The organism is Iodobacter arcticus, from assembly GCF_042664895.1.
GTDB lineage: Bacteria > Pseudomonadota > Gammaproteobacteria > Burkholderiales > Chitinibacteraceae > Iodobacter > Iodobacter arcticus.
The window spans coordinates 1-57,671 of sequence record NZ_JBHTBQ010000002.1; the positions used below are offsets into that span (position 1 = coordinate 1).

The 57,671-nt window shown below is 48.3% G+C and carries 49 protein-coding genes and 1 tRNA gene (1 of these 50 running past the window's edge); 22 read left to right on the plus strand and 28 right to left on the minus strand.

Going from position 1 to position 57,671, the window contains the following annotated elements:
- Positions 1–469: 469 nt before the first annotated feature.
- Both ACFQNF_RS00810 and tsgA read left to right on the plus strand, forming a co-directional pair.
- Positions 470–1,300: a purine-nucleoside phosphorylase gene (locus tag ACFQNF_RS00810; RefSeq protein WP_380185395.1), complete on the plus strand. Its 831-nt coding sequence runs from the start codon at positions 470–472 to the stop codon at positions 1,298–1,300.
- 2 nt (positions 1,301–1,302) lie between these two features.
- Positions 1,303–2,499, plus strand: coding sequence for an MFS transporter TsgA (tsgA, locus tag ACFQNF_RS00815; RefSeq protein WP_380185396.1), 1,197 nt, complete (start codon positions 1,303–1,305; stop codon positions 2,497–2,499).
- Between the two features lie 111 nt (positions 2,500–2,610).
- Here tsgA and ACFQNF_RS00820 read toward each other — a convergent pair whose 3' ends face one another.
- The 5 genes from ACFQNF_RS00820 to ACFQNF_RS00840 all read right to left on the minus strand — a co-directional run bounded on the left by ACFQNF_RS00820 (position 2,611) and on the right by ACFQNF_RS00840 (position 8,282).
- Positions 2,611–4,770 carry an EAL domain-containing protein gene (locus ACFQNF_RS00820; RefSeq protein WP_380185397.1) on the minus strand — a complete coding sequence of 720 codons (2,160 nt, stop codon included), beginning with the start codon at positions 4,768–4,770 and terminating at the stop codon, positions 2,611–2,613.
- Between the two features lie 2 nt (positions 4,771–4,772).
- Positions 4,773–5,318 carry a heme NO-binding domain-containing protein gene (locus tag ACFQNF_RS00825; RefSeq protein ID WP_380185398.1) on the minus strand — a complete coding sequence of 182 codons (546 nt, stop codon included), beginning with the start codon at positions 5,316–5,318 and terminating at the stop codon, positions 4,773–4,775.
- Positions 5,319–5,539: 221 nt separating this feature from the next.
- Positions 5,540–6,571: an FUSC family protein gene (locus ACFQNF_RS00830; RefSeq protein ID WP_380185400.1), complete on the minus strand. Its 1,032-nt coding sequence runs from the start codon at positions 6,569–6,571 to the stop codon at positions 5,540–5,542.
- Between the two features lie 82 nt (positions 6,572–6,653).
- Positions 6,654–7,058: a peptide-methionine (R)-S-oxide reductase MsrB gene (msrB, locus tag ACFQNF_RS00835; protein WP_380185402.1), complete on the minus strand. Its 405-nt coding sequence runs from the start codon at positions 7,056–7,058 to the stop codon at positions 6,654–6,656.
- Between the two features lie 411 nt (positions 7,059–7,469).
- Positions 7,470–8,282 carry an alpha/beta hydrolase gene (locus ACFQNF_RS00840; protein WP_380185403.1) on the minus strand — a complete coding sequence of 271 codons (813 nt, stop codon included), beginning with the start codon at positions 8,280–8,282 and terminating at the stop codon, positions 7,470–7,472.
- 63 nt (positions 8,283–8,345) lie between these two features.
- Here ACFQNF_RS00840 and ACFQNF_RS00845 point away from each other — a divergent pair, with 63 nt between their 5' ends.
- The 3 genes from ACFQNF_RS00845 (at position 8,346) to ACFQNF_RS00855 (ending at position 11,152) form a co-directional block, all read left to right on the plus strand.
- Positions 8,346–8,672 carry a hypothetical protein gene (locus ACFQNF_RS00845; RefSeq protein ID WP_380185405.1) on the plus strand — a complete coding sequence of 109 codons (327 nt, stop codon included), beginning with the start codon at positions 8,346–8,348 and terminating at the stop codon, positions 8,670–8,672.
- Positions 8,673–8,810: 138 nt separating this feature from the next.
- Entirely contained in the window at positions 8,811–10,712 is a 1,902-nt protein-coding gene (htpG, locus tag ACFQNF_RS00850; RefSeq protein ID WP_380185407.1) for a molecular chaperone HtpG, read from the plus strand.
- Positions 10,713–11,014: 302 nt separating this feature from the next.
- On the plus strand, positions 11,015–11,152 hold the full coding sequence (locus ACFQNF_RS00855; RefSeq protein WP_380185409.1) for a hypothetical protein: 138 nt from the start codon (positions 11,015–11,017) through the stop codon (positions 11,150–11,152).
- A gap of 144 nt (positions 11,153–11,296) precedes the next feature.
- On the opposite strand, the gene ACFQNF_RS00860 is transcribed toward ACFQNF_RS00855, so the two are convergent.
- The 3 genes from ACFQNF_RS00860 to ACFQNF_RS00870 form a co-directional block, all read right to left on the minus strand.
- On the minus strand, positions 11,297–11,875 hold the full coding sequence (locus tag ACFQNF_RS00860) for a hypothetical protein (RefSeq protein WP_380185410.1): 579 nt from the start codon (positions 11,873–11,875) through the stop codon (positions 11,297–11,299).
- A 91-nt stretch (positions 11,876–11,966) separates the two neighbouring features.
- The gene (gene hisC / locus ACFQNF_RS00865; RefSeq protein WP_380185412.1) at positions 11,967–13,028 is read right to left on the minus strand and encodes a histidinol-phosphate transaminase; all 1,062 of its coding nucleotides are present in this window, start codon (positions 13,026–13,028) and stop codon (positions 11,967–11,969) included.
- A gap of 115 nt (positions 13,029–13,143) precedes the next feature.
- A tRNA-Leu gene (locus ACFQNF_RS00870) sits at positions 13,144–13,228 on the minus strand.
- A gap of 274 nt (positions 13,229–13,502) precedes the next feature.
- Between ACFQNF_RS00870 and ACFQNF_RS00875 the strand changes: the two genes are divergently transcribed.
- Complete coding sequence (locus ACFQNF_RS00875) at positions 13,503–13,997, plus strand: hypothetical protein (RefSeq protein ID WP_380185414.1); 495 nt, start codon at positions 13,503–13,505, stop codon at positions 13,995–13,997.
- A gap of 446 nt (positions 13,998–14,443) precedes the next feature.
- On the opposite strand, the gene ACFQNF_RS00880 is transcribed toward ACFQNF_RS00875, so the two are convergent.
- Positions 14,444–16,444, minus strand: a complete 2,001-nt coding sequence (locus ACFQNF_RS00880; protein ID WP_380185415.1) for an LTA synthase family protein — start codon at positions 16,442–16,444, stop codon at positions 14,444–14,446.
- 413 nt (positions 16,445–16,857) lie between these two features.
- On the opposite strand from ACFQNF_RS00880, the gene ACFQNF_RS00885 reads away from it, so the two are divergent.
- Both ACFQNF_RS00885 and yiaY read left to right on the plus strand, forming a co-directional pair.
- The gene (locus ACFQNF_RS00885; protein WP_380185417.1) at positions 16,858–17,565 is read left to right on the plus strand and encodes a DUF502 domain-containing protein; all 708 of its coding nucleotides are present in this window, start codon (positions 16,858–16,860) and stop codon (positions 17,563–17,565) included.
- A 429-nt stretch (positions 17,566–17,994) separates the two neighbouring features.
- Positions 17,995–19,146: an L-threonine dehydrogenase gene (gene yiaY / locus ACFQNF_RS00890; RefSeq protein WP_380185419.1), complete on the plus strand. Its 1,152-nt coding sequence runs from the start codon at positions 17,995–17,997 to the stop codon at positions 19,144–19,146.
- A 521-nt stretch (positions 19,147–19,667) separates the two neighbouring features.
- On the opposite strand, the gene ACFQNF_RS00895 is transcribed toward yiaY, so the two are convergent.
- The gene (locus ACFQNF_RS00895; protein WP_380185421.1) at positions 19,668–20,072 is read right to left on the minus strand and encodes a hypothetical protein; all 405 of its coding nucleotides are present in this window, start codon (positions 20,070–20,072) and stop codon (positions 19,668–19,670) included.
- Between the two features lie 347 nt (positions 20,073–20,419).
- Between ACFQNF_RS00895 and ACFQNF_RS00900 the strand changes: the two genes are divergently transcribed.
- On the plus strand, positions 20,420–20,680 hold the full coding sequence (locus tag ACFQNF_RS00900) for a hypothetical protein (protein ID WP_380185423.1): 261 nt from the start codon (positions 20,420–20,422) through the stop codon (positions 20,678–20,680).
- A gap of 386 nt (positions 20,681–21,066) precedes the next feature.
- Here the strand turns inward: ACFQNF_RS00900 and ACFQNF_RS00905 are convergent, their stop codons facing one another.
- From ACFQNF_RS00905 to ACFQNF_RS00930, 6 genes are all read right to left on the minus strand, one after another.
- The gene (locus ACFQNF_RS00905) at positions 21,067–21,867 is read right to left on the minus strand and encodes a Crp/Fnr family transcriptional regulator (RefSeq protein WP_380185425.1); all 801 of its coding nucleotides are present in this window, start codon (positions 21,865–21,867) and stop codon (positions 21,067–21,069) included.
- 500 nt (positions 21,868–22,367) lie between these two features.
- Positions 22,368–24,707, minus strand: a complete 2,340-nt coding sequence (locus tag ACFQNF_RS00910) for a catalase (protein ID WP_380185427.1) — start codon at positions 24,705–24,707, stop codon at positions 22,368–22,370.
- Positions 24,708–24,933: 226 nt separating this feature from the next.
- Entirely contained in the window at positions 24,934–25,455 is a 522-nt protein-coding gene (locus ACFQNF_RS00915; protein ID WP_380185429.1) for a hypothetical protein, read from the minus strand.
- A 16-nt stretch (positions 25,456–25,471) separates the two neighbouring features.
- Entirely contained in the window at positions 25,472–25,885 is a 414-nt protein-coding gene (locus tag ACFQNF_RS00920; protein ID WP_380185431.1) for a BON domain-containing protein, read from the minus strand.
- A gap of 157 nt (positions 25,886–26,042) precedes the next feature.
- Positions 26,043–26,423, minus strand: coding sequence for a PRC-barrel domain-containing protein (locus ACFQNF_RS00925; RefSeq protein ID WP_380185433.1), 381 nt, complete (start codon positions 26,421–26,423; stop codon positions 26,043–26,045).
- 75 nt (positions 26,424–26,498) lie between these two features.
- Complete coding sequence (locus tag ACFQNF_RS00930) at positions 26,499–26,687, minus strand: hypothetical protein (protein ID WP_380185434.1); 189 nt, start codon at positions 26,685–26,687, stop codon at positions 26,499–26,501.
- A gap of 504 nt (positions 26,688–27,191) precedes the next feature.
- Between ACFQNF_RS00930 and rlmD the strand changes: the two genes are divergently transcribed.
- The 3 genes from rlmD to ACFQNF_RS00945 all read left to right on the plus strand — a co-directional run bounded on the left by rlmD (position 27,192) and on the right by ACFQNF_RS00945 (position 30,728).
- Complete coding sequence (rlmD, locus tag ACFQNF_RS00935) at positions 27,192–28,496, plus strand: 23S rRNA (uracil(1939)-C(5))-methyltransferase RlmD (protein ID WP_380185436.1); 1,305 nt, start codon at positions 27,192–27,194, stop codon at positions 28,494–28,496.
- Between the two features lie 305 nt (positions 28,497–28,801).
- Positions 28,802–29,368: an ankyrin repeat domain-containing protein gene (locus ACFQNF_RS00940; RefSeq protein WP_380185438.1), complete on the plus strand. Its 567-nt coding sequence runs from the start codon at positions 28,802–28,804 to the stop codon at positions 29,366–29,368.
- Positions 29,369–30,299: 931 nt separating this feature from the next.
- Positions 30,300–30,728 (plus strand): META domain-containing protein, encoded by a 429-nt coding sequence (locus tag ACFQNF_RS00945; RefSeq protein WP_380185439.1) that lies wholly within the window; start codon positions 30,300–30,302, stop codon positions 30,726–30,728.
- Positions 30,729–30,847: 119 nt separating this feature from the next.
- Here the strand turns inward: ACFQNF_RS00945 and bioH are convergent, their stop codons facing one another.
- Both bioH and ACFQNF_RS00955 read right to left on the minus strand, forming a co-directional pair.
- Positions 30,848–31,627, minus strand: a complete 780-nt coding sequence (gene bioH, locus ACFQNF_RS00950) for a pimeloyl-ACP methyl ester esterase BioH (protein ID WP_380185440.1) — start codon at positions 31,625–31,627, stop codon at positions 30,848–30,850.
- A gap of 105 nt (positions 31,628–31,732) precedes the next feature.
- Positions 31,733–32,368 (minus strand): Vat family streptogramin A O-acetyltransferase, encoded by a 636-nt coding sequence (locus ACFQNF_RS00955; RefSeq protein WP_380185442.1) that lies wholly within the window; start codon positions 32,366–32,368, stop codon positions 31,733–31,735.
- Positions 32,369–32,628: 260 nt separating this feature from the next.
- Here ACFQNF_RS00955 and ACFQNF_RS00960 point away from each other — a divergent pair, with 260 nt between their 5' ends.
- The 4 genes from ACFQNF_RS00960 to ACFQNF_RS00975 all read left to right on the plus strand — a co-directional run bounded on the left by ACFQNF_RS00960 (position 32,629) and on the right by ACFQNF_RS00975 (position 38,386).
- On the plus strand, positions 32,629–34,509 hold the full coding sequence (locus tag ACFQNF_RS00960; protein ID WP_380185444.1) for a methyl-accepting chemotaxis protein: 1,881 nt from the start codon (positions 32,629–32,631) through the stop codon (positions 34,507–34,509).
- Positions 34,510–34,928: 419 nt separating this feature from the next.
- Positions 34,929–36,170: a serine/threonine transporter SstT gene (gene sstT, locus ACFQNF_RS00965; protein ID WP_380185446.1), complete on the plus strand. Its 1,242-nt coding sequence runs from the start codon at positions 34,929–34,931 to the stop codon at positions 36,168–36,170.
- A 217-nt stretch (positions 36,171–36,387) separates the two neighbouring features.
- Positions 36,388–37,956, plus strand: coding sequence for an MFS transporter (locus ACFQNF_RS00970; protein WP_380185448.1), 1,569 nt, complete (start codon positions 36,388–36,390; stop codon positions 37,954–37,956).
- Positions 37,943–38,386 (plus strand): MarR family winged helix-turn-helix transcriptional regulator, encoded by a 444-nt coding sequence (locus ACFQNF_RS00975; protein WP_380185450.1) that lies wholly within the window; start codon positions 37,943–37,945, stop codon positions 38,384–38,386. Before ACFQNF_RS00970 ends, ACFQNF_RS00975 begins: the two co-directional genes overlap by 14 nt.
- A 265-nt stretch (positions 38,387–38,651) precedes the next feature.
- On the opposite strand, the gene ACFQNF_RS00980 is transcribed toward ACFQNF_RS00975, so the two are convergent.
- The 4 genes from ACFQNF_RS00980 to ACFQNF_RS00995 all read right to left on the minus strand — a co-directional run bounded on the left by ACFQNF_RS00980 (position 38,652) and on the right by ACFQNF_RS00995 (position 43,658).
- Positions 38,652–39,779, minus strand: a complete 1,128-nt coding sequence (locus ACFQNF_RS00980; RefSeq protein ID WP_380185452.1) for a MalY/PatB family protein — start codon at positions 39,777–39,779, stop codon at positions 38,652–38,654.
- Between the two features lie 101 nt (positions 39,780–39,880).
- Positions 39,881–41,026, minus strand: a complete 1,146-nt coding sequence (locus tag ACFQNF_RS00985) for a trans-sulfuration enzyme family protein (RefSeq protein ID WP_380185453.1) — start codon at positions 41,024–41,026, stop codon at positions 39,881–39,883.
- Between the two features lie 255 nt (positions 41,027–41,281).
- Positions 41,282–42,658, minus strand: a complete 1,377-nt coding sequence (locus ACFQNF_RS00990; RefSeq protein WP_380185455.1) for a pyridoxal-phosphate dependent enzyme — start codon at positions 42,656–42,658, stop codon at positions 41,282–41,284.
- Between the two features lie 10 nt (positions 42,659–42,668).
- The gene (locus ACFQNF_RS00995; protein ID WP_380185456.1) at positions 42,669–43,658 is read right to left on the minus strand and encodes an isopenicillin N synthase family dioxygenase; all 990 of its coding nucleotides are present in this window, start codon (positions 43,656–43,658) and stop codon (positions 42,669–42,671) included.
- A 494-nt stretch (positions 43,659–44,152) separates the two neighbouring features.
- Here ACFQNF_RS00995 and ACFQNF_RS01000 point away from each other — a divergent pair, with 494 nt between their 5' ends.
- The 5 genes from ACFQNF_RS01000 (at position 44,153) to ACFQNF_RS01020 (ending at position 48,050) form a co-directional block, all read left to right on the plus strand.
- Positions 44,153–44,326 (plus strand): hypothetical protein, encoded by a 174-nt coding sequence (locus ACFQNF_RS01000; RefSeq protein ID WP_380185457.1) that lies wholly within the window; start codon positions 44,153–44,155, stop codon positions 44,324–44,326.
- A 378-nt stretch (positions 44,327–44,704) separates the two neighbouring features.
- Positions 44,705–45,481, plus strand: coding sequence for a transporter substrate-binding domain-containing protein (locus ACFQNF_RS01005; RefSeq protein ID WP_380185459.1), 777 nt, complete (start codon positions 44,705–44,707; stop codon positions 45,479–45,481).
- 96 nt (positions 45,482–45,577) lie between these two features.
- Entirely contained in the window at positions 45,578–46,246 is a 669-nt protein-coding gene (locus ACFQNF_RS01010; RefSeq protein WP_380185461.1) for an amino acid ABC transporter permease, read from the plus strand.
- 59 nt (positions 46,247–46,305) lie between these two features.
- A complete protein-coding gene (locus tag ACFQNF_RS01015; protein WP_380185463.1) occupies positions 46,306–47,316 on the plus strand; it encodes a M14 family zinc carboxypeptidase in 1,011 nt (336 codons plus the stop codon).
- Complete coding sequence (locus ACFQNF_RS01020; protein WP_380185464.1) at positions 47,313–48,050, plus strand: alpha/beta fold hydrolase; 738 nt, start codon at positions 47,313–47,315, stop codon at positions 48,048–48,050. The genes ACFQNF_RS01015 and ACFQNF_RS01020 overlap by 4 nt, the downstream gene beginning before the upstream one ends.
- On the opposite strand, the gene ACFQNF_RS01025 is transcribed toward ACFQNF_RS01020, so the two are convergent.
- The 6 genes from ACFQNF_RS01025 to glgB form a co-directional block, all read right to left on the minus strand.
- Complete coding sequence (locus ACFQNF_RS01025) at positions 48,033–48,758, minus strand: 1-acylglycerol-3-phosphate O-acyltransferase (protein ID WP_380185465.1); 726 nt, start codon at positions 48,756–48,758, stop codon at positions 48,033–48,035. The genes ACFQNF_RS01020 and ACFQNF_RS01025 overlap by 18 nt on opposite strands.
- A 300-nt stretch (positions 48,759–49,058) precedes the next feature.
- Positions 49,059–49,721: a YiaD family glycine zipper/OmpA-like lipoprotein gene (locus tag ACFQNF_RS01030; protein ID WP_380185467.1), complete on the minus strand. Its 663-nt coding sequence runs from the start codon at positions 49,719–49,721 to the stop codon at positions 49,059–49,061.
- Between the two features lie 372 nt (positions 49,722–50,093).
- On the minus strand, positions 50,094–51,719 hold the full coding sequence (locus ACFQNF_RS01035; protein ID WP_380185469.1) for an alpha-D-glucose phosphate-specific phosphoglucomutase: 1,626 nt from the start codon (positions 51,717–51,719) through the stop codon (positions 50,094–50,096).
- A gap of 139 nt (positions 51,720–51,858) precedes the next feature.
- The gene (locus ACFQNF_RS01040) at positions 51,859–52,275 is read right to left on the minus strand and encodes a VOC family protein (RefSeq protein WP_380185471.1); all 417 of its coding nucleotides are present in this window, start codon (positions 52,273–52,275) and stop codon (positions 51,859–51,861) included.
- A 5-nt stretch (positions 52,276–52,280) separates the two neighbouring features.
- On the minus strand, positions 52,281–54,308 hold the full coding sequence (gene glgX / locus ACFQNF_RS01045) for a glycogen debranching protein GlgX (protein ID WP_380185472.1): 2,028 nt from the start codon (positions 54,306–54,308) through the stop codon (positions 52,281–52,283).
- Positions 54,309–54,578: 270 nt separating this feature from the next.
- Positions 54,579–56,759 (minus strand): 1,4-alpha-glucan branching protein GlgB, encoded by a 2,181-nt coding sequence (gene glgB / locus ACFQNF_RS01050; RefSeq protein ID WP_380185474.1) that lies wholly within the window; start codon positions 56,757–56,759, stop codon positions 54,579–54,581.
- Positions 56,760–56,924: 165 nt separating this feature from the next.
- On the opposite strand from glgB, the gene cysE reads away from it, so the two are divergent.
- Positions 56,925–57,671 carry the 5' portion of a serine O-acetyltransferase gene (gene cysE, locus ACFQNF_RS01055; RefSeq protein ID WP_380185476.1) on the plus strand. It continues 204 nt past the right edge of the window, so the window shows 747 of its 951 coding nt (coding positions 1–747); it begins with the start codon at positions 56,925–56,927; its stop codon lies beyond the right edge, outside the window.

Here is a 57,671-nt window from a genome sequence, read left to right on the forward strand (position 1 = left end):
ATGGGCATGATCCACCTCCGCAAAATAGAACGTTCGTTCACTTTACGCCGCGCGAATGGCTAAATCAAGGGTTCCTGAGCAAGAGACATAATCAGGTAAAAAATACTGAAGCCATTATTTAAACACCATTGATTAACATCAATAAGCCACAGAAATAAGCCCACATTCGTCGGCAAGTCACAAACACTAATTCACTGTATTTAAAGGATTATTTTTTATTTACCCCATCAATGTAATTACTTCACCTTATGCCTGATCGATAACTGATAATAGAGAATCGCCCCTTTTAAAAAATCGACCACGAGTCTATAGGTTCATTTAGCAAACAAAATCCCGTACAATCTGAATCAGACAGACTTGATTTAAAACAATCCAGACTTTAAATCAATCGATTACAAATACACCAGAGCTAAAAAAAACCATATTACTTTTAAAACACACACAATAATCAAACAACAGGATTCCCACCATGAATAACGTTCGTCATGAAGAAGCTAAACTTTCTGCTGCTCATCTGCAAAAAGCCTTTACTCATGCCATCCCAGAAACAGCAGTGATTCTGGGCTCAGGTCTGGGCGACTTCACCAAAATCGTTAAGGTATTAGAAAGTATTTCTTATGGTGATATTCCCCATTTCCCACAATCCTCCGTGGCGGGCCATAAGGGCAAGCTGACGATTGCTGAAGTAGCAGACGGTAAAAACGTACTGATTATGGAAGGCCGCTTTCATTACTACGAAGGCTACACCCCACAAGAAGTCACTTTCCCGATCGCTGTGTTTAAAGAACTGGGCATCAAGCAGCTGATCGTCAGCAATGCGGCAGGTGGCTGCAACCCTAGCTTTACCGCAGGTGACATCATGATCATCGACGATCATATCAACCTGACCGGCAATCACCCGCTGATCGGCAAAAACGACGATGCAGCAGGCCCGCGTTTCTTAGATCAAACTGCGCCTTACTCACCACGTTTGATCGCACTGGCTGAATCGCTAGCGGCTGAATCGGGTGTGGCGCCTAAGAAAGGCACCTATGTGAAGATGACTGGCCCAACTTACGAAACCCGCGCTGAAATTAAAATGGTTCAATCCTACGGCGCAGATTCAGTAGGGATGTCGACCGTTTATGAAGTCATTATGGCGAATTACTTTGGTATGGAAGTGCTGGGCATTTCTTGCATTACCAATATGGCGACCGGCCTAGCTAAAACGCATCACAACCATGCAGCCGTGGTGGATGTGGCCAATAGCGTATCCGAGAAGTTTTCTAAGTGGGTTAAAAACATTGTGGTGGCTCTGTAATCATGGACGTTCAAAAAGATTCTAAACGCAGATTAAATCTGATCGCTTATGTATGTTATTTCTTTACCGGCGCTTTAATCACCACGCTGGGCTTGGTACTTGGCCCGGTATCCGCCGCGTTTAATAAAGATCCTGGCTTTATCGGCCAGATGTTTACCCTGCTCAACTTTGGCTTGTTTGTGCCAATTTTAGTGGGTGGCGTGCTGATGCAAAAATACAGCATCAAATCACTGCTGGCGATTGCCTCTGCCGTCACCATCGCGCTTACCGTTGTGCTCACTGTTGTACCTTCGATCACGCTGTTTGGCTTTACCGTGTTGATGATTGGTGCTGCGGCTGGTATCACCATGGCCGTGGGTAGCTACTTAGTGGTGCGGATTAATCCGGATCCTAAAGATCGCTCATCCAGCCTGATTTTCACCGACTTTTTCTTCAGCTTTGCAGGTGTGGTCTTGCCGGTGATTCTGGGCTATCTGTTTAAACACAACGCCAGCTGGTTGGTAATGTACTTCCTGATGTCGGCTATTTCTCTGCTTCTGATTGTGTTGATCGCTAAAGCGAAATTCCCAACCGTAGAGCGTGAAGTTAAATCGGAAGACGGCACTGCAGTGAAAGAGCCTTGGGGCAAAGCCATTTACTACGTGTGTTTCGCGGCCTTTGCGTTTATTTATGCCGAGCTGGTGTTCACCATGTGGCTGCCCACTTATCTGCAAGATGCAGTAAAGCTGCCTGTAGATACTGCTGCACTTTACGTTACGCTGTACTGGGGCTCTAAGGCTACTGGCCTGTGGCTGAACCACTACACTGTGCGCTATGTGCAACTGCGCACCTTCCTAATTGCTTCGGCCATCGTGGGCACAGCCAGCATCGCAATCATTGCTAACGTGCCACAAGCCACCGTGATCGGCGTTGCACTGGTTTGCTTTGGCTTCTTTAACTCAGGTATTTACTCTGGCCTGATTAGCTACGGCAGCTTGCAAGTGAAAGTATCGCCACCAAGCCTGATCTCAACCATTCTGACTTGCGGTTCGGTCGGTACACTGATTTTTGCTTCTGTTTCAGCGTATATCTTCTCGAACTACGGCCTTTCATGGGCGCTGAATTCTTCTGTAATCGTGTATGTATTTGCACTGATCGGGATTATTCTGGCAGGTTCATGCAGCAAAGCAGAAGAACTACACGGTAAGCTGGGCCTCTAAGCCCTGCTCTACCTCATAAAAAAACGCCTCAAGAGAGATCTTGAGGCGTTTTTTATGCCTTACTGATTTAGCGGCCGAAAGGATACAGTCATCCTGCATTCCAATATAAAACTAAGCACGCAAAGTATTCATTAATGCAATCAGCTGCGCCGGATCAAATGGTTTTTGCAAGAAGTGCTCTACACGGGCGATATTGATGGCTTCGCGCAGAACGGCTAAATCGGTGCTGGCGGTAATCAGAATACGCACGGCAGTAGGCTGAAGCGTTTTGGCTTTTGCCAAAAAGGATATTCCATCTTCGCCGGGTAATTGGTAATCACAAATAATGGCAGAAAACTGATACTCAGCAAGGCACTCTAATGCCGCTTCGGCGCAATCTAAATAGTGCACATCTAAGGGTAAAGTTGTCAGAATAGCCTGAATCACATCAAGAATAATCGGGTTATCATCAATCACCAAAACACGCAGCGGGGAAACAATAGCTTGTAGTTTTTTAGTATCCAGCACACACATTTGCCGCAGCATCACCACCAGCTCCTTACTGGGCACAGCTTTTGAAATCCAGTAGCCCTGAATCAGATGTGCGCCCAGCTCGAATAAAATTCTAGCTTCCTCTTCGGTTTCTACGCCTTCAGCCAAGGCCTGCATCGATAAGCTACGGGCCAGCTGAATAATCGTGGCCACGATGGCTTTATCGTGTGGGCTCTGGCTTAAGCCGCGTACAAAAGACTGGTCAATTTTAAGCCGTTCAGCCGGAAAGCGCTTTAAATAACCCAGATTAGAATAGCCCACTCCAAAATCATCAATCGCCAGCGCCACCCCAAGCGCTTTAATACGGCCAATGATATCCAAGGCCATTTCCGGGTCACTAATGGATAAGCTTTCGGTGATTTCCAACTCCAGACACTCTGGCGGAATACCATGGCTGGCAAGCGTGCTAGCCACTCTGATCACAATATCGTCGTTAACCAGATCTAGGGGCGATACATTCACGGCCACCCTTACCCAACCCAACCCCTCCTGATGCCAGCGCAAAATTTGCTGGCAAGCCGCTACCATGACCCATGCACCAATATCGCGGATCAGGCCTACTTCTTCAGCGAGGGCAATAAATGCGCCGGGAAACAGCAGGCCATAATCGGGCGATTGCCAGCGTACCAATGCTTCAACACTGACCAGCATGCCGGTGCTTAAATCCACCTGTGGCTGGTAGTACAAAACCAGCTCGTCATGGCTAATCGCATAGCGCAAGCGGCTTTCTAAAAGCAGACGCGAATCCAGCGCCTCCTGCATATGCTCGGTAAAATAACAAACTGCACTGCCGCCGCTTTCTTTTGCGTGATACATGGCAATATCGGCGCGCTTTAAGAGCATCTCTGCATCACAACCATGTTCCGGATATTGTGCTGCGCCAATACTACTGCCCAACACCTGATCAATTCGATCCACCCGGATGGGTTGCAGCATCACATCCAGCAAGACCTGCGCCATTTGCCTGCGCTCCAGCACACTGCGGGTGGGTACGGCCACCACAAACTCATCTCCACCCAGCCTTGCCGCTACACCACCAGCCAAAGGAAGCGCCTGCAAGCGCCTTGCTACTTCACACAGCACCACATCGCCAGCGGCATGGCCCATGCTGTCATTAATAAATTTGAATTTATCCAGATCAATAAAAAACACGCACAGACCTGCGCCATGCATTCTGGCTGAGGCAATATACTGGCCCAGTCTTTCTAAGAGGCGCTGGCGATTAGGCAAACCAGTCAGCCCATCGTGAGTGGCCTGATAGCGAAGCTGCTGATGCAGGCGGCGTTGTTCAGACACATCGTGCAAGATAATAATCCGCGCCGGACTACCCAAAAAAGCGCTACTGCCAATAATAATGTGTACCGCCGAAAACTCGCCATTGGCCCTGCGCATCAAAATAGCGGCGTCTTCCTGCAGCCCCTCGCTCATCGGATCAATGGCATCATCCACCACCATGCTGAGCCAATTGCGGCCAATCAGATCTGACTCCTGTGCAAAGCCTAATAACTCTACGGCAGCCGGATTAGCCAGTGCAACTTCCCCGCTATTTTGTGCCAATAGCACAGCGCAGGGCATTCTGGAGAGCACATCAAAAAACTCCTGCTCTTCTGCCGTTCGCAGCTTTTCATACGCCAGCCTTAAAGCCTCTGTACGTTCCTCAACTAAACTTTCAGCATATTGCCGCGCTTTTTTCTCTCGCTCGATTGCGCGGCGTAATACGCCTTCAAGCTCCTCACTCATGGCTAAGCCTCATACACAATAAACTCCGCCACTTGCATTTCGCCCTCATCAGCAAAATCTGTGCGGCTTACTTTGGTTTTTCCGCCATAGTGCGTCACACAGCCCGCAATCATGCCTTCGGCTAAATCTGCCAAATGGCGACGGGAACGGTAACGCAATCGCAAAGAACCATCTGCACGCCGCTCGGTTTCCAGCTTGGGCAGATCTGCATCAGGGTAAATTCTGCGTACTTCCACATGAATCTGCCCTTCAATACTTTCTAAAAAAGTATAAACATCGGGCATAGCCCGTAATAATTCCGAGCGCTGCGCCACAAGTTTGCCAAATAAATGCTGACCAAAGCCCCTCACCAAATCTGGCACAGGCGTGCCGCAGCGTGTCGATAGAGCCACTACCATCGCTATCAACTCTTGAAAGTCATAGTAGCCTGCAGCCGTATAGGCGCCACCCGAAGCAGGATTAGCCACCGAGATCATTTCATCAACCGCAACAATGCCCTGCTCGGATTCAACAAAATTAATAAACTCATTAAATACAAGACCTTTCATGATGGCTCCCCATTGCTGAATATAATCATATTCATAACTCAGCATGGATGAGAAGCAGGATAAGTTCAAACCTTACCTTTAACTATCAAGCACTTACTCCTCGCACGAGTCAGCTTAAAGAATATCTTCACCTCAATACAGGGACGACGGGCAGCCGCTCGCGTGTAAAACACGATTGTGTTTTACAGACAACAAGGCTTTAGCTGCAATAAAAGGAGGAATTAAACGATGGGCTTGCCGCGCTTATCAAAATCGGCAGGCTTAAAACGAATAAACAACAAGGAACCAAGACCGGAGAGCACGCAGGCAATAATGGTGTTTTCAACCCGTGCCCGCACCAAAGTATGATGCTCGCCGCCAAAATCTAGCAGCACCATCACTAATGCGGTAATCGGAATCACCGCCAGCCAGTAATTGCGCTCCAAGCAAATCGGCGTCACCGCGGCTAATACCACCACCATCGCCGCCAGTTGCCATTCGGCTTGGAAAAAATGCAAAACGGCCCAGCCCAATAAAGCACCAATCATTGAGCCAATTAAACGTTGCACCATGCGATCAATCGTGAGCTTATTATCGTAAACCGTCACCAGCACCACGGTCAGCGGTACCCAGTAGGCACGCTCAAGCCCAAGGCCATAGCCAATTAAATAAGCCAAAACCACTTTGGTGGCAAAGTAAAAAGCAAAAATAGAATTATTATGATTGCGCCGCAAAATACGGCTCATGGCTTCATACAGCATCGGGCCATTTTTAGGCTCTGGCGCACGAAATAGGCAGCGATCTAATAAAACCGCGAGAATGCCTGAAGCACCACCCAGCAATAAATAGGTGCCCGCTAAGGGGGAAAGTAAGGGGGCGCTATCACCAAACAAGAAAGCAATCAGCCAGTATTTGCTCATCATTTCTACTGAGTTACCCGCGCCTTGCAGCCAACCCGTAAAAATCGCAAACGCCAGCAAGAAAGCCAACGGCGCACCTTGCACATAATGCCCTGCTACTCCGGCAATCCCCGCCAACAGCATGCCAACGGTCATATACACCATCACCGTGATCCGTTCCGAGGTATTACCGCCATTATCAACAAACATGGTGTAAAACCCAGCCACCGCACCATACACCGCTGGTAAAAACTCGCCGCGTACCAGCGCAATCGCAAGCGGTAAGCCAACCGCAATCATCACCCGCAACACCCGTCTCCACGGAATGCCCTGCTGCGGTTTAATCGCCAGCATCTTAACCAGCTGTGTTTGCATATAGAGCCCTTTGAATAAGGGGGAGAATTTTACTGCTTAAGGTGGTTCAGGCTGTACCAGCGATTGCCGTAAAAAATAACAACTAATCGCTGCCGTGAGGCTTAAATTCAATCGATACCGAGTTAATGCAATAGCGCTCGCCCGTAGGCATAGGGCCATCAGGGAAAACATGGCCCAGATGCGCATCACAACTACTACAACGCACTTCCACCCGAATCATGCCATGGCTGCCATCCCTGATCCGCTGAATATTGGCCCCTGCCGCCTCGGCCCAAAAGCTAGGCCAGCCGCAGCCTGCATCAAATTTGCGCTCTGATTCAAATAACACCGCGCCACAGCAAATGCAGAGATACTTGCCGCTGCCTGTTTGGCGATAATGCTCGCCCGAAAACGGCCGCTCGGTGCCGCCCTCTCTGGCTACCCGATATTGCTCGGCACTGAGCTGCTCACGCCACTCTGCATCGCTTTTCTTTATTTTTTCGCCCATCTTTAAAACTCCACTACGTTTTCTAAAAAATTCTGTAGACACAAAGATCGGTAAGAACACGAAGCACACCGAGAAAAAACACAGTAATCACGCTCTCTGCATAGGGCTTTTTAAAGTTCCCTTGAAACACTCGGAAGCGAGGATCCAGCCAATCCCGCCCGCCGCCGACCCAATTGGACCGCAGCAGGGGCCTTCGTGCTTATGCTGTTGTCGCTTGGCTTCGTTTCTTGGCGAAGCAAGAAAGGAAGGCCCCCGCGGTGGCTACCGCTCCAAAATCAACGTGCCGAAGGCACTAAAAAGGCCTTTTAGACTTTGCTTAGTGCACATGGGATGCAACCCACGTACTTCTCCATATTGCCCGCGGGTTACACCCGCCCTACAAGATCACACCTCATAGATTCAGGAGTGGATTTAATCCTCTGGATACGTCAGCTCCAACCACTCATGTATTTCTTTGGCCACTTCTGTTTTGTGGAAATCCGCCATCATGGCGTGTCCGCAATCTTCAATAATAATGGCCTTGGTGTGCCAAGCACTGGCGCAAGCGTGGCTGTCGCTCGGCGGAATCAGCTGATCGGCCCCTGCCCCCAGCACCAGGCAAGGTAATTTAGGGCAGTTAAACCCGGCAAAGGGATGCGGGATCGCCATTTCGGTCAGGGCGCGCATTGATTCTGGCTGTGCCCGCGCCGCAAAATAATCCACCATCGCCCGATCTGTTTTAGATGAAAACAAAAGCTCGCGCACAAAGCTTGGGTTGCCCGCTGCGGCTGCCCCCTGCCACTGAAACTGGCCTAAATCCCACAGCAAATTGGGCTGCGAAGCCACCAGATGAGCAAACGAAGCCGCTACGCCATAGGGGGCCACGCTAGCCAAAAGCACCAGCCCCGCCACCTTGGCCTGCTTTGCCACACGCTGCGCCACAAGACCGCCCATCGAATGCCCGATTAAAATCGGTGGCTCTGGCAACGTAGCCATCATGTCCAAAATATCTTTTACATAATCATCAATACCAAAATGATCAAGCTTTTCTCTGCCCATGCTGCCTGCATGGCCGCGTAAGCTGGGCACATATACATCCCAGCCTGCTTCTGTAAAATAAGGCAGGAAATACCCTTCCCAGCACCAAGAGCCTGCGTAAGCGCCATGAATCATAAGTAAAGGTGGAGCGTTCTTTCGCTTATTTGCTGCGTCAGCCTTTAAAATCTCAAGTGTGTAAACGCTCATATATACTTTTTTCCCAGTCCGCTTAAACTAAATACGCAGCTCATCATTATTTAAGGATCCACCATGCCCTACATCTCACGAGATTCAAACGGCCACATTAGCGCTGTTTTTCGCGACACCCATGCAACCGCCAGCGAGTTTATTTCGCTGAATGCGCCAGAACTGGTGAGTTTTATAGGTGCTCCTGCTAACACTGAATTATTTCATTCATTAGATAGCGATTTAATTCGTGTTATTGAAGACGTCATCGACGCACTTATTCGTAAAAACTTACTATTACTGACAGATCTTCCGCCAGAAGCACAGACCAAGATTTTGGCCAGACGTAATCTAAGACAAAGTCTGCCACAGAGTACCAGCATCCTCTCACCCAACGATGGTTTAATTTAATCAAGCTAAAAATGCTGATCAGCAGCTACCGCTGGTCTGAACAAGATGTTTAAATTTAGCGCCCTGCGGGCTTGAACGGTAGCCGGCTGGCCCCATTTATCAAAACATCCTTGTTCACTTAATAAGCAGAGCACTTCAATGGCAAAAGAAACACTGGGCTTCCAAACCGAAGTTAAACAGCTCTTACAGCTGATGATCCACTCTCTCTACTCTAATAAAGAGATTTTCCTGCGTGAGCTGATCTCTAACGCATCCGACGCTTGCGACAAGCTGCGTTTTGAAGCATTGAATGATGCAAGCTTGTACGGGGATGATAGCGAGTTAAAGATCAGCCTTTCCTTTGATAAAGAAGCACGTACGCTGACGTTAAACGACAACGGTATCGGCATGAGCCGTGACGAAGTGGTTAAAAACATCGGCACGATTGCCCGCTCTGGCACCAAAGAATTCTTTGGCAAGCTCTCTGGTGATGCACAGAAAGATGCCAACCTGATCGGCCAGTTTGGTGTGGGCTTTTATTCGGCGTTTATTGTGGCCGATAAAGTGACGCTGACCTCACGCCGCGCGGGTGAAGCCACCGCTACCCAATGGGAATCCTTAGGTGACGGCGAATTTACGCTGGAAGAAGTAGCAAAAGAAGGTCGTGGTACAGAAATCGTACTGCACCTGAAAGAAGGCGAAGACGAATATCTATCCGATTGGAGCCTTCGCTCGATTATCCGCAAGTATTCCGACCACATTACCTTGCCAATCTTTATGCCTAAAACCGCTGGCTACGATGATGAAGGCAATGTCACCCCGGCAGAGGGCGTTGAAGCGGTTAACCAAGCTTCCGCACTGTGGGCACGCGCCAAGTCAGAAATCAGCGACGAGCAATACACCGAATTCTACAAACATGTGTCGCACGATTTTGAAGCGCCACTGGCTTGGAGCCATGCCCGCGTAGAAGGCAAGCAGGAATATACCGAGCTGCTGTACATCCCTCAGCGCGCACCGTTTGATATGCACGACCGTGAACGCCGCCATGGCATCAAGCTCTATGTGCGCCGCGTATTTATCATGGAAGACGCAGAAAAACTGCTGCCACAATACCTGCGCTTTGTTCGCGGCCTGATCGACAGCAGCAACTTACCACTGAATGTGAGCCGTGAAATTCTGCAACACAGCAAAGATATCGAGCAAATTAAGCAAGGTTGCGTGAAGAAAGTGCTGGGTTTGCTCGAATCTATGGCTAATTCTGACGATGCAGCCGAGCAAGCCAAGTATGTGACTTTCTGGGAGCAATTTGGCCGCGTGATGAAAGAAGGCGTTGCCGAAGATTTCGCCAATAAAGACCGCATTGCAGCCTTACTGCGCTTTTCCTCCTCACACAGCGATAGCACCGAGCAAAATGTCAGCCTTGCAGCCTATGTGGGCCGCATGAAAGAAGGCCAGGATAAGATCTACTTTATTACTGCCGACAGCTTTGCTGCAGCTAAAAACAGCCCGCACCTTGAAGTCTTCCGCAAGAAAGGCATCGAAGTGCTGCTGATGAGTGAGCGCGTTGACGAATGGATGATCTCTGGCTTAACCGAGTTTGACGGCAAAAAGCTGCAATCCGTCACCAAAGGTGAGCTGGATCTTTCTCAATTCGAAAACGAAGAAGAGAAACAACAACAAGAAGCCGCCGCCAGCGAGCTAAAAGACGTGCTGGATAAAGTCAAAGCGGTACTGGGCGACAAAGTAAAAGACGTCCGTGTCACCAATCGCCTGACCGACAGCCCAGCTTGCATCGTGGTAGAAAATCAGGATATGAGCGCCAACCTTGAGCGCCTATTGAAATCTGCCGGCCAAGATGTCAAAGGCAGCAAGCCTATTCTGGAAATCAACCCAGAACATATGCTGGTGAAAAAACTAAAAGCCGAGCTGGAAGGCGAACGCTTTAGCGACTGGACCGAACTTCTGTTCGATCAGGCCCAACTGGCAGAAGGCGCACAGCTGGACGACCCGGCCACCTTTGTTAAGCGCTTAAATAGCTTGATGATGTCGGTAGCGGCTTAAACCAGCTTTAAATAACCGTTTGCGAAAACCTAAATCTTGAACCACGGAGAACACAGCGTTTCACGGAGAAAAGCCAGAAAAATGATTTTCGATTCTTCCCTGTTGTTGCTCAGTAGCCGTGTTCACGCATCCGAGTTATTTTAAAAAAACTAAGGCCAGCTTTATGCTGGCCTTAGTATTGCCCCCCCATCACCCACTAAGCCTAAGCCCTTACTAATCACATTCAAGCAATGCTTTCCCCCTTTCATCCCAATATCGCGTAGGCTAGCTCCGCCAAATGGCATAACGCAGGGATAAATATCATGGCTAAGGGTCAGGCGCGCAGCAATCGCGAAACTAAAAAACCAAAGAAAGATAAAGTAGCCACCACGCCCGTGACTACTTTTGGCAATGCAGCCGCACAAGCAAGCGCGCAAATTAACGAAGCAAAAAAGAAATAAACCACGGCGTATGCATGCCATGGGATGAACTACCCAGAATATGTCCCGTATTTATTTTGCACCCCATGCAAAATAAATAATATGCACACAAAAAATGGCCGCTCTCTTATAGACCGGCCATTTTCATATCAAACTCAAGCTCATTTAAAATAACTCAATATCCCCTGATTCCGGCCCGCTGTTTTCCTCGCTCTGCACAGGCACCATGCTGGCCGCCAAAGAAAGAGCCTGGCGGATATCCATGCCATTTAAAATATCGTCGAATAGTTTTTTCTCTTGCTCCATCGAATACTGCGAGCGGATCCGATCTTGCAGCGCCATCCACTCCGACGGCACATAAAGGCGATTGCGATCAGAAACCAGCTCAGCCAACCCACTGATCGTGCCGCAAACATGGTCTAAGCGTTGTGATAATCGATCATAAAACTGAAAGGAGATCACCGCCTGCATATTACGCTGGCCAATTTCTGCAATCTTGCCATCTAAATCAAGCTGCGCTGGTAAGGAAGACGCTTGCGCCAACAGATCATTGCGCAAGGCTTCAATACGATCATGGGTATCGGCAAAAGAAAACGCGAGGGCATTGAGCGATGCATTGCTCTCTGCCACCGCGTGTTTGACTTGGGCAACCGCAATGCCTAGCATCAACATGGTTTCGCGCACCTGGCTCCAATCTAAATCTGGATTGCGTGCGGCAGAACCACCAGCAGGAAGTTCAATCATATTAAGTACCAAAGAAAGGCATAACACTCAATTTATAGATTTAAACTCCCCAGCTTGCTCAAACAATCTTAAGCAAGCTTATTAATGACCTTTAGAAAGGCAGCAACTCTTGTAAGGCCTCTATCAGGGCAGCGCTTTCTTTATCCGTGCCTATGCTAATCCGTAAAAACTGATCAATACGATGCTGCTTAAAGTGCCGCACAATAATCGAGCGTTCACGCAATGCCGCAGCCAATTGCGCCGCATCATAATCAGCATGGCGGGCAAAAATAAAATTAGCGGCCGAGGGCAATACTTCAAAACCCATCCGCGCCATGACTTGGCTTAGATGCTCACGCGTCGCAATAATAGCTTGGCACGTTTGCTGAAAATACGCCTCATCGGCAAAAGAAGCCGCTGCACCCGCCAAGGCTACTTTATCTAAGGGATAGGAATTAAAGCTATTTTTAACTCGCTCTAAGGCTTCTATTAAATCTGCGTGACCCACCGCAAAGCCCACCCTTAAACCCGCCAAAGAGCGCGATTTAGACAGCGTTTGCACCACGAGTAGATTGGGATAGCGATTCACAAGCGAGATAGCGCTGAGCCCGCCAAAATCGATATACGCCTCATCCACCAGCACCACTTGCTGAGGGTGGCGCTGTAATAAAGCTTCTACTGTATCAATAGGTAGTAATTTGGCAGTCGGGGCATTGGGATTGGGGAAAATAATTGCGCCACAGGGCTGATCGTAATCATCAATATTGATGCCAAAATCAGCATCAAGCGGCACTTGGCGATACTCAATGCCGTATAGGCCGCAATACACCGGGTAAAAGCTATAGCTGATATCAGGAAATAATAGCGGCGCATCATGCTTTAGCAGTGCGGCAAAAGCATGAGCCAAGACTTCATCCGAGCCATTACCCAAAAACACCTGTGATTTTTCCACGCCATGATAATCAGCAATCGTCGCTTTTAAATGATCGCCATTTGGATCGGGATAAAGCCTAAGCGTGTCGGCCAGCTCGCCCTGCATCGCCTGCAATACTTGAGGCGAGGGACCGTAGGGATTTTCATTGGTATTGAGTTTAATGAGGTTTGTTAGTTTTGGCTGCTCTCCCGGCACGTAGGGAGTAAGCGTTGTGACCAGAGGGCTCCAGAATGGGCTCATATCTTTGTGTCGGTTAGGAATTAAGCCCCTATCTTATCAGCTGCCGCGCAAATGCAAAAACGCCTGATTCTTTTATAAGAATCAGGCGTTTTATGTTTTTTATTTCTCTATTAGATGGTGCCGACAGAGAGACTCGAACTCTCACAACCGAAGTCACTACCCCCTCAAGATAGCGTGTCTACCAATTTCACCATGTCGGCATTCAAATGCTTGCTTCAGCAGAAGCAGAGAGGGACGCATAATAGTATAAAAAACTAAGTACGTCTACACCTAACTTGAAAAATGCTAAAAAAAATACACCACCAGATTAAAACCTGCGGAATCAGCAGATCAAACCATTTAATTATTTACCCTGAGCTGCTTGTCATTAGAATAGCAACAGGTATAAGTAGTCCGCCTTACTTCTAGCAAACTAAAGCCGCGGCTAGGGCGCAACGACCTTATCCCATTTTAATAAAAAGAGGAGCCATTTATATGAGTCAAACATACACCCTGATTGCCCAAGCATGCAGCCAGCTACCCGAAGGCCTGCGCCAAAACGACGGCATTCGCCAAGCCATTGCCAGCATTAAAGAACGCTACCCAAAATGGCTACAAATCAGCGCGCATGATATTCAAGAATTAAGCCAAATCTCAAAAACCTTGGCCCGCGCCCTAAGCAGCAGCAACACCGGCCACATTACCCTGCAATTTGCCGCACTATGCGAGGTATCTAGCGAGCTATTTAAAGAAGTAAAAGATATTCGCAAAGAGATCAAAGGCATCATCAGCGATAACGAACAAGCCCTGCTGGACGATAATGTGGGCGCACTTGCCTACGTGCCTGAATTTCGCCGCTGCATGGGCCCCGCGCTGGCCCGCTCGATTGTATTAAGAAACTTCGCCAATATGGTCGACGCCGTACTATTAGCGCAGATTCAGTATTCTGATGAAAATGTGGAAATCGAATTATTGATTGAAGCAGCTTAATTTACGCCTGCAGACACAAACGCCACCTTGATGAGGTGGCGTTTTTATTGGCTGCTTACATAGTAAAACCCAAATTTTGAACCACGGAGGGCACAGAGAACACGGAGTCTCACGGAGAAAAACAGGGTTTGAATTAAGTTGTTTTGTGGACTTTAAATCTTTTGAGCCCCAGAGATCTGGCTTTCTATCGCTGCGACTAGCATAGGGCTTACAGTCCTATCAGTTTATGAGGAATTCGTAGGTTGGGTTAGCAGTCTGCGTGCGAGGTTTACCTCGTTCAGCGATATATCGCGTAACCCAACATGCTTTCGCGCCTAAGAGTTGGGTTACGCAGGGTTGTCCGCCCAAAATCGGCGAACACCCCCGCTAACCCAACCTACGAAAACATCACCCCGGCAGGTTTTGCTTAAGTTGAGAGAATTAACTACAACTTCCCTCATAACTAATTACTTCCCCCCACCATGCGTCAGCATATAGTCCGACACCGTGTAGTAATCCCTTAATTGCTGCTTCATTCTGGCTGCAATCTCTGGATGCTCGCTGGCTTTATCCACCGATGGCGTATTGGATTTCATATCAAACAGGCCACCGCTTTTTTTGCTGACTTGCATAATGTAATACCAGTCTTTATCCAGAATACCAATCTCGCCGCCTTCATCGGGGTAAATCGTAAAGGCAAAGCGAGAAGCATCAAAACGCGGATCAAGTAAATCGCGGCCCATGCCTTTATTTATATAGGACAAATTAAACAGGCCAGCGATGGTGGGCAGGATATCGATTTGCGAAGCGGTTTTGTCGTAGCGGGCAGGCTTTAATAGCTTAGGCGCGTAAAGAACAAAGGGCGTATGCACCGAAGACAGCTTTAAATCCTGAAACGCGCGCGGCACGTTGGGGCCTACATCGTGGCCCATAGCGCGAATGCCGTGATCGCCAAAGAATACAAACACCGTATTATCGAAATAAGCCTCTTTTTTAGCCGTTTCCATAAATTTTTCGATGCAGTAATCCATATAGCGGAATGAATTATATTCATCCACCGCAGCAAAGCCATTGGCATGCAATTCGGCGATGCTCGGATTTTTTAATTTAAAATCAACGTCTTCCGCCGGAATGGTATATGGGCGATGATTGCCTGAGGTTTGAATTACGGCAAAGAATGGCGATTTTTTCTCACGGAATACTTTATTGGCTTCAAAGAATAAATTTTTATCCGAAATACCCCAAACATCATTACGTGGCGCGCTATAGCTACCCTCTTCGTGGATTTTTAAGCCATCAATATTTTTGGTCAACACGCCGCGTACATTGGCCCAAGTGGTGCTCCCGCCAATAAAGTAATCTTTCTCATAGCCTTTAAAGGCATTAATTAATACATTTTGATTCACTGCGGCCGGATTACGGCTAGAGGTATCTCTTAAATCCACATCAGGAACACCCGATAAGCCAGCGAAAATGCCACGTGCCGTACCAAAGTGCGGGGTATAGAGATTATCAAACCAGATACTTTCTTTGGCCATTTGGGTAAAGAAAGGCGTGGTTTCTAAAGGGTTGCCATAAAGGCTAGTTTTATAACCAGAAAACGATTCCAAATAAACCATCACCACATTTGGCTGGCCTTTAAAAGCATTGGCCTTAGGCTGGATATGGCGCTCAAAATTGAGCGTTTTCGCATCGGGTTTATCCACGCCCAAATACGCGGCCATCGCAGGATAGGCCGCCCTCACATCGTCAATCGAATAGGTGTCTTTGGTATACGACATGGTGTCGAAAAAGTTTAAAACCGGGTTCAGCGCCACAGCGGCGGCAAAGCTATTGGTCGTGTAATAAGCATCGCTCCAGCGCAGCGGGTATTGCGAAAACTTGCCGTGAATTCCCAGCAAAGTAGCCAGTAAAGACACCAGCACCAGTAGCGATGTTTTCCACTTACCTGCTTCCCAGCCTGCAAAATGCGAAACCCAACGCATCAAGCCTGCCACGCCCCATGTCAGCAAAGCTACAGACAAGGCCCAGACCAGTGTTAGCTTGCCCACAGGATAAGTAGACCAAACCATGCCGGCTGATTCATCCAAGTTGTATAAGAAATTCAGCACACTGGCAGAAAGCTTGACCCCCAAGTATGAATAATGGGCAAAGTCGACCATATGGCTAAAAATCAGTACCGCAAATACCAGCGCAAACCACACCAGCCATAGCCGCCTAGCCAGCCCTTCTTTAAAGGGTGTTGTCAGATTAAAGCCACCCAGTAGCAACATCGGTGCAAGGCTTAACAGGCCCAGGCGCAAATCAAAACGCGCGCCCAACAATAAAGATTCCGCCAATAAATGGCCGGGCAAAGGATCGGCTTGATTGCCAAAAGCAGTAGCAAAACCAAGCCGGATCAAGATCCCTAGGGCAATAAAGGCCAATATATAGACGACGGTAAAGCGGAATAAACGAGGGATGCGCATGGCTATGTAGGGTTTATTTTCTGGAAGCGCAATTCTACCTGATGTTTTGAATGTGCCCACCCCATATTGCAATCAAGTTGCATTAACTACAGCCGACAACTCTTATCCACAATGCCAGTTAAGTCTTGCCCGATAAACAGCACACCCGCCCAAACTAAAGCCGCCCTATACCTCATCCAACCGGCTGGAGCGCCTTTAAAAGCAAGAGATTTGCTTACTTTGGCTGGCTGTAAATCAAGCACGATCATCGCAATGGCAACAAGAGATCATTAGCTATTTTTGCCAGAGAGGGCACATTGTGAAGCCCTTTCTACCTGCTAAATTTACCTAAAAAAAGTGAAAAATAGGTAAATCTGATCATTTTGCCAGCAGCTAGGCTTTGAGCTATCAGCCTAAACAGATTGGGAGTTAGAATGGCGGCACCAATTTTTAGCTCACCGGAATACTCAATGATCAAGCGTAGCCTTGAAAGTGTCGTCACCACCTGGCTGGCTGGCCTATTAGCCCTGCTGCCCTTTTTACTTACGATGGCTTTGCTGGCGTGGGTGGCAAAGATGCTGAATAATTTTCTTGGGCCACAAAGCATGGTTGGGCAACTATTTGCCCTGATGGGCCAGCCCATCGTTGATCACCCTATTCTGGGCTATTTAATCGGCTGGGCCATGCTGATTGGCGGGATTTACCCGTTAGGGATTATTGTGCAATCCAAGCTAAAAAGGCATCTTGCCTATTTGCTTGATAAAACAATCAGACGAATTCCGGTGATTGGTGCTTTGTACAATACGGCAGATCGGTTTGTTGGCTTACTTGATCAAAAAGAAGACGCAGATATTGGCTCGATGAGCCCAGTGTGGTGCTTATTTGGCGGCGATGGCGTTGCGGTCCTCGCCCTGATGCCCAATCCTGAACCCATCGAAATCGAAGGCCGCATCTATCAAGCCGTTTTAGTGCCCACGGCTCCTGTGCCGATTGGTGGAGGGTTGCTCTACATCCCCAAGGAATGGATACGTCCAGCCAATATCGGTGTAGATAAGCTCACCAGTATCTATATGTCGATGGGCATTACCCCGCCGCCATCGCTCAAAAAATCCGCACAACCTACCCTAATGCCGTTCACTTAAGCGGTTTTGTTTGAGTTTCCCCCTTTGTAAAGGGGGCTAGGGGGGATTTGCAGTTGATGTTGGGCTTAAAATAAGCAAAAAACTCAAGGCAAATCCCCCTCAATCCCCCTTTTTCTAAGGGGGAAGCAAAACCAATGCCTTAAGTGAACGGCATTACACAATCTACCCCGGTGATTTATCCCTAAGCAGCTTATTGATTAAACGGATATGACAAAACCCAGATCTCGAAACACAGAAGAATACGGATAAAGACAGTTTGGAGCTTACGTTTTACGCATACCGAACGGCATCCCCATACCCAGTAAGATAAAGGGACAATTGCGCTCATGCGCGAATAGCCCCCAACTTACCATCTTTCTTTGATCTGACACAAACCCTGCAATAGGCAAAATGATTAAGCTCAAATTTTGACCTGCAGGCAGATCCGCCATGACTACTACCGCATTCTTTATTCCAGCAGTAAATCTAATGGGCGCTGGCTGTCTTAAAGACGCAGCAAACACCATTCAATCCTACGGCTTTAAAAAAGCGCTGATTGTGACCGATGCCGTACTCAATAAAATTGGCATGGTGGCTAAAGTTGCCGAGCTATTGGGCAAGCATGGCGTGGTATCGGTGGTATTTGACGGCGCTCAGCCCAACCCTACCATTGGCAATGTTGAGGCAGGCTTAAAATTACTTAAAGAAAACGGCTGTGACTTTGTGATTTCACTCGGCGGTGGCTCACCGCACGATTGCGCCAAAGGCATTGCGCTTTGTGCCAGCAACGGCGGAAAAATCGCCGATTACGAAGGCCTAGATCAATCTAAAAAGCCACAACTGCCACTGGTTGCAATTAACACCACTGCCGGTACTGCAAGTGAAATGACCCGCTTCTGCATTATTACTGACGAAACACGTCATGTAAAAATGGCGATTGTCGATAAGCACACCACACCTATTCTTTCGGTGAATGATCCTGAACTAATGCTCGGCATGCCAGCCAGCCTGACAGCCGCCACCGGCATGGATGCACTCACTCACGCCATAGAAGCCTATGTTTCCACCATCGCCACACCGATTACCGATGCCTGTGCGCTCAAAGCGGTCACTTTAATCAGCGACAATCTGCGTCATGTGGTCTCTGATGGGCAAAACCTACAAGCACGCGAGCAAATGGCTTACGCGCAATTCCTTGCGGGCATGGCCTTTAATAACGCCTCGCTTGGCTATGTGCATGCCATGGCCCATCAATTAGGCGGCTTTTACGATCTGCCACACGGCGTATGCAATGCCGTGCTGCTGCCACACGTACAAAAATTCAACTCCCGTATCGCCGCCAAACGCCTCGGTGAAGTCGCCCACGCCATGGGCTGCGATGTGCGCTTCTTATCCGACGAAGCCGCCGCCGAAGCCTGCCTTTCCGCCATCCGCCAACTTGCCGCCGATGTAGGGATCCCCGTTGGCCTGACTGAGCTAGGCGTAAAAGAAACCGACTTCCCAACCCTCACCGCCAATGCCCTTAAAGACGCTTGCGGCTTTACCAACCCGATTCAAGCCACAGCAGAAGAAATTACTGCGATTTATAAAGCAGCAATGTAAAACGCAAGCGAAATCAATTCGCCTTAAAGCAATAAATAACGCCGCATGCAAAGACAATTTGCTTGCGGCGTTTTTAATTTTTTACAGGTGCAGCACAGCAAAACCCAAATCTTGAAACACAGAGACCACTGAGTTTCACGGAGAAAACAAGGCTTGAATTAAGTTATTCTTCAGGTTTTAAGTATTTTAAAACCCAGCAATTTGATTCGTATCGCAGCTGGTAGCAAGGGGCTGAAATCTCCCCTTGAAACACGCCGGGGTGAGGAACAAGCGGAGCGGGGTTTCGGCCAGAGGCCAGCGAGGCACGAGCGAGTCTCGCCTTGCCGCCATCGCTCAAAAAAGGTGCACAATCTGCCCCAATGGTTTATCCCTAAGCAGCTTGCTGATTAAACAATTTCCCGGCCCTCTTTTGCCAATACCAAGCGCTGAAATTAAATAGCACTGACTTTGCAATTAACTATTGCTTCAGTCAGCGCTATTTACCTCATGCAAAATAGGTCTTCACCATCCATTATTCATAACTAAACAGTGTGGGTATTCCTATCCCTATCTGCAGGCTGATATATGCATAAAGCTTGCAGGCAAGCATTTAATGATCGGAAATAACGCACTGACCCCTGCTCGCTGGCATTGAGCCAGTATTGCATTGAGCTTCCCCATACACTTGAATTGAGCTTCGCAAAAAAATTCAAGTCATCGCCAAACATGGTCAGTGCACTTGCAGCACGATCATTTTCCGAGCTGGCTGAATCAGTGATTTCAGCACCTATCTTTGGATACTGCGTTTCAGCTTGATGAATAAACTCTTTAAACGCGGTAGGTTCTGGGGCAGGCGTTGGGGCCATCCGCGCAGGATCAACACTGCTATTAAAATTTTGCTGTGCCCGTGGTGTTTCACCAAGATTTATCTTCTTTTCGTCGCTCATAATGACCTCTAAGTGGATAAGGCACATCGCAATCGTTGCTGTGCCAACACAACGATTATGACAAGCGTCTTGGGCGCGTTCTGTACGCTAGCTCTCATAAGCTATAGATAATCCCAACAATTTCTTACTCTTCCTCCCCTCAAAAGTAATTTTTACAAAAATCCCACTTCTTGATCCCTCTCAAATTGTTGTCATAAAAACAGCTACGCAGTATCAACCCATTTTTTTCAATATTTTTTACTGACTATGTTAGCAAGCGAACGGAGCGGCCCTTCATGGCAGTCCACCATGATTAAGTGGATGGAATTTGAGATCCACACATCCCTTTACTCATTTCGGAGAACGCTATGACTACTGCTGCCAAGAAAAATCAAGATTCCATGTCTGCACTGCAAGAGCACCATGAAAAAGCCGCTGATCATCATGAAAAAGCGGCCAAAAGTCATAAATCAGCAGCCACATCGCTAAAATCAGATGACAAAAAAAAGGTGACTCATCATGCGCAAATCGCACATGGTCACGCTACTCATGCTGATGAACATGCAAAGCAAGCCAGTAAAATTCATATCAGTATGCAAGACGATGATGAATCTGAGGATAAAAGCTAATTTATCCCTTACACCGGATATACAGCATTAATCTGCCTCTCACAGTTTTACAAACCCTTCCATTTAGCAAGGACTTGTACGGATTTCCAATTATTTCCCAACGGGTGAATGAATAGTTCATGGTAATGAAAAAAATAATTGAGTAAGTCTAATTGGGAATTTTTAAAAAAAGAATACTAAAAATCAGAATATTTAATAAAAAACATTCATCACAAAGCCAATAATAAAGCGGGGCTGTAAATTTGAGCCAGCGCCATGCCAAGCTCATTGCGAGCAAATAGCATGGCGCAATAATAATCTAATTCCGTTTTACGTGAGCTTGCAGCAAAACTGTTAAGTGTAATTGTCTAATTCCAACACACACCTTGATAGATGCGTCATCCACTTTAACGAGAAACAAAAACACCAGCCGTAGTGCCTGAACGTGACTTCCTAGCTGCCCTCAATGGCGATGGTTTTGTGCTCACGGGAAGGGTGTGTTCTGGCAATAGACGATTAAATTCTTTTTTAACCACTTGATAGCACTCGCAGGAACGTTTTTCTACGCCTTTGCGATCTAACACGATGATACGCCCGCGGCTGTATTGAATTAACCCAAGCTTTTGCAAATTGCCGGCCGCTTCGGTAATGCTTTCTCGACGAACCCCCAGCATATTGGCGATTAACTCATGCGTCATCGTGATGTTATTTCCGGATAACCGATCTAAAGTGAGCAGCAGCCAGCGGCAAAGTTGCTGATCTAAAGAGTGATATCGATTGCATACTGCCGTTTGTGCCATTTGCATAATTAGGGCTTGGGCATAATGCAGTAATAAATGCTGCATTGGCCCGGCTAAGCAAAATTCGCTTTTAAGTAGATTCGCGCGCAGCCGATGTGCATGACCCGCACTTTGTACAACGGCACGACTTGGCGTACTGCCCCCTCCCATGAACAAGGAAACGCCAACCAAGCCTTCGTTACCAACCCCCGCAATTTCGGCAGAAGAACCGTTTTCCATAATGTATAGCAATGAAACGATTGCTGTAGTTGGAAAATAAACATGCTGCATATTGCAGCCAGACTCATACAAAACATTACCTAAGGGCATGTTGACTAATTCGAGATGCGGAAGCAGCCGGGCATAGACGTCTGCAGGTAAATTGGCGATAAGATTATTTTGGCATGTGGTATGAAGACTGGGCATCATATATTACCTTCTGTTCCTATAGCTGTTTCGACAAATAACGACTAAGCAAATTTAACGTCAGTTATACGTCAAATTTAAAGGCGCATTATGTGCGTAACCGAACATAAAGAATAAAAACAACACAAATTAATTTTTAATATTCTTAAATGTAAATAACTATAGAAAAAAGATAATAAAGATTATTTTCTGCATCATTAACAGCAGCAATGACTGATGGATGGAAGCCTTGAACCAGACTAAAGTTTGAAAAATAGTCGTGATTCTTCAGATTTATCAATAGAGAATATGATTATTGACTTTTAACTGCCACAGTTGTGATTTGTTCAGTGCTTACCCAGGGTCTGTTGACGTTTAATTCACAATTGCGTTGGGCCGGAAAACGGCTAGACACAGGAGGAATGCGACGAAGGTAATAACAAGTGATTACCGAGAAGCATCACGCAGTGACTAACCATTTTCCGGCCCAGAGAAAAAACCCTATCCCTAATCAAATAAGATAATCAAATAAGGGGTGGATCCAACTCACGAGCGGGGTGACGATGCTTACCTACGGCAACAAAGAAGGCTGACACACTCTCATCAAGCGCATCCACACTAGCTGTCTGCAAAATACCTGGATCAGTTTCACCTGACGGTAGCGTGATCGTGATACCGGCTTTTTCGAGCAGGGCTTTCGATGCACCAAGGGCAAGAATAGTCTTGCCATGGCGGTACTGATTGGTGACGAACTCCAATGTCTGTCCATATCGAGCCAACAATGCAACGCCCTTCGCACCATCAGGTAAGACCAGCGCGTCAAACAATACCGATGGTGAATTCTCCAGCGTAGCCGTTGCAAGCAGCAATGTGCCATCAGCGGTTTGCACAGCACCGAGCCGGGGTGCAATCATGCAGGCTACGGCACCTTCGGCGGTGAGCGCGGCTTGTATGCTCATAACAGAAGCCCCATCAACACCATCAGCAACGAGAATGGCAACCTTGCGCGTGCGAATATCACCCGCGCCAGGTAGCGCGGTGAGTGATAGCGCGGGCGATATCGTCACTTCAGGGGTAATCGCTAGTGCCTTAGGCATATTTTCAGGCAAGCTGACGCCCAGCCCAGCTGCGATTTTTGTAGCCATGTCGACAGACACATTCATCAACGAGGCCAGCATGCGCTCACGAATGGCTGGCACGGTGAGCTTGCTTAGTTCGAAGCGAAAGCCACCGATGATGTGCGCCTTTTCAACCTCAGTCTGACTCTCATAGAACAAAGTCGCTTGGGTGTAATGGTCGGCAAACTTTTCTGGCTTGCCGCGCAACTTATCGCCTTCAACAGGCTCCGGGAAGGATACAAAACCCGCCGCACCCGCTTGAAATGGGCAACCGCCGCCTAGCGAGTTGGGCTCGTAGGCAACTCGGCCGCGGGGTATGGCTTGGCGATGCAAACCATCGCGCTGGTTATTGTGGATGGGTACCAGCGGTGCGTTGATAGGAATCTCATGAAAATTCGCCCCGCCTAGCCGGGTAATCTGGGTATCGAGATAGGAATGGATACGGCCAGCCAGCAGCGGATCATTGCTGAAATCAATACCGGGCACCACATGCGCCGTGCAGAAGGCAACCTGCTCGGTTTCGGCGAAAAAATTATCAGGATTACGATTGAGCACCATGCGGCCAACCGGCGTCACCGGCACTAGCTCTTCAGGGATCAGCTTGGTGGCGTCAAGCACATCGAAGCTGAAACTTTCGGCTTGAGCTTCAGTGAAAATCTGAAGACCAAGCTCCCATTCCGGGTACTCGCCCGCTTCAATTGCATCCCAGAGATCGCGGCGATGAAAGTCAGAATCAGCTCCGGCGACCTTGACTGCCTCATCCCAAACAAGCGAATGAGTGCCGAGCTTGGGTTTCCAGTGAAATTTAACGAAGTGCGAGTCTCCGTTAGCATTGATCAGCCGGAAGGTGTGCACACCAAAACCCTGCATCATGCGCAGGCTTCGAGGAATGCCGCGGTCAGACATCACCCACATCAACGTATGCGTGGTCTCCGGCATCAGAGAGGCGAAATCCCAGAAGGTATCGTGAGCGGAGGCCGCTTGCGGCATACCGTTATGTGGTTCTGGTTTCACGGCGTGGATCAGATCCGGGAACTTCATCGCGTCCTGAATGAAAAAAACCGGGATGTTATTACCTACTAGATCCCAATTACCCTCATCGGTATAGAACTTGACCGCGAAACCACGCACATCGCGCGCCGTATCAACTGAGCCTCGCTCGCCAGCGACGGTGGAAAAACGAACAAAAACGGGGGTGACCTTGCCTGCCGCCGCAAAGGGCGCTGCACGCGTGAATTCAGTTAGCGCCTCATAGGCTTCGAAATAGCCGTGTGCCGCCGAACCACGAGCATGAACGATCCGCTCCGGAATGCGCTCGTGGTCGAAATGAGTAATCTTCTCGCGCAGGATAAAGTCTTCAAGCAAAGTCGGTCCGCGCAACCCCGCTTTCAGCGAATTCTGGTTATCACCGACTGCAACACCTTGATTTGTCGTCAATACCTGATCAGTGGCATCGGTGCGCACTGAGTCGAGCGAGGCGACTCCGCCACCCGTCTTAGCCGAAACATTGGACTCGCTAAGGGTACTACAAGATGTCAGCTCAGACGTTGATTCGAGTGTCTGCCCAACCGGCGGCGAGATAGCATTGTCACACCCGAATTCCTTGTGTTTGTTGGCATTGAAGGGCATTAACCTAGCGAGTTCATCGATGGCAGCGGCTTGTTGTGCACCCCTATTGTGGGGGCTGGCATCCGTGGCTATGACAAGCTCGTTATTGGCAGCGATAGGTTTAGTCGTCTTTTTCATTAAGGCCTCCTGAGTGATTAATCATCGAAGCAAGCAAGTGAATGGGCTGGACGGTCATTGCGTTTTTCTTGTTGCAAATCTAGCGCAATCCTGAAACGGATAATGAGCAACGCTCCAGCTTGATGCCCTTTGTTTTGACAAGGTACTGGAGAGCCCAACAGCACCGGGTGGGGGCTATTGGGCAAAGTTCTGTGCTGTGGTTCGTAAAAATCTACGAACCTACAAATCAGTTCGGTACACGTGCTTCTGACGTAGATTTAATGTCTTCAGCCCCTGCCCCTTCAAAAATTGCCTTGGCTCTTTTTACTTGCTCGCCGTCGTCGGTGTGCACCGAAATAAGCGCATTTCCGCTCTGGATTTTCCCGTCGTACAACTTAGCTTCATATTCTGGAATGCCCATTCCAACCAGACCACCGATAATTCCGCCTGCAGCCCCCCCTACAGCAGCTCCCCCCAAAGCGGCCATGATGGGACCCGCAGCGATAAACGGGCCAACACCTGGAATAGCCAAGCTGCCAATGCCAGCTAGCCAACCTAGGATAGCTCCGACGCCCATGCCTGCAACTCCACCGGTCGCCGTGCCTTCGGGTAATTTGGTGTTTTGCTCATGGGCAAAATCTCGAGTGCCCAATTTATCAGGCATAAGCACAGAAATATTGCTACTTAAGAACCCCGCACTTCGCAAACTAGCCACAATGGTTTCAGCCTTAGCACGATCTTGGGCAATACAATAAACTGCGGTTTTCATGTGTGTCTCCTAAGGGTTATTTGGTTTTGACATCTAACTGGTTTAAAACGCTAGTCACACCAGCAACCTGCTTCACGAGTTCCCCGAGCTTGTTCTTTTCGCTGTCGTTATCAACTGGCCCACGCAATGTCACCACGCCATCCCGAGCGAGAATTTTTACATTCTGGCCAAAAATCGAAAGCGTTTTGTCATCCACGACAGTGCGCCTAACGGCTGCCAGCAGCATCCGATCTTCCTTACGGTTCGATTGCATCTGCGGCGTCAACGTGGCACCGTTTTTATCCCGAACATTCATTTCGGTATTGTCTATGCCCCACGCTGAGCCGTTCTCAACTGAGATTGAAGACTCTGCTCTCATTTTGGATTCTTCAGCCCAAGCAGAAACACTGAGCACAAGAGTGAAGCTGATTAATTTCGCTAAGTTATGCATTTAGTTTTCCTCAGGAGTAAGCCGTTACCGAAATAAAAGTACCGCAGGAAATAGGGCGGCTCCGTACGGCACTCGCCATCCATCCATGCCTGTGTGGTTTGCCTTTTACCCAGACACACATGCGCCGTGTTAAATCAAAACAGCTACCGATCATTAACTACAAGGTGTAGTAAGAATGGATACTCTTTCGCCATGAATCATCAGCCATATTCGGCCAATTATCCGCATCAAACCCTGGGGCTTTTTTAAGCATTTCTTCTTCTACATCTAATAAGAGACGCTTGTTTTCTGTATCAACCGTAAAGGCACTCCATGGGATTGCAAACAGCTTTTCACCTAAACTAAACAGCCCACCAAATGACAACACGGCGTAGCAAATACTCCCTTCTTGAATGTCGATCATGATTTCCTTAATACTTCCAAGCTTATTGCCATTTCGATTGTAAACATCGTCACCACTGAGCGTGCTAGCGCTTAATACTCTTGATTTAAATCGGCCTAACACCACCGAATCTGCATTGATAGTTTCGTTATTCATTTTGTGCTCCTGCGAATACAGTAAAAAAACAAAGATTTGATTACTACATTGGGATTAGAAAAAGTCCTAAGATATTTATTTGCTTTTACTGTCTTTACTAGCATCCTTAGGCTTTTGTTTTTTATCACTATTGGCAACTTTGGTTTTGCCCTCAGCGTTTTGAGTTTTTCCCTTTTGCTCTACATCCTTGTTAGCAACAACCTTAGCGTTAACTTCTTTACCTTTAGCTTCTTCAACGTGATTTTTGGTTTGATCTTTGTTCATGGTGAACTCCAGAAACTGTCATTAATGGGTGTGTGTATGAGCACATGTCTGTTCTTGCTAGAGCTCACCATTCAAATAGTAGAGATGATATTAAAAGCGATCTGTACGCTAGCGAACGCAAGGTATTCATGAGGCTCTCACAAGCGCGCAATGAAGAATTGAAGTGTTGTCATCGACGATTATTTACCCCAGCAGATCACTTGCTAAATGAACAGGGATCACGGAGTTCTGACTTATTGAGAGAAATGAGTCATGAAAAAACGCTCGAATTTCCCTATGGTTCGATATTTTGCTGTGTTAGGTTTTAAGCTAAAGCATCTTTATAAGCAGAAAAAACACTGAACTAAGCCAAGCAAGCTCACTTCATACGGCGCGATAAGCGTCGCTTTTATCGCCCTCCAAAACCATCATCATGCTGCATGGCAGCCATTCATCCCGTGCGGCCTCCAGCTCCCCCACTCCCAAGCCTGCTATAATCCGCCGTTTTACGCGATGGCCTTATTGATGACTGCTCCTGCCAAAATTGAATCCTTAGACTTTGAAGGCCACGGCATTGCGCGCGTAGAAGGCAAGACAATTTTTATTGATGGCGCCCTGCCTTATGAAACCGTCAGCTATAAAAGCTATCGCATTAAGCCGCGTTTTGAAAACGCCGAAGCCACCCAAATTCATACTGCCAGCCATATGCGCGTTAATCCGCCCTGTCCGCACTTTGGCGTGTGCGGCGGTTGCAGCATGCAGCATATGGAATTCACAGGTCAGGTAGCGGCCAAGCAGCGGGTGCTGGAAGACAACCTTAAACGCATCGGCAATGTAAAAGCCGAAATGATGTTGCCAGCGATTTATGGCCCAGAATGGGGCTATCGCCAGCGGGCGCGTTTGTCGGTGTCTTATGATGCGAAGCAAAATGAAGTGAGGCTGGGCTTTTTTGAGCGGCGCTCTAAAGTGATTGCGGCGCTAAATGAATGCCGCGTTTTGCCACCGCATATTTCCAAGCAAATCTTGCCGCTGCGCGCGCTGATTAAAAGCTTATCGATTAAAGATCGCATCTTGCATATTGAGCTGGCCGTTGGGGAACATGTGGATATTCTGGTGCTGCGCACGCCAGTCGCCCCTAATAAAGCCGATCAGGCTTTGATTAAAAAATATGCAGATCAGTGGAAAGTACAAATTTGGCTGCAAGCTAAATCCGTTGAAGCGGCCACGCCGTTTTATCCGCTAGCTGCTGCACAGCTCAGCTATAGCATTCCTGAATTTGGCATTGTAATGCGCTATAAGCCCACCGAATTCACCCAAGTGAATCACCGTATTAACCGCACACTGGTGGCGCGGGCGATGGGTTTGCTTGATCCGCAAGCAGGGGACGTGATTGCTGACTTTTTCTGTGGCGTGGGTAATTTCACCCTACCCATTGCAAAAAGCGGCGCTCAAACATTGGGGATGGAAGGCTTGCAACAACTGGTAGACAGAGCCAATGAAAGTGCTAGCGATAATGGCCTGAGCAGCAACACCAGCTTTAAAGTGGCGAATTTATTTGATATGACGGAGAGCTGGCTAAAAAAACTCGGCCATTTCGACAAGATGCTGATCGATCCGCCAAGAGATGGCGCGCACGAGCTGTGCAAATCCATCAGCGCCCAAACCGGCCCCAAGCGCATTGTTTACGTATCCTGTAATCCCTCCACCCTCGCGCGCGATGCCGATGTGCTGGTGCACAACAAGGGCTACACGCTTAAAGCGGCGGGGATTGTGAATATGTTCCCACACACGGCGCATGTAGAGAGTATTGCGTGGTTTGAGAAGGGTTAAAGGCACCTTTTGTTAATTAAAGTCGTCTGCTGGATGCCTATACGAACGGATATTTTATACACGGCTGGAAATGAATCATGCCAGCGTGAGCATTCTGAGTGAGCAATTTCAGCAGCACTGTTTGCAGCAAACCTAAATGGGGCATGATAAGACGGCGATATTGGCAAGGGAATTTCTCGACGGCCCCGTCTGGACTGGTGTTTCTCGCCAATACCATCTAGCAACACAATCAAGCCTATCGCCCCCTTTTTGCCGTGAATTTTGCAGATGAAGTCAACAATTACAACTAGAGAAATGAAGAGCGTATGCGCCAATTAATACAATTAATAATTACGTCGCTTGCTATTGTATTTTCTTTTTTGCCATGGCTGCTAGGATGGCATCTCATTATGTCTTTTGGACAGGAAAATGCCTCGATTATCCAAGTACAAGTGCGAAATCTGGAGAGCGTTGATGTAAAAAAAATGATTAAAATACATGATTACGGAGACTTAAAATCGGATGGCGGTTTTAACCCATTATCAGAGGTGATCTTATATTCTAAACCGGACCCTGAATGGATAGAATTAATTGATGACCTAGTTAAATCCGGCGCAATAGTTAATGAAATATCAAGCCTTGATACACCATTACAAACTGCTGTGTACAGAAATAATACAGAGTTCATTAAATCATTGATTAAGCATGGTGCTGATGTCAATTTTCCTGACTGCGACGGCGAAACACCATTGGTGCTGGCATCTGAACTCGGCCGCAAAGAGGCCATTATTGAACTTCTCAGGGCTGGAGCCAGTAAAGAACGCAAAGACAAGCACGGGAAAACGGCAGTAAACTACGCCAAAAACAATGAAATAACTAATTTACTAAAATAGAATAAATGAAGATGAAAAACGAAAATTATTCCATCATTCCCCAATGGATCGGATTGGCTTTACTTCCATTAATTATATTTTTCTTCAACTTTTATACCACGAACTATCACAGTATAAAAACCTATCAATCATGCACCTCAGAAAAAATATATTATTTACCGCGCAACATTGTAGGTACCTGCTGCGTCATCGATGAAAGATATAAAAACAGACCAATCAACAATAGAGACAGGCTACTAATCCCATACTCAGATTATATCCGTATTCTATGGAAGAATATGCATTCAATATCTGCGATTTTAATACTTTTATTTCTAACCCCGAATCTGCTTTACATTTCCTCTCTTGCACTAAAAAAACACCGAAAAATACTTAGTAAACTTGCAGAAAAAACTTTACTTCTCACCTACTTTATATTTTTTTCATCTGGAATTTATATAGTTTTAACATTAAAAGACAGCTAAAATAATACTTATTTTTCTCCTATCTTAAGCACAATAAATAAAAATATGTCTCTTGAAAAATTAGCCATACATTTTTTTTATAAGTAGTTCTATATAAGTTATCACGCATTTTTAAAGGAAAAAATATGTGATTTGCGTAGGGTGTGCAAGTGCCTTTCTTGCGCACCGGCCCTTGGTGCGTAACGCCTACGGCGTTTTGCACCCTACGAAAAACACATGAATGAAAAGTATTGGGTAATTTATGCCTAGGTGCTTAACGCAGACAGAAAATATTTCTTTGTTTTAAAAAGCTGGTCTATTAAAACAAAACGCGAAGCAAGTCTTCGCGTTTTTTATTGGCCACATCCACGACAAATACTACCGAATGCCACTTAATACCTCGCCTCTATTGCTCCCGCTCAACTAAGCTTTAAGCGACTTAAATCTATGCTGAGCATCTTGCCAGCTGCACTCTATGGATATCAAATATGCGTAAATTATTGCTTAGCTCTGTTTTAGCCATTGGTTTATCAGCCTGTGCCAGCGTGATGCCCTCTTCACCCGCCTCCCCAAGCGCTGCCGCCAGCTTTGATGGCGAGTGGAATATCGTCAAAGTGAACGATAACGCCGTAAGTAGCAATAGCAAGGCGATGCTGGCTTTTGACGCAAAAACCATGCGCATTACCGGCTTTGATGGCTGCAACCGGGTGATGGGTAGCTTAAAAGATGAAAACCAACAACTTAAAGGCATGCTGGCCTCCACCATGATGGCCTGCATGGGAGACGACAATAGCGCCATCAGCCGTGCTGTTGGCCAGACTTTTGCTGAAGGCGCTAAAGTAAAAGTGCTGGAAGCCGGTCAGCTGATTGAGTTAAAAAGCAAAGATGGCTCGCTGACTTTGGGTAAAAAGCCTTAAAACGGATAAAGCTGGGGCAGATTGCGTTGTAGGGCGGGTGAAACCCGCGTATTTTTCAGCATCGCACGCGGGTTTCTCTCGCCCTACGAAAGTAGGCGCTTACGCCTACCCAACATCATCTACATCCCCCCCAGCAAAAATCGCCGCTGCGCCTCGATAAAATCGTCCAGATGTGAGGCAAATGGCACATGGGCTGCGCCGCTGTGAACAATCAGCTCGGCCTGTGGCAAAGCCCTAGCCAACCATTCTCCTGCCCCCAATGGGGTGAGCGTGTCGCGGTTGCCAAATTGCAGTAATACGGGGCAAGTTAGCTGGCTTATTTGCTGGCGTAAATCGGTATCGCGCAAAATGGCTAGACCTTCTTGCAAGGCGGCTAAGCTTGGCTCGCCATGCTGAAATAATTCCTGACTCAGCGTTTTAGCCAAGGCCCGCGCCTCTGCGCCGCCTTGTACTTGCAGGCTAATAAAACGCTTCAGTGTGCCTTGCCAATCTGCGGCTAAGCTGGCGGCAAACTGGCTCATGGTGGCTGGGGCCATCGCAGGCTGCCAATCTTCCCTTTGCATAAAACACGGCGTGGAAGACACCAAGGTGAGCGAGCGGATTTTCTCTGCCTGCAATAATGCCCAGCGGCTAGCCACCGCACCGCCCAAAGACCAGCCCACCACTTGCACCGGCCTGAAAAAAGCCGCATCCAGCTCGGCCACCATCTGCTCCAGCGACAAAGGCTGGCTGCTTGTGCTTTTGCCATGGCCGGGTAAATCCACCAAATGCAGGCAAAAATCATCACTCAGAGCGTCCGCCACGCCGCGCCAAACCGTGCTGTTCATCGCCCAGCCATGTAGCAAAACCACATCCGGCCCGCGGCCTATTGATTCAATATGTAAGAAATCACTCGCCATTCATTTAAACCCTAAAAACATCAATACCCATTTTAAAACACAAAAAACCAAGCTTAGAAAGGCTTTGAGTCATTTAATTTCCTAGGCGCACCCCACCTCAAAGTGTTACAAAATCACCGCTCCCAATGCTTCAATATCCCCCGCCATAATTTCTGGCAAATGCTGGCTAATAATATCTACCGGCCAATTCCACCAAGCGATTTCTTCCAGCCTTGCAACTTGATCCAAGGTAAAGCGGTGCTTGATCAGCTTGGCAGGATTGCCGCCCACAACGGTATACGCGGGCACATCACGGGTGACAACAGATCGGGATGAAATCACAGCACCATTGCCGATTTTCACCCCCGGCATAATTAAAGCGTCGTAGCCTATCCATACATCGTTGCCGATCAGGGTATCGCCTTTGTAGGGAAAATCAGAAAGAGGTGGCGCAGATTTTTCCCAGCCATTGCCAAAAATTTGAAAGGGATAGGAGGAGATGCCAGAGAGCTTGTGATTGGCGCCATTCATAATAAATTTCACGCCACGGGCAAGGGCACAGAATTTACCAATGATGAGTTTGTCGCCAATAAAGGGATAGTGATAGAGCACATTACGTTCAAAGTTTTCCGAATCTTCCGGGTCATCGTAATAGCTGTAATCCCCGACCACAATATGAGGATTGTTGATGGTGTTTTTAATAAAACAAATCTGGGGAAATCCATCCATTGGGTGTTTATTATCCGGGCTTGGGCCGTGCATAAAGACTCCTTGGGCAGTTTTTTAAAGCGTGTGATAAAGATGACGCCTATTGAAGATGAATTCAAGGGCTGATTGTTTAGCAGAATCTAACCATCTTGCTTAGTTTGGGGCATAAATAGCTCTGATTTATGCCAATAGAATATTATTTATTTGATTGGAATTTGTTATTAATACCCATCAGGCTATTTAAGCGTATTAGATTATTCTAACAACATAAGAAAAGAGGATAATTGCGCCGAATTCTCTTTACTTTCAGGTACATGATGCAATCGATCAGAAGTAAAATTACGCTATTAATCGCTTTATCCATGCTGTTTGCCACCATCAGCATCACGATTATTACGTGCCTCAATATCCGCAACCATACCTACGCCGAAGCCGAGCGGGAGATTGATTCGGTTGCCGCCGCACAAACGGCCTTTATCAGCCATTGGCTGGATGCACGTAAGCAGGTGATTAAATCAGCACTACGCCATAGCGGCGAAGAAAACATCAGCCTTTATCTGCAACAGCTGGCTGATGCCGGCGGCTACAGCCTGATGTTTGAAGGCGATGGCAGCACAAAAACCATGATGTATTCGGTGCCAGGCCAAAGCAAGCCTCGCCCGGATTACGATCCGGCGGCGCGCCCTTGGTTTATTCAGGCAAAATCCAGCAATGATGTCATCGTATCCGAGCCTTATCGTGATGCAGATCCAGCAATTAAAGAGCTGGTGCTTACTTTGGCACAAAAAGTAAGCAATCAGGATAAAGTGCTGGGCGGCGATATTATGATTGGCGATTTGGTTAAATCCACACTCGCCATCAAATTAGCGGGTAAAGGCCATGTATTTTTAATGACCAAGGAAGGCAAAATCATTGCCTATCCTAAGTCAGGCTTTGAGTTAAAACCAATCAGCGAGCTTATCCCCCGCCTAGACTCCAGCCAGTTTTATGCACTGCAAAACAAATCAGAAGTTTTTGCCATTGGCGACGATGATTATATCGTTCAGCTATCGCCCATAGCAGGCAGCGACTGGCTGCTGGGTGTGGCCTTGGATAAATCTGAAATTGATGCACCGCTCAATCACCTCATTATGGTGATCATTGCGGCTGTGATTTTAGTGCTGATCGTGGTGATTCTATTTTGCACCGCCTATCTGCGCCGCTTATTGGCTGGCTTATTACAGATTCGTGATGCCATGCTGGATATCTCGCAAGGTGAAGCCGATCTTACCCGCCGCATTCCAAGTAAAGGCAATGATGAAGTCGCAGAAACCGCGCAAGCGTTTAACCGCTTTATTGATCGCTTAAACATCTTATTTAAAGAATTGCGCAGCGAAGCGATTGAGCTAACTGGCGGTGTAAGTGAAGTCAGCGGCTCGGTGCTCAAACTGGCTAATGATTCACATAATCTGGCCGATATTTCCAGCTCAAATGCGGCAGCAATCGAAGAAGTCAGCGTCAGTATTTCGCATATTGCTGAAGCCGCACGTGAAACCGATGCTTTAGTCAGAGAAGCCGCAGGTGCATCGCATCATGGCAGCGAAAATGTGCTGAAAATCAGCGAAGAAATGGCGCATACCCGCCAATCTGTCGGTGATTTATCGACGCTCTTGGCTTCATTAGAGCATCGCTCGCAAGACATTACCAAAATCACCAATGTGATTCGTGAGATTGCCGATCAAACCAATTTGCTGGCGCTCAATGCTGCCATTGAAGCCGCCCGTGCGGGTGAGCAAGGCCGTGGCTTTGCTGTAGTGGCCGATGAAGTACGCAAACTTGCAGAGCGCACCGGTAAGGCCACGATGGAAATCAGCCAGATGATCGGCGATATCCTCAGCGAAACAGGCTTGGCAGTAAGCAATATGCAAACGACGGTGAAAGCGGTTGATGTAAGCAGCTCGCTAACGCATGCCGCCAGCAAGCAAATGCTGCTGATCGGCCAATCTATGCAGCAAGTCACTGAGCGAATCAGCGAAATTGCGTTATCAACCGGTGAGCAGCAAAACGCCACCACCGCGATGGCGCAAAGCACCGAATCGATTAACGGGCAAATTCTGGATTCTGATGCTGCGCTGCAATCATCCATGCAAACACTTAAAATGCTTGATGATTTAGCTAAGAAAATGCAGGCGGCGTTTAATCGCTTTAAAATGTAGACCAATACACTGACATTAATCTGTTGATTTAATCCGAAGGGCTTTTGTCCTTTCTATAGTAAAGCGGCCATCCAGCATCGTTGGATAGCCGCTTTTTCTTTCCCTGCTGTTAATTATTAGCATCGATGTATAGTTAATTTTTCTGATAAATACTTAATTCAATCTTATATATAACTGACCACTTCTTATTCAATTGAAAGGCACTGTTCAAACATCACATCTCTATTTTTATTTGGTAATATCACCACGTAAAAAATGCCTTTTGCTAAGGCAATCCCCAGTTGCCGCTTTGCACTTTCCCTTTTATTCTCAGCACCTAGCCTTCCCCTCTACACCATCTTAGAAAACCATCACTTATCCTATTGGTCTTTTAATTTATCCTATAGATGGTGTGAGAATAAAACAGCAAAGGAAATACGATGCAGCAGACACAAAACCCGCTACTTAGGCTATTAAATCGCAGTAGCCTTGTTAGCCAGATTATGATTGGCCTCATCGCTGGTATTGCACTGGCTTTATTTTTCCCCACTGCAGCCGCATCGGCAGGCCTATTAGGCAACTTATTTGTCAGCGCCTTAAAAGCAGTTGCTCCCGTATTGGTCTTTGTTTTGGTGGCTGCTTCAATTGCCAACCATAAGCCCAGCCAAAAATCAAATATGCGGCCCATTTTACTTCTTTATTTATTCGGAGCTTTTGCAGCGGCTGTTGTGGCCGTAGCGGCTAGCTTTTTGTTTCCATCCACACTGATTCTGGTTAAACATGCAAGCGATATCACCCCGCCAAACGGCATTGTAGAAGTGCTGCGCAGCCTTTTACTCAGTGTGGTTGATAACCCAGTAAAAGCGCTGATGAATGCCAACTTTATCGGCATTCTGGCTTGGGCAATTGCCTTGGGTGTAGCAATGCGCCATGCCAATGAAACCACTAAAACAGTAGTAAACGACTTATCTGCCAGCATAGCGATCATTGTGGGCGTAGTGATTCGCTTTGCGCCACTCGGTATTTTTGGCCTCGTCGCCTCTACTATTGCCGAAACCGGCATCGAAGCTTTGCTTACCTACGCCCATCTCTTATTAGTGCTGATCGGCTGCATGCTGTTTGTGGCGCTAGTGATGAACCCTGCGATTGTATTTTGGAAGCTACGTCGCAACCCTTACCCACTGGTCTTTGCCTGCCTGCGTGAAAGTGGCGTTACCGCTTTCTTTACCCGCAGCTCTGCCGCGAATATCCCTGTAAATATGGCGTTATGTAAAAAGCTAGGCCTGCACGAAGACGATTACTCTGTATCGATTCCACTGGGCGCGACCATCAATATGGCGGGTGCAGCAATTACGATTTCGGTGCTGACACTGGCTGCAGTGCATACTCTTGGCATACAGGTTGATTTACCTACAGCGCTACTATTAAGCGTGGTTTCCGCCATCTGCGCCTGCGGTGCATCTGGCGTAGCCGGTGGCTCGCTATTGCTGATTCCTATGGCGTGCAGCTTATTTGGCATTTCTAACGATCTGGCGATGCAAGTGGTTGCCGTGGGCTTCATTATTGGCGTGTTGCAAGATTCTGCCGAAACCGCGCTGAATTCATCAACCGATGTGCTATTCACTGCGGCGGCTTGCCAAGCAGCAGAGCACAAGGCACAACTGGCGTTTGCTGAACGCTAAACAATAGATTGCTCAGGCAAAGCGCAGCGGGTCTGCGCTTTTTTGTGGGCGAGAAAAGCCGCTTAAGCACATCAACCCAAAGCCGAAGGCAAAACAAAATATGGCTTTGTGTGTGATGAGCAAGAAAACCAGCTTGCATAGCCTAAAAAGCAGGTAAAAGTACCTTTCGCTTTCCCATAGCAAGCTGTGATAATTAATTGACCCGTCAATCATTGCTATGTCTATCATGTTAAATCAGCATCCAGAACGTACCTTCCGCCAATCCCTGCTTGCCATACTGGGCATTTGTTTTGTGATTATGATGGTGGCGCTCGATCAAACCATTGTGGCCACCGCCCTGCCGACGATTGTGGCCGAACTCCATGGTTTTGAGCTTTATGCCTGGGTGTCCACCGCCTATTTGCTGGCATCGGTGGTGACCATTCCTATCTTTGGTCGCTTAGGCGATTACTACGGGCGCAAGCCTTTTGTGGTGGTGGCCATCGTGACGTTTACGCTGGCATCGGTGCTGTGTGGCATGGCCAATAGCATGCTGCTGCTGGTGTTAGCCCGTGCGCTGCAAGGGATAGGCGGTGGGATGTTGGTCGGCACGGCTTTTGCGTGTATTCCCGATTTATTCCCCGATAGCAAAGTGCGCTTGCAATGGCAAGTGATGCTGAGCGCTGCATTTGGGATTGCCAACGCCATCGGCCCGAGCATTGGCGGGCTACTCACCCACTATGTCAGCTGGCGCGCCGTTTTCTATGTGAATATCCCTGTTGGCTTGATGAGTTTGATTTTTGTAAGCCGCTTTTTGCCACGTCTAAAGCCCAAACACAGCACAAAAATTCGCCTCGATTGGCTGGGCGCGCTGTTGATTACGCTATTTTTAGGCAGCTTACAATTGTCCGTTGAATGGTTACCCGAGCAGGGGCTGAGCGTGCCCGTCATCAGTGTCTTGATCACATGTCTGGTAGCGGGATTTTTGGCTTGGAAGCAAGAAGCCAATAATGAGCACGCCATGCTGCCCTTTGCCCTCTTCAGAGACCCCGCCCTTGCGGCGCTATTCAGGCTATCACTCTTGATGGGCTTTACCATGTTTGCGCTATTGTCTTACGCCCCGCTTCTTTTGCAAGGTGGCTTTCATTTATCGGCCAGCCAAGCCGGGATGTTGATTACGCCGCTGGTGGTCTGCATTACCTTTGCCAGCATTATTAATGGGCGAATTGTGCCGCATCTACCTAGGCCAGAAGCCATGCTCTATCTGGGCTTTGGCCTGCTGCTGATTTGCGTGATTGGTATTATGAATATCACTCCGCAAACCGCGCATCCCTTAATTATTAGCCTGATGGCTTTAGGCGGCTTGGGGCTGGGATTTATCATGCCCAACCTCACTATTTTTGTGCAAGAAACCTGCCCGCGCAAAGACCTAGGGATCAGCACCGCGCTATTGCAATCACTGCGAATGATTGGTGGGATGCTCAGCACCGCGCTGGTTGGATCGATCTTAACTTGGCGCTACGAGCACGATATTAATCAGCAATTTGCCAAGCCCGTAGCCAGCCTGATGAATAATCCGCAAGTATTGGTCAATCTTGAAGGCCAGCAAGCCGCTATCTTGCAAATGAATGCCTTGGGCGAAGATGGTTTACAACTGATAGAGCAAGCCCGCGCCATACTCAGCCACGCCATTCAAAGCAGCCAATGGCTAGGTATCGCCGCTGTACTGTTTGCCTTTTGGTGCCTGCGCCGCCTGCCACGTATTCAATTTAAACCCGCCATAGAGCCCCAGCATGACGCCGCATGAAGCCGAACAACTCAAAGTATTACAACAACTAGGCCGCAGCTATCGCAGCATGTTGGGCGCGTTTGAATCATCTGTTGGCCAAGGGCTAACGCGCTGGCGCATTTTGAACCAGCTGCATAAAGAAACCCAATGCTCGCAAAAATGGCTGATTCAGCAACTAAAAATGGACCCCGGCTCGCTCACCCGCTTACTTAAAGCCATGGAAAAAGAAGGCTTAATCCAACGCAGTAACGATCCACAAGACAACCGCCTCAGCAACGTCACCCTCACCCCAAAAGGCTACGCCGAAATACACCAAGCCCTGCCCAAACGCAGCGCATTTTTAAATGTGATATTGGAAGAATTTAACGACGAAGAACTGCTGGCTTTTCAGGGCATGCTGAATAAATTAGAGCGGGGATGTGAGAAGGCGGGAATAAGGGATTTGTGACGCGATAAGCATCAATTCACGACAGAAACAAAGTGAAAAGCTGATTTTATAGGGTGTGCAAATCGTTTTTCTTGCGCACCGTTTCTTGGTGCGCAACGACCTCGTCGTTGTACACCCTATAAAACCAAGCCCTGCAGAGGAACTTGTAGGGCGCTAATAAAGCCAAGCGCTTTTTGCTTGGCTGCATTACGCCGCAAGGGGTTGGTAAAAAGCGGCGCAATGCGCCTGAATAAAGCCTCAGACTTATTGCACCCTACAAATTCTTCTAACGCAGCGACTCAATCCGTTTTAAAGCCGCTTTCAATGTCACAGCCGGGCAGCCGAAGTTGAGGCGCACAAAGCCGGGCAGGCCAAAATCACGGCCATCTGACAGACCCACACCCAGCGCTTCAAAGTACGGCAGTGGGTTGATCGGGTCTAGCGCTCTGGCATCGATCCACGCAAGGTAAGTCGCCTCGGGCAGGGTGATTTTTAAGCGCTCAGAGCCCGCAAACCAAGCCAGTAAAATATCCCGATTCGCCCGCAAAGTGGCGATCAGCTCAGCATGCCAGATGCCATCGTCGCGGTAAGCGGCTTCGGCAGCGGTAAAGGCCAGTAAATTAACCGATGGCACGATGCCTGCCATTTGTTTTTGAAAACGCGCACGCAGGGCTGGATCGGGGATCACCGCCAGCGAGCAGCCGAGGCCTGCGATATTCCATGTTTTGGAGGGTGCAAGCAGGGTAATGGTTTGTGCGGCAAAGTGGGCATCAAGCGTGGCCAGAGGCTGATGCTTCAGGCCTTCCGCCAACAGCAAATCGCAATGAATATCGTCCGAGCAGATAATTAAATCGTGGCGGCGGGCGATGGCAATCAGCTGGGTCAGCTCTTCTGTACTCCAGGCACAGCCTACCGGATTATGCGGATGGCACAGCAGCAGCAGCTTAGTTTTAGGCGTGATCGCCGCTTCTAGTGCGGCAAAATCCCATTCCCATGAATCATTTTTTTGCAGCAAGGGCACGGTCAGCAGGCTGCGGTTAGATAGGCCCGGTGCGCGTAAAAAGGGCGGGTAGATTGGCGTGGCGGTCAGCACTTCATCGCCCGCCTCGCCCACCGCGCGACAAGCTAAGTTTAAACCTTGCACCAAACCCGGCAGCCAGACAATCCAGCTGGTATCGATCTGCCAACCGTAATGCTGAGCTGCGTAAGACTGCACCGCCTCTACCAAGCTGTCCGGTGCATCGGTATAACCAAACACGCCATGCGCCACGCGCTCTTGCAAGGCCGCCATAATGGAAACGGGGCTGGCAAAATCCATATCAGCCACCCACATCGGCAGGATGTCTTGCCCTGCGTATTTATTCCATTTCTGGCTGGAGGTCGCGCTGCGATCGATGGGTGTTTGGAAATCCATAACAAAATCCTTTTACAAAATAGTAAGTAAAGGATAACGGTTTAAGAAGATGCTTGATAGGCACAGATCAGCATAGGCCCGTGCCCAGCAGGAATATAAACTTACACTGCCAACGCCTGTTCTAAATCGGCAAGCAGATCATCAAGGCCTTCAATCCCCACCGATAGGCGAATCAAATTATCGCTAATGCCTAATTTAGCACGGCGCTCTGGCGGCACCGAGGCGTGGGTCATCCTTACTGGCTGGCTGATCAGGCTTTCTACACCACCTAGGCTTTCTGCCAAGGTAAACAGCTTGGTATGTGTTAACACTTGGTGCACATCGGCGTCGTCCCCTTTCAGATAAAACGACACCACCCCGCCGCCGCCTGCCATTTGCGCTTTGGCCAGCGCATATTGCGGATGGCTTTCTAGGTAAGGATATAAAACGCGCTCAACACGCGGATGTTGCTCTAACCACTGAGCGATGCGCAGGGCATTATGGTTATGCCGCTCCATACGAATCGCCAGCGTACGAATACCACGCAGCGCTAAAAAGCTTTGGAATGGATCGAGCACCGCGCCGATGGCATTTTGCAAAAAGCCCAGCTGCTCGGCCAGCTCGCTATTCTCACCCACCACCACCGCACCGGCGATCACGTCAGAATGGCCATTTAAATATTTGGTTGCCGAATGCAGCACGATATCAACACCATGCTCCAGCGGGCGCTGCAAAGCGGGGGACGCAAAAGTATTGTCAGCCACGGTAAGCAGACTGTGTGCCTTGGCAATCGCCGCAATGGCGCTTAAGTCACTGAGGCGATTCAGCGGGTTGGACGGTGTTTCAATCCAGATCATTTTGGTTTCTGGCTTGATGGCCGCTTGCAACGCTTCCAGATCACCGGTTGCTACATAAGTCACCGTTAAGCCTGCGGTGCGCTGTTTTACTTTTTCAAATAAACGCCCGCTACCGCCGTATAAATCATCCACCGCCACTAAGTGGCTATTCACCGGCAACAACTCTAATACCGTAGCAATGGCCGCCATGCCTGATGCAAATGCATAGCCGCGCGTGCCGCCTTCTAAAGCGGCAATCGCCACTTCAAAAGCATCGCGTGTTGGATTGCTGGAGCGTGAATATTCATACTGATCCGGCTGCCCGGGGGATGGCTGGCGAAAAGTTGACGAGGCATAAATCGGGGTATTGATTGCCCCCAGTGGATCGCGATGCAGACCGCTAATGACGGCAAGCGTTTCAAATGTGCTCATGGGATGGCTCCGAGGGGTGTTAGTTTTTAATCTTTAGATTTATGAAGAGGCTTTGTGGCGCATTGCGCTCAATGTGCAGCTAGGCTTAAAGCCAACCCTATCAACTGGAGGAAATAACAGGGCAAAGTTTGCTTCTGCGTAGGGTGTGCAAGTCGCTTTTCTTGCGCACCGCTCTCGGTGCTCCGACTGCGTCGTTGTACACCCTACGAAATGCCGATTCATCTATGACACAAGCTTAAGTGAATAGGATTGGGCTTAAACCGCTTCACTCACAAATTTCTTGCGCCAAAAGGCGAGTAAATCGCTTTGGGTAATCAGGCCATAAAAGCGTTTTTTATCGGCAATCACGGCGATTTTGTCGTCGTTAAATACCTGCAATAAATCGCGTAAGGACGTATCGGGGGCCAAGGTTTTAACGTTACTGCTCATGGCGGCGCGCACCGGCATGGCAAATTGCTGGGGCTCGCCGTGTACAGACAATAACAAATCCCACTCGTCGATAATACCTACAATTTCGCCGTTTTCTAGCACCGGCATTTGCGATACATCGTTGCTGCGCATACGCTGCCAAGCTTGGGAAAGTGGCTCGTCTGGGTCGGCGATCAGTGTGGCGCCGCTGGCGTGCGGACGGCTGATCAGATCGGCCAGATTGCCCGCTTTAGCGTGCTCAATCATGCCCTGATCGAGCATCCAGTGATCGTTATACATTTTGCTTAAGTATTTATTGCCGCTGTCACCAATAAAAGTCACCACGCGTTTAGGCGTGGTTTGCTCGCGGCAATAACGCAGCGCGGCGGCCAGCAGCGTGCCGGAAGATGCTCCGGCAAATAAGCCTTCGGCTTGCAGCAGGGCGCGGCCGGTTTCAAAGCTTTCTTTATCGCTGATTCGGTAGCTGCGTTTGATTGAGCCGCCTTCAAATTGTGGCGGTACAAAGTCTTCGCCTATGCCTTCTACCAGCCAACTGCCTGCCACACCAAAAGCGCCGGTTTCTACATAATCTGCCAGAATCGAGCCAACCGGATCGGCCAGCACAAACTCGGTTTGCGGCGAGACATTGGCAAAAAAGCGCGATAAGCCAGTTAATGTGCCGCTAGAACCCACACCCACCACCACCGCATCCACGTTTTCTTCAAGCTGACGCCAGATTTCTGGCCCTGTGGTTTTTTCATGCGCGGCGGGGTTGGCCGGATTAGTAAACTGATCAATATAAAACGCACCTGGAATCGATTGCGCCACACGGTGGGCTTTGTCCTGATAATAATCAGGGTGGCCCTTGCCCACATCAGAGCGAGTCAAGATTACCTCTGCACCCAGCGCCTGCAAGTTCAGTACTTTTTCGCGGCTCATTTTATCGGGCACCACCAGCACGGTGCGATAGCCCTTGCGCCCCGCCACCAAGGCAAGCCCTAGGCCGGTGTTACCTGCCGTGGCTTCAACAATCGTGCCGCCGGGCTTGAGCTGCCCGCTTTGCTCGGCCGCTTCTATCATAGAAAGCGCAATGCGATCTTTGATCGAGCCACCCGGATTTTGGTTTTCCAGTTTGACAAACAAGCGGCAAAGCCCGGTATCAAGCTGGGTAATTTCTACAACAGGGGTATTGCCAATCAAAGACAAAATAGATGCTGAACTCATAAATACTCACCTAATGAACGGCAGAAGCTGCAGTCTCAGAATAATGCCGCGCTGCCACATCAAGATGCGAGCGCATACGGCCTTTTAAAACATTTTCACCAACGTGGCTAAATAGCGGATTAGCCGGATCGCTCAACTCACCTTGTACTTCTTGAGCAAGAGCCGCCGCAAGCTGTAGCAGCGGCACGGTAGCATCCAGCCTTGGCCCCATGAAAAAGGCATAAGACAAACGCTCGACACCAGAAGGCGGCGACACCACCCTATGCACCGTAGCGCGTAAATAGCCATTGGATGACAGCTCTAATAGCTCGCCAATATTCACCACAAAGGTACCGGGAATCGGCGGCGCATCCAGCCAGCCCTCTGCGGTGGCCACTTGCAAGCCCGATTGAGCATCCTGCATCACCAGCGTCAGCAAACCCGCATCTTTATGCGCCCCCACGCCCTGCCCGCCCGCTTTCGAACCTGGATAGCGAATCATTTTGAGGTGCTGAAAAGGCTCGCCACGGTAAAGCGGTGCAAAAATATCGGCAGGCTGGCCCAAAGCCAGCGCAAAGGCCTGCATTAAACGCTCGCAAATATCACTTAAAGTATCTTGCCAAAGCAGCAAGCCCGATTTCAGCGCAGGCAGGCTAGCCGGCCATTGATTCGGCCCACGCAAGCGCCGCCATAGAGGCTGCTGATCAAGCGCAGCAAGGCCCTCATTCATAATATCGAACTGCTCACGCTGATCGGCACGCCCCGCCGTTAATTCGCCCCCAAGGCGGGTATAACCTCTGAAATGCGGCGAATTAACCATTGCCACGGCCGTTTTTTCGGCATCACTCAGGGCAAAAAATTGCTTAGCCAGCAGCAGCATATCTTGTTGATATTGCTGGCTGACCCCATGCCCACGCAGATAAAAAAAACCGTAATCTTTTGCTGCAAGGCGCAAATCACGCAAAAACGCATCACGATCTGCGCTATCAAATAAGGCTAAATCCAGTACGGGCAAACTCATTTAAAACACCTCTCAAGCGGCTTTATCACAAGGTTTTAAGGCTCCTTTGCTAAGCAGCATCGACAAGAGGTTTGTAAGATATTGAACATAAATGGCCCCTTAAATCACAAAAAGTTATTTATTTGTAATTCTTTAGATTTATCTGGTCTATGCCGTTTAGCATATCTGTTTTTTATATCATTTGGCTATAAAAAATTAGATTAATAGTTCTTTTTTACAAAATTCGCCGCACAACATTAAGCTAGGTCTTGCACTCACTGATCCATTAAAAAGGGAAGAAGACTTGCAAAACCATCAGGCGAAGCACTGGCCGCCCAGCTTGCAAAACAAGTCCTGGCGGCGTTGTGCTTTCTTTATGAGAGGTCTAAAACAAGAACATTAGCAAAGCCCAGAGCAAGCTTTACCAAGATACCCATTTCTTGCTGTGGTTCACCGTTTTAAGCGCCTTTCCCCTTGTGAATGGGCTTTGTGGTGATGCCTTATTTGGATAAAAAATGAAATACCTTCTCTTTTTATTCAGCCTGATGATCGGGGCAGACCAGTCAAAGACACTCACTCTGACCACAGAGGATTACCCTCCCTTTAATATTGTGGATACTAAAGCCCAAAAGGTGAGTGGTGTTTCTACAGAAAAAGTCAGCGAGGTGATGCAATTGCAGAGTTTTTAATAAAAAATGGATTTAAAACTGACCTAGCCAAAGCGGATGAAGTGATTTAACTAAACCCAAATGTATTTATCTTGCAATTTAAAAACAAACCAGTAAAAAATATATTTATATAATAAAACACTACAAGATATGGATAAGGATGGCACCAATTTGGCAATAGAAAACAAATATCGCTAATTAACACATTCCGTAGACAATCTATATTAAAGCCCATCATTATCCAGAACATTACTCTAGGCAGATCAAGTACTCACTCCCCCTTACGCTGTCTGGGCAAAATTACCATGTCATTGACGGGCAAAAAATCTATTCAGCCTTGCCCAATTATGCGAATATTGCATTTGAAAGCAAAACATTAGACCAACAAGGAATATAGATATGCGCAAATTCTTACTAGCAGCCAGCCTCTTAGGCTTTGCTTTACACGCAGGCGCAGCCGATTTACTCGATACCGTAAAACAACGTGGCACGCTAAAGATTGCCGTTGAAGGCACTTACCCGCCGTTTAACTACAAAGAGAACAACGAGTTAACCGGGTTTGAAGTGGAGCTAGCAAAAGCCTTGGCGCAAAAAATGGGTGTAAAAGCAGAATTTAGCACCAGCGAATGGAGTGCGATGCTGGCAGGTTTACAAGCAGGCAAGTTTGATATTGTGATCAACCAAGTGGGCATCACCGACAAGCGCAAGGATACATTTGACTTCTCCGAGCCTTACACCCTCTCTAGCCCGCAACTGATTGTGCGCAATAATGAAACACGCGCTTTTAAAAGCCTGAGTGATTTAAAAGGTAAGAAACTCGGCTTGGGCCAAGGCACAAACTATGCAGATATCGCTAAGGCTGTGGGCGGAATCGACGTTAAAACCTACCCCGGCTCGCAAGAATATTTACAAGATTTAGCACTGGGCCGTATTGATGCTGCCCTTAACGATAGTCTGCTGATCCCATTTATTGTAAAGAAAACCAAACTGCCACTGAAAGCAGGTGCACCTCTGGGTGATATTGAAAAATCAGGGATTCCTTTTGCAAAAGGCAATCCTAAGTTTAAGGCTTCACTCAATAAAGCCTTGGCGGATTTGCAAGCAGATGGTAGCTTCGCCAAAATATCTAAAAAATGGTTTGATCGTGATGTGAGCAAGCCGCCTGTTGCACAGTAAACTGCAGCAAGGTGATCCGCTCAATCTCCCTCAGCAGCGAATGTAAGACCTACGCCCCCAGTCACGACCGGGGGTTTTTTAGTTTTGGAGTAATCAATGGATTTACCGGGTTTAGTTCAGCTACTTAAAGACGCCTTTCCCATTTTGCTACAAGGTGCAGGCTATACGCTGTTTCTAGCTGTTGCTGCCATGCTAGGTGGCCTGCTGATTGCCACGCTCGTAGTGGTGATTCGCATCGGCAAAATCCCAGTACTTTCACAAATCAGCGCAGTGTATGTCAGCTGTATTCGCGGCACGCCACTCTTGGTGCAGCTGTTTGTGATTTATTTTGGTCTACCCAGTATTGGCATTCAATTTGAGCCACTCACGGCAGGAGTGTTAGCGCTCAGCCTGAATGTGGGTGCGTATTTATCTGAAACGCTGCGCGGCGCCATCAATGGCATTACCCAAGGACAGTGGGATGCGGGTAAAAGCCTGGGACTGACAAATAGCCAAACGCTACGTTACGTGGTTGCGCCACAAGCTTTGCGCTTAGCCGTACCTAGCCTTTCTAATAGTTTGATTAGCCTGATTAAAGATACATCGCTGGTATCTGTGATCTCTGTCAGCGAGCTGATGCTGGCGAGCAAAGAAGTGATTGCTACAACATTTCAGCCTTTTCCGCTTTATTTGGCCGCGGCAGCCATCTACTGGGCACTCAGTGCCTCATTTGAAACAGTTCAACGCAAGCTAGAAGCAAAACTAAATCAGATGTATATCAGATAAAATAAGCCACCATATGCAATAAGCATACATAATCGACATCTATCGTTAATGAGTGCGTCATGCTGCAATTACCAGAACTGATTGAGCTGGAAGAAATCATCTTGCAAGCAGGTGACGTCATTCATTTGCAGCAGCATGGCGAGGTCAAAAGTGCAGAGGCGAGCTTCCCCCTCTATAGCATGAGCATGGGTAGCCAAGACCCCAATGCACCTGTGCTTGGATTTTTTGGCGGCGTGCATGGCTTAGAGCGCATTGGCAGCCAGATCGTATTGGCTTTTTTGCGCTCTCTATTGGTCAGGCTGCGCTGGGATAGCAGCTTACAGCGCAAATTAACCACCATGCGCCTTGTGTTTATGCCGCTCATCAACCCCATCGGTATTGCCCGTGGCACGCGCAGCAATGGCCAAGGCGTGGATTTAATGCGCAATGCGCCGGTTGAATCTAGCGAAAAAACCTCTTTTTTAGTGGGAGGGCATCGCATAAGCCGCTTATTACCTTGGTATAGAGGCGAATTTAATTCGCCTATGGAATTAGAAAACCAAGCGCTTTGCAGCGTGGTTAAAGCCCAATTACTTAATAGCCCATTTAGTGTGGCCTTAGATTGCCATTCTGGATTTGGCTTAAAAGACCGGCTCTGGTTTCCCTATGCCCATACCCGCACGCCGTTTCCCAATTTACCTGAAATCTACGCGCTTAAATCCCTGTTTGATCAAAGCTATCCGCACCACCCTTATGTAATAGAACCACAGGCTTTGCAATATTGTACTCACGGCGATATTTGGGATTATCTTTATCAGGAAAACCAAGGAAGTGGCCATTTGTTTTTACCGCTCACTTTAGAATTAGGTTCTTGGCTATGGGTTAAAAAAAACCCACGGCAATTAATGTCGCTGCTTGGTTTATTTAACCCGATTGTGCCGCATCGCCAGCAAAGGGTATTACGCAGCCATTTATTACTATTTGAGTTTTTATTACGAGCAGTACACGATCATCACCATTGGCTACCCAAAACCAATCATTATTTAAACTGCAAAGAAGAAGCAGAAGCTTTGTGGTACGGCATCTTATGAAAACTTGGGTTTTATTACGAGGCCTAATGCGCGAATCCCGCCATTGGGGCGAGTTTATTCCCAAGCTACAAGCTCAATACCCTAATGATCGAATCATCACCATTGATTGGCCTGGTAATGGTGTATTGCATCAAGAAAAAAGCCTGAGCCATATCAGAGATATGGTCGCCCATATTCGCCAAACGTTAGCAGAGCAACACATTAACGGCCCCTTTTATGTACTGGCTATTTCCCTTGGGGCAATGGCTGCTGTGGCTTGGGCCAATGCTTTCCCTCACGAAATACGTGCTTGTGTGCTGATCAATACCAGCTTGCGGCCCATCAATCCTTTTTATCACCGATTGCGGCTGCAAAGTATTCCGGCTTTAATTGGCTTATTATTTAATAATGTGCAAGGTAAAGAAAAAATCATTATAGAACTAACAAGTACAAATAAACCACAGGCCGCATTAGAGCAATGGATTCAGTTTCAAAAACAATTCCCTATTTCCAGCAGCAATATTCTGCGCCAATTAACGGCAGCGATACGCTACCGCGCCCATCAGCCCCATGTGCCACTCTTACTCCTATCCGGGGCCAAAGATAAACTTGTCAGCCCTGCCTGCTCGCAAACCCTGGCCTCTAAATGGCAAGTGCCCTGCCGGGTTCACACACAGGCAGGGCACGATTTACCGCTAGATGACGGCGATTGGGTATTAAAGCAAATAGAGCAATATTTATCGGGCTTGCATTAATTGCTCATCCATCGCTTGAATACATGCCTGCATTTGATTGCGGCATTCTTCAATCAACGCAGGCAAATCATCCTGCGTTAAGCCCGCAGTTGGAATGGGTTTAAGCGATTTCATTAATACATCCGCAGCATGCCAGCTATTCAGGCGCATATGATTGCTATAGGTACTAACGCATACTGGCAAAATAGGCACGCCTGCATTAATCGCCATTTGAAAAGCACCTTTTTTAAAGGGCAATAAACCACGGCCTTTATTACGCGTACCTTCTACAAATACCCAGATCGACGTATCTTGATGCTGCAAGGTATCGGTGGTCGATAACATGGCTTTTTTAGCCCGCTGCGCATTTCCACGATCGATCAGCACATTGCCAGCCAGCCAGAATAACTGACCAAAAAATGGAATCCATTTCAGGCTTTTTTTACCAATCGTCACGGTGCGTGCAGGTACCACGCCGCCGAAAACAAATAAATCATAATTCGATTGATGATTTGCAATAATCACGCAAGAGCGCTGATGTTCTAACAAGCCTTCTACGTCTTTTTTCACTTTAAAGCCAAGAATGCGCATGGCAGGCAAGGAATAAAGACGGCCACAAAGCCGGCTATTATCAGGATTAAATGGGCGGCACAGGCCAATCAGGATGCCGATCATGCCTGCCACAACAAAGTGCACCGACATCAAAAGCATTCGAAGGGAATAAAGCATAAAAGCGCCCGCAATAAGAAAGGGCAGCAGTGTACGGATCTATGGCATTTTTCACAATCAAAGTCGCCGAATGGCTAAACCTGATCAGATCAAAATAAATAGAAAGCGCTAACAACCTTAAGCCACAAAGAACACAAAAACCACAGCTTGCCCTTAAGAGGGGGAAGGCAGGCCCAACAAAGTATTTGATTGATGACATGAACGATCAATTTCATTCTTTGCGATCAAACCCTGCGGCCATCTGTGTTCTTTGCAGCTCAAGATTTAGTTTTATATAAACTATTGCTACGCCATCAAGCCTTATGCAGCAACCGGCACAATACGTAATTCAACACGGCGGTTTAAGCTACGGCCTGCTTCAGTATCATTACTTGCACGCGGCTCTGCCTTGCCTCGGCCTGATGCATCAAGGCGAATGGCATTCACATTGCGGCTCACAAAATAATCCGATACCGCCTGAGCGCGGCGCTCGGAAACGCTTTGATTAATAGCAACACTACCGGTGTTATCGGTATGACCCACAATAGAAACGCTGGTTTTGCCGTACTGATTCACAATTTTGGCAATTTTATCAAGCGTTGGGGTATAAGCCGATTTAAGAACCGAAGAATTGGTATCAAAGCCGGTATTGGATGTCATGCTGACCAACAGGGATTGATCGGCCATTTTTTGTACAGTAATGTCGCCACGCTGAATTTCTGCCGCTAATTGCTGCTGAAAATCTTTAGTTTGCTTATCCATATAATAACCAATGCCACCACCAGCCAAGCCACCACCCACAGCACCAATCAATGCACCCTTGCCACGGTTATTATGATTAATCGCAGCGCCAGCCACCGCACCGCCTACCACACCGATCAAAGCGCCCAGCTCGGTTTTGTTTAAATCGCGCTTTTCCCCCAGATCATTGGTGGCACACGCTGAAAGCGATAACGCAAGAATAAGAGGAAGGGTGATACGCATGCCAACTCCTTTTAAATATCAAACCCAGCAGCACTTATTAAAAGCGATGTTGATTCAATATTGAACTCAATGAATAAAGCCTGATTGTAAACGGCTTAGGCTTAAAATCATTCAAAAGGATTTGGGTATATTACCCATCCGGTATACGTATAAAAACATATTACTTTTTAGAAACAGAACCTTAAATACCTAAGACCATTCAAAATACAAATAAAAGAAAGTAGGAAACGACCAAAAAGAGAAGAACCTCACAAGCACCACCCAGCATGCCTAGCGGCGCGTCAGGCAGATTATTTAAGCAAAATAGATAAATGCTGATTTACATCGCCCAAAACCACAATGCAAATCAGCAGGGAAGCACCACAAGCAGGCTTAAGTCACAACCGTAGGCTGAACCATGCCGGTAAAAGATTTAATTTGTGCAAGCTCACGTGAAGCCGCAATTAAATCAGCGAGAGCCGTCTGCGTTTCCACTCCGTGCCGGGCAATATCTGCCTGATATTTTTCCAGATAAACCCGCAGTGTCGCCCCCGCCGTGCCCGTGCCTGAAAGCCGGTAAATAATTCGATCACCACCCGCAAAAATAATCCGCACGCCCTGCTTGGCGCTGTGCGAGCCATCCACCGGATCATCGTATGCAAAATCATCGGCAAGCTGCACCATTTGGCCGCCCAAGCTCTGCCCTACCAACTCTGGCAAGCGAGCCCTGAGTGCAGCCATCAAGCTTTCTGCTGCATCGCTGGCGATCTCTTCAAAATCATGGCGGGAATAAATATGGCGGCCAAAACGCGCCCAGTGTGCGGTAATGATTTCCTCGACCGATTTGCCCGTCACCGCTAGCAAATTCAGCCAGAACAACACTGCCCATACGCCGTCTTTTTCCCGCACATGATCGGAACCCGTGCCGTAGCTTTCTTCACCACAGAGCGTCACCTTGCCCGCATCGAGCAGGTTGCCAAAAAACTTCCAGCCGGTTGGCGTTTCATAGCAGGCAATGCCCAGCGCTTTTGCCACGGCATCCACCGCTGCAGAGGTGGGCATAGATCTAGCCACGCCAGCTAAACCTTTGCGATAGCCCGGCACCAAGGTGGCGTTTGCGGCCAATACAGCCAAGCTGTCCGATGGCGTCACCACAAAGTTACGGCCCAGCACCATATTTCGGTCTGCATCGCCATCGCTGGCCGCGCCAAAGTCCGGCGCATTGGTCGCCGACATTGCGGCAATCAGCTCCGTTGCATGGGCGGGATTGGGGTCAGGGTGATGGCCACCAAAGTCTTCCAGCGGCACGCCATTCACCACCGTACCGCGCGGCGCGGCGAGCAGGCCTTCGATAATCTCCACCGCATAAGGGCCAGCGACTGCCGACATGGCGTCAAACTGCATACGATTTCCCGCAGCAAACCATGCGCGGATCGCATCAAAATCAAATAAATCCTGCATCAGCACGGCGTAATCCGCCACCGGATCGATCAGCTCTACCGCCATACCCGCCACGCTAAAGCTGCCGAGTACGTCTAAATCTAAATCAGCCGCATCGCTGATTTGGTATTGGCTAATGCTGGTGGTGTGCTGGTAAATGGCTTCGGTGATTTTTTCTGCTGCGGGGCCACCGTTATCAGTATTGTATTTAATGCCAAAATCACCATCAGGCCCGCCCGGATTATGGGACGCCGATAAAACAATCCCGCCTGTGGCCGCGTATTTGCGAATTACCGCGCTCACCGCTGGCGTGGATAAAATCCCACCCCGCCCAACAATCACCTGAGCGACGCCATTGGCCGCCGCCATTTTCAAAATAATCTGCACCGCCACACGATTATAAAAACGCCCGTCCCCCCCCAACACCAAGGTGCCGCCCTTGAGTGCAGGCACCGCATCAAAAATGGCTTGGACAAAGTTTTCTAAATAATGCGGCTGCTGAAATACGGTGACTTTCTTGCGCAAACCCGAAGTGCCAGGGCGTTGACCAGCGATAGGCTGTGTGTGGATGACTTTCAAACGGTGTTCCTTATTAAAATAAATGGGTGATTTGGCGGGGAAACCCAAATCTTGAACCACGGAGGACACGGAGAACGCGGAGTTTCACGGAGAAAAGCGATTGAGCCTAAATAGCGATAAGCTAATTTGGATAAGCTAATTATTTAATTTTTTGATGCAAGCCAATTGTACAGCCAAAAGGATCAATCAACATTGCAGCTTGATCACCCAAACTTGTCTGAATTGGCCCTCGATATAAGATGGCACCTTTATCCTGAAGAACTTTGATCGTTTTTTCTATATTATCAACTTCCCAATATACGGTTGTTCCGCCAACGCCTCCGGGGCATTTAATATCTACGGGGTGAAAACCAATAGATATCTCTGGGCCTTGAATAAATGCGTACATAGGATTTTCATATTGAACCTCTACGTTAAATAATTTGGCATACCAATTCGCTGCGCCATCAATATCTCGAACAAAAAATAAAATTGCTTCTATGCATTTAAACAATGGCTGCTCCAAAAATTTAGCCCGTAACACGAAGCGCGGACCATTTCGTCCAATCAAACTCATTACATTCAACTACTCTCCAAAATCGTCACGCTCCTTGCGGCAACGCGGCAATCGTGGGGGTTGATTTCTGATTCGGCGTCCCCTGTGCTAGCTAGTCTCAGGCTCCACATCCCTGCTGGCAAGCGAAAATGCACCTGGTGAGCTGAAGCATTAATCATGATCAACAAACGTCCACCCAGCTGGATCATCATCGCCCTGCCGCCTGCATCTTGCCAATCGTGCGAATGCAGCGGTGCACCAGATGGATTCAGCCATTCCACATCGGCCCTGCCCCATTCATCAGGAACGCCTGTCCACCAGCGGCCAGACATCAACACGGCACAGGATTTACGAATCGCGATCAGCTCGGCCACGTATTCAGCTAGGCCCGGCTCGGCTTGCTGCCAATTCAGCCAGTTAATTTCATTATCCTGACAATAAGCATTGTTATTGCCCTGCTGCGTATGCCCCAGCTCGTCACCCGCCAAAAACATCGGCGTGCCTTGCGCCAGCAAAACGGTCGCCAGCATAGCTTTCATCGAACGTAATCGCAAGATATTCACGCCCGCGTCTTTGCTTGGGCCTTCTTCGCCGCAATTCCAGCTTAAATTATGATTATGCCCATCACGGTTATGCTCTTTATTGGCCTGATTATGTTTGTGGTTATACGAAACCATATCGCGCAGATTAAACCCGTCGTGAGCGCAAATAAAATTCACCACCGATACCGGCCGCCGCCCTTGGCGATGAAATGAATCGCTCGATGCGGCAAAGCGCTGGGCAAATAGCGCGCGGTGTACGCCATCGTGCAGCCAGAATTTACGCATCACATCTCGGAATTGATCTGACCATTCCACCCAGCCATTAGGAAAATGCCCAAGTTGGTAGCCGCCGTGGCCAATATCCCAAGGCTCGGCAATGAGTTTCACACTGGATAAAAGCGGATCTTGCTGAATAGCAATAAAGAACGGCGCTTGCGGGCTAAAATGATGATCGACCCGGCCTAAGATCGGCGCTAAATCAAATCTAAATCCATCCACATGGCATTGGCTCACCCAATAGCGCAAGCTATCCATCACCATTTGCAAAACACGCGGATGACTTAAATTAAGCACATTGCCGCAGCCGGTCCAGTTTTCATACTGATCAAGCTGTCCCTGCCTTAATACATAGTAATTGGCGTTATCAATGCCCCGCCACGATAAAGTGGGCCCCATATCGCTCGATTCTGCGGTGTGATTAAACACCACATCCAGCAATACCTCGACGCCAATACCGTGCATGGCTTTCACCATATCGCGAAATTCAGATAAAGGCGTCGTGCCTTCCCGCCCCGACCAATAATGTGTTTCTGGGGTAAAAAAACCTAAGCTGTTATAACCCCAGTAATTACTTAAACCCTGCCTTAATAAATGCGATTCATCTAAAAAGAAATGCACGGGTAATAATTCAATCGCGGTAATACCCAGCTTTTTTAAATGCGCTAATACGGCGGGATGCGCTAAACCAGCATAACTACCCCGCATTTCTTCTGGCACATCGGGATGCAGCATAGTCATGCCGCGCACATGCGCTTCGTAAATCACCGTTTCCACCCAAGGCGTGCGCGGCGCTTTCTCGTTTTCCCAATCATAGGGCTCGGCAATTACCTTAGCTTTTAAGGCAATCGCCGCATTATCGATCGGGTCTAGCGCAGTGGGTTGATCTTCCTGATAGCCAAAGCTGCGTGGGTCATTATTAAACTCGCCAACTATGGCGCGGGCATAAGGATCGAGCAGCACTTTATTGGGGTTAAAGCGATGGCCTTGCAACGGCTGGTAAGGCCCGTGCACGCGGTAGCCATAAACCAGCCCGGCGGGTGCATCGGGCAAATAGCCATGCCAGATGTCATTAGAGCATTCGGTCAACTCAAAACGCGCGGCTTCATTGATGCCTGAAGCATCAAACAGGCAAAGCTCAATCCGCGTGGCATGCTCAGAAAACAAGGCAAAGTTAACACCATCACCATCAAAGGTAGCACCCAGCGGATACGGCGTTCCTTCTTCCAGCTTCATAAGTGCTCCCTTTTTATTACACAATATAAATGGCTAAACCTTGAACCACAGAGGGCACAGAGAACACAGAGTGCCACAGAGAAATTCACAAATAGGGTTACCCATTTATGGCTGATTTAAGTTTTACTAATCATTTAATACTTTCTTTTACCCAACAAACCATCACATATTTATTAAGGTGCCTTCCTCTGTGAATCTCTGTGTCCTCAGTGTTCTCTGTGGTTTAAGATTTAACAATCCTTCAAATATCCAAACAGCCTGAATATTGAGCTATACCCCCAGCCACTTCAAATAAAGCGTTGCTAAAGGTGGAATCGAAAGGGCTATGGATTGTGGATATTGCTGGCTGGCGATGTTTTCGCTTTGGCATTCGCCATTGCCCACATTGCTGCCTTGGTAATACATTGAATCGGTATTAATGATTTCAATATAGCGCCCTGCCTTGGGTACACCTATCCGGTATTGATGGCGTACTTCGGGGGTAAAATTACTCATAATCAGCACAAAGTCATCGTTATTTTCTGCATGACGGCTAAAGGCGAAAATTGAATTCAGCGCGTCATTGGCAATAATCCAATTAAAGCCGCGTGCTTCGAAATCAATTTGATATAGAGCGGGCTGGCTTTGGTAAATCTGGTTTAAATCTCGTACCAAGGCTTGCACGCCGCGATGCCATGTTGATTCGAGCAAATGCCAATCCAAACTATGCTGATGCGACCATTCCCTAAGCTGCGCCCATTCCGAGCCCATAAATAAAAGCTTTTTACCCGGATGCGCCCACATAAAGGCGTAATAGGCGCGCAAATTGGCGAATTGCTGCCAGATATCCCCCGGCATGCGGCTTAATATCGAGCCTTTGCCGTGCACCACTTCGTCGTGCGATAGCGGTAATACAAAACGCTCATCAAAGGCATACATCAGGCTGAATGTCATTTGATCGTGGTGATGCTGGCGATAAATAGGATCGAGCTGCATATAGCCCAGGCTATCGTGCATCCAGCCCATATTCCATTTGTAATTAAAGCCAAGCCCGCCCTGCGCGGCGGGCTGAGTCACCGCAGGAAAAGACGTCGATTCTTCGGCAAAAGTCACCGCATAGGGGCATTCGCTGGCGAGGATTTCGCTCATTTCGCGCAAGAAGGCGATGGCTTCTAAGTTTTCTCGCCCACCTAGCTCATTCGGGATCCACTCCCCTGGCTCACGCGAATAATCACGGTAGAGCATCGACGCCACGGCATCAACGCGCAAGCCATCCACGCCAAAGCGCTCTATCCAATACAGGGCATTGCCAATTAAATAATTTTTAACTTCATTGCGACCATAGTTATAAATCAGCGTTTTCCAATCGTGATGAAAACCCTCGCGTGGATCGCTGTGCTCAAACAAAGGCGTGCCATCAAATTGTGCCAAACCAAAGCCATCACTCGGAAAATGCCCAGGTACCCAATCAAGTAAAACGCCCAAGCCCATTTCATGCGCGGCTTGCACAAAGGACTTAAAATCCCCCGCGCTGCCCAGCCTTGCCGTTGGCGCGTAAAGCCCCAAAGGCTGATAGCCCCATGAGCCATCAAAGGGAAACTCGCTGATGGGCAATAGCTCCAGATGCGTAAAGCCCAGCTCTTTCACATAGGGAAGCAACTGCACGATCAGCTCGTGCCAGTTAAGGCTGCGGTGGCCGTCTTCTGGCACGCGCCGCCAAGAGCCTAAATGAACTTCATAAATGCTGATCGGTGCATCGCCCTGATTCGCCGCCCGCCTACCCGTAGCCTCAGGCACTTTCGGTAAACACCCTGCCACTTTGGAAGCTGTGCCGGGGCGCAGCTCGGCGGCAAAGGCGTAAGGGTCGGCCTTTAGATGACGCTCACCAGCCTGATCAAGAATCTCGAATTTATAACAGGCACCCATTTCAACTGCGGGGATAAAGATTTCCCATACGCCGCATTCCTGCCGCAAACGCATGCCATGTCGGCACGCATCCCAAAGATTAAAATCGCCGACCACCGCCACACGCTGGGCGTTCGGTGCCCATACGGCAAACGCCACACCGCTTACGCCCTCTATTTCCTGCGGATGAGCGCCTAGCTTTTCAAAAGGTCGATGATGCTTGCCTTCACTTAATAGCCATACATCCATCTCGCCCAGAATCGGCGCAAAGCAGTAAGGATCGTCCAGCAAAACCTCTTGCTCGCCCCACTGCACAGCAAGGCGATAGCTAAATTCTTTTTTGCGGCGGGGGATAGGGCCAGCGAATAAGCCTCGCTCATCAATCAGGCTTAAGGATGCAAGACGACGGCCTGTTGCGGCATCAATCACCACACAGGCGCTGGCGTCTGTAAAAAAAGCCCTCACGCAAAGCGTGCTGCCATTCAGATGCATGCCGAGCACAGCAAAAGGATCGCCGTGACAGCCGTTGCAGATTGCTTCTACTTCTTTAAGATTAAGCCCGCTCATAGTTTGCCTGTGTAAGGACTTAGGGTCGCAGCAGAATAAGCTCCCGAAATAGCATCCCGTCATCCCCGAGTGTTTTTGTCGGGGACCCAGCAGTGCTACTGGATTCCCGCCGATCCGGAATGACGGAGATTCGGGTCGTCATTTCAATCAACATCTCAGCTTAAAATGGTTTTCTCCGTGAAACTCCGTGTTCTCTGGGGCCTCCGTGGTTCAAGATTTGGGTTTCCGCTGTGGAAGCATCCGTTATTAATCGCACAACATCGCTTTCATAATAGCCATTGCACCCAGCAATACCATGTAAGCGTTCCCCTTCATGCTCAAAGTCGAGTAAAATGCTCAACTTTAGCCCCAGCTGCTTACCCCACTATGCTTGCTCGCCTGCGTGAAAATATCTCTGTGGTCTTCGACCGCGACCCTGCCGCCCGCAATATTCTGGAAGTGGTCTGCTGTTATCCGGGGTTTCATGCGCTCTCGCTGCATTTAGTGGCTAATGCCCTGTGGAGAAGAGATTGCAAGCTGCTTGCGCGCATGGTGTCGCATTTTTCACGCTTTATCACCGGCATCGAGATTCACCCCGGCGCAACAATTGGGCGTCGCGTGTTTATCGATCACGGCATGGGCATTGTGATTGGCGAAACCGCAGAAATTGGCGACGATTGCACGCTTTATCATGGCGTAACGCTAGGTGGTACGTCTTGGAATACAGGCAAACGCCACCCTACTTTAGAACGTGGCGTGATTGTGGGTGCTGGTGCCAAAATCCTTGGCCCAATTACCGTGCATGAGGGCGGCAAGGTGGGATCAAATGCCGTTTTAGTCAAAGACGTCCCTGCCAACGCTACCGCAGTGGGCATCCCTGCCCGAATTATTGAAGAAGCAGATAAATCCCGAGCGGCAAAAGCCGAGCAAATG

What these genes read in the sequence shown, in the direction of transcription:
- ACFQNF_RS01030 (WP_380185467.1), bottom strand. Translation starts at nt 49,721, where the DNA reads ATGCGTATCACCCTTCCTCTTATTCTTGCGTTATCGCTTTCAGCGTGT.
- sstT (WP_380185446.1), top strand. Translation starts at nt 34,929, where the DNA reads ATGCAGCAGACACAAAACCCGCTACTTAGGCTATTAAATCGCAGTAGC.
- msrB (WP_380185402.1), bottom strand. Translation starts at nt 7,058, where the DNA reads ATGGGCGAAAAAATAAAGAAAAGCGATGCAGAGTGGCGTGAGCAGCTC.
- ACFQNF_RS00825 (WP_380185398.1), bottom strand. Translation starts at nt 5,318, where the DNA reads ATGAAAGGTCTTGTATTTAATGAGTTTATTAATTTTGTTGAATCCGAG.
- ACFQNF_RS00980 (WP_380185452.1), bottom strand. Translation starts at nt 39,779, where the DNA reads ATGGATTTCCAAACACCCATCGATCGCAGCGCGACCTCCAGCCAGAAA.
- ACFQNF_RS01025 (WP_380185465.1), bottom strand. Translation starts at nt 48,758, where the DNA reads ATGCTTTATTCCCTTCGAATGCTTTTGATGTCGGTGCACTTTGTTGTG.
- ACFQNF_RS01005 (WP_380185459.1), top strand. Translation starts at nt 44,705, where the DNA reads ATGCGCAAATTCTTACTAGCAGCCAGCCTCTTAGGCTTTGCTTTACAC.
- ACFQNF_RS00930 (WP_380185434.1), bottom strand. Translation starts at nt 26,687, where the DNA reads ATGAACAAAGATCAAACCAAAAATCACGTTGAAGAAGCTAAAGGTAAA.
- ACFQNF_RS00925 (WP_380185433.1), bottom strand. Translation starts at nt 26,423, where the DNA reads ATGAATAACGAAACTATCAATGCAGATTCGGTGGTGTTAGGCCGATTT.
- ACFQNF_RS00895 (WP_380185421.1), bottom strand. Translation starts at nt 20,072, where the DNA reads ATGAGCGACGAAAAGAAGATAAATCTTGGTGAAACACCACGGGCACAG.
- ACFQNF_RS01040 (WP_380185471.1), bottom strand. Translation starts at nt 52,275, where the DNA reads ATGAGTTTGATTGGACGAAATGGTCCGCGCTTCGTGTTACGGGCTAAA.
- yiaY (WP_380185419.1), top strand. Translation starts at nt 17,995, where the DNA reads ATGACTACTACCGCATTCTTTATTCCAGCAGTAAATCTAATGGGCGCT.
- ACFQNF_RS00940 (WP_380185438.1), top strand. Translation starts at nt 28,802, where the DNA reads ATGCGCCAATTAATACAATTAATAATTACGTCGCTTGCTATTGTATTT.
- ACFQNF_RS01015 (WP_380185463.1), top strand. Translation starts at nt 46,306, where the DNA reads ATGCTGCAATTACCAGAACTGATTGAGCTGGAAGAAATCATCTTGCAA.
- ACFQNF_RS00915 (WP_380185429.1), bottom strand. Translation starts at nt 25,455, where the DNA reads ATGAAAACCGCAGTTTATTGTATTGCCCAAGATCGTGCTAAGGCTGAA.
- ACFQNF_RS00880 (WP_380185415.1), bottom strand. Translation starts at nt 16,444, where the DNA reads ATGCGCATCCCTCGTTTATTCCGCTTTACCGTCGTCTATATATTGGCC.
- hisC (WP_380185412.1), bottom strand. Translation starts at nt 13,028, where the DNA reads ATGAGCCCATTCTGGAGCCCTCTGGTCACAACGCTTACTCCCTACGTG.
- ACFQNF_RS00830 (WP_380185400.1), bottom strand. Translation starts at nt 6,571, where the DNA reads ATGCAAACACAGCTGGTTAAGATGCTGGCGATTAAACCGCAGCAGGGC.
- bioH (WP_380185440.1), bottom strand. Translation starts at nt 31,627, where the DNA reads ATGGCGAGTGATTTCTTACATATTGAATCAATAGGCCGCGGGCCGGAT.
- ACFQNF_RS01010 (WP_380185461.1), top strand. Translation starts at nt 45,578, where the DNA reads ATGGATTTACCGGGTTTAGTTCAGCTACTTAAAGACGCCTTTCCCATT.
- ACFQNF_RS00860 (WP_380185410.1), bottom strand. Translation starts at nt 11,875, where the DNA reads ATGATTGAACTTCCTGCTGGTGGTTCTGCCGCACGCAATCCAGATTTA.
- ACFQNF_RS00875 (WP_380185414.1), top strand. Translation starts at nt 13,503, where the DNA reads ATGAGTCAAACATACACCCTGATTGCCCAAGCATGCAGCCAGCTACCC.
- ACFQNF_RS00885 (WP_380185417.1), top strand. Translation starts at nt 16,858, where the DNA reads ATGGCGGCACCAATTTTTAGCTCACCGGAATACTCAATGATCAAGCGT.
- ACFQNF_RS00900 (WP_380185423.1), top strand. Translation starts at nt 20,420, where the DNA reads ATGACTACTGCTGCCAAGAAAAATCAAGATTCCATGTCTGCACTGCAA.
- ACFQNF_RS00955 (WP_380185442.1), bottom strand. Translation starts at nt 32,368, where the DNA reads ATGCACGGCCCAAGCCCGGATAATAAACACCCAATGGATGGATTTCCC.
- ACFQNF_RS00995 (WP_380185456.1), bottom strand. Translation starts at nt 43,658, where the DNA reads ATGAGTTTGCCCGTACTGGATTTAGCCTTATTTGATAGCGCAGATCGT.
- ACFQNF_RS00820 (WP_380185397.1), bottom strand. Translation starts at nt 4,770, where the DNA reads ATGAGTGAGGAGCTTGAAGGCGTATTACGCCGCGCAATCGAGCGAGAG.
- ACFQNF_RS00975 (WP_380185450.1), top strand. Translation starts at nt 37,943, where the DNA reads ATGACGCCGCATGAAGCCGAACAACTCAAAGTATTACAACAACTAGGC.
- ACFQNF_RS00985 (WP_380185453.1), bottom strand. Translation starts at nt 41,026, where the DNA reads ATGAGCACATTTGAAACGCTTGCCGTCATTAGCGGTCTGCATCGCGAT.
- ACFQNF_RS00920 (WP_380185431.1), bottom strand. Translation starts at nt 25,885, where the DNA reads ATGCATAACTTAGCGAAATTAATCAGCTTCACTCTTGTGCTCAGTGTT.
- ACFQNF_RS00855 (WP_380185409.1), top strand. Translation starts at nt 11,015, where the DNA reads ATGGCTAAGGGTCAGGCGCGCAGCAATCGCGAAACTAAAAAACCAAAG.
- ACFQNF_RS00910 (WP_380185427.1), bottom strand. Translation starts at nt 24,707, where the DNA reads ATGAAAAAGACGACTAAACCTATCGCTGCCAATAACGAGCTTGTCATA.
- htpG (WP_380185407.1), top strand. Translation starts at nt 8,811, where the DNA reads ATGGCAAAAGAAACACTGGGCTTCCAAACCGAAGTTAAACAGCTCTTA.
- ACFQNF_RS00970 (WP_380185448.1), top strand. Translation starts at nt 36,388, where the DNA reads ATGTCTATCATGTTAAATCAGCATCCAGAACGTACCTTCCGCCAATCC.
- ACFQNF_RS01020 (WP_380185464.1), top strand. Translation starts at nt 47,313, where the DNA reads ATGAAAACTTGGGTTTTATTACGAGGCCTAATGCGCGAATCCCGCCAT.
- ACFQNF_RS00905 (WP_380185425.1), bottom strand. Translation starts at nt 21,867, where the DNA reads ATGATGCCCAGTCTTCATACCACATGCCAAAATAATCTTATCGCCAAT.
- glgX (WP_380185472.1), bottom strand. Translation starts at nt 54,308, where the DNA reads ATGAAGCTGGAAGAAGGAACGCCGTATCCGCTGGGTGCTACCTTTGAT.
- rlmD (WP_380185436.1), top strand. Translation starts at nt 27,192, where the DNA reads ATGACTGCTCCTGCCAAAATTGAATCCTTAGACTTTGAAGGCCACGGC.
- ACFQNF_RS01000 (WP_380185457.1), top strand. Translation starts at nt 44,153, where the DNA reads ATGAAATACCTTCTCTTTTTATTCAGCCTGATGATCGGGGCAGACCAG.
- glgB (WP_380185474.1), bottom strand. Translation starts at nt 56,759, where the DNA reads ATGAGCGGGCTTAATCTTAAAGAAGTAGAAGCAATCTGCAACGGCTGT.
- ACFQNF_RS00845 (WP_380185405.1), top strand. Translation starts at nt 8,346, where the DNA reads ATGCCCTACATCTCACGAGATTCAAACGGCCACATTAGCGCTGTTTTT.
- ACFQNF_RS00840 (WP_380185403.1), bottom strand. Translation starts at nt 8,282, where the DNA reads ATGAGCGTTTACACACTTGAGATTTTAAAGGCTGACGCAGCAAATAAG.
- ACFQNF_RS00960 (WP_380185444.1), top strand. Translation starts at nt 32,629, where the DNA reads ATGATGCAATCGATCAGAAGTAAAATTACGCTATTAATCGCTTTATCC.
- ACFQNF_RS00990 (WP_380185455.1), bottom strand. Translation starts at nt 42,658, where the DNA reads ATGAGTTCAGCATCTATTTTGTCTTTGATTGGCAATACCCCTGTTGTA.
- ACFQNF_RS00945 (WP_380185439.1), top strand. Translation starts at nt 30,300, where the DNA reads ATGCGTAAATTATTGCTTAGCTCTGTTTTAGCCATTGGTTTATCAGCC.
- tsgA (WP_380185396.1), top strand. Translation starts at nt 1,303, where the DNA reads ATGGACGTTCAAAAAGATTCTAAACGCAGATTAAATCTGATCGCTTAT.
- ACFQNF_RS00810 (WP_380185395.1), top strand. Translation starts at nt 470, where the DNA reads ATGAATAACGTTCGTCATGAAGAAGCTAAACTTTCTGCTGCTCATCTG.